This window comes from Acidipropionibacterium thoenii DSM 20276, assembly GCF_000423445.1.
Classification (GTDB): Bacteria; Actinomycetota; Actinomycetes; order Propionibacteriales; family Propionibacteriaceae; genus Acidipropionibacterium; species Acidipropionibacterium thoenii.
Window position 1 is genome coordinate 1 of sequence record NZ_AUHZ01000014.1, and the last position, 57,671, is coordinate 57,671.

The window sequence follows — 57,671 nt, forward strand, 5'->3', positions numbered from 1 at the left end:
TTCGCAGCCGCAGCGCCGGCACCACTGGTCGGGCTCGACCACCTGGCAGGCCAATACGGCACGATCCGGCTCGAGTCGCTGCCCGGTGACAACGAGGCCGAGTTCGTCGAGGCGGCAGAAGGCAGTCAGGTCGGGGCTGGCGAACGCATCAGCGCGCCCGCCGACGGAAGCGTCGTGCACGTCGAGGTCTTTCGGGCTGAGTGTGTAGGAGCTCTCATCCTCGGGAGACCTCGACCTCTATCCGGCCACCGACGCGCCGGCCCGCCGCGCGACGTGCGCTACACCCTCATCTGGGAAGAGCCTGATAAAACTTCGCTGTCACCATCGCTCCCGGGTATTACGTCCTGAGATTGATTTCCGGGATGATGAACTGGTGGCGCAGGCGGTAGTAGATCACATGCCCAAATTCCTTCCACATGGGATGCGAGACGACTCCCCTTTATCATGGCTCGTAGCCCAGTTGAAACCACGTAGTGCTCCACTCTCACATCATGTTTTCGATACGGCTCTACATCGACAGACTGCCGCAGCCGGTCAAAGAATCCTGGAAGACCTGGAGCGAGTTGAATTTCGTTCCCTAGCTCACGCAGTGTTTTGGCTGTCAGTCCTTTGAATATTCCCTCTCGGATATATGTTAATATGTGATTCAGATAAATCGTATCATTCGCGATCCTATAGTCTCCCTCCTCTGAATAGAACGCACTCAAATTATTCACTTCTTCCCAGAACGCTCTTGAATCAACGCCATACTTCGTGAACAGGGGGCCCTGCATATAGTCGTGGGTCAGGGTCTTGTCAAAGTCCCATATCACAGCGATGACACTCTGCGTATAGATAGCGGGCGGCATTATGCGATCTCCGCACTGCCGAAGTGAACTCGATTCCCCTCGGACCACCAACCTTGAAGTTCGCAGCCACTCTGCCGAAGTCTCTCGTGCGCGACCCCAAGGAGCGGAAGTGGAACGAGGACACAAACCTTCCATGATTCATATCGGCCCGATGCGCTCAACGATTCCCATATATCATTTTCGTCGGCATCGACAATAAACTCAAGCGTCTTTGACTCAAGCGAAGCCAGCGAATCAATACTGATATGATCATTTATTCGTCGTTTGAACTCCCTGATCCGATGACCTTGAACTGTCCACGCAGCACACGCGGATTCCGCAACCATTCGTTTTGACGCTTGCTTCGACTTACTAGATATGTCCATCACGCAGGTACACCTCACCTAAAGGCATCGAAAACTATCAGTTCATCCCTCGCCCTTGAAGCCGCGACGTACAACAGCGATCGCTCCCTCTTCCGGGCATCAGCCTTGTCCTGATCGCTGAAGTCATAGCTGCGGGATGCGCTGGAGTCTGCACCGGTCAGATCCGCATCGAAGAGGATCACCCTGGTGAACTCGGTTCCCTTGGCGCGGTGCATGGTCATCACCACCGGTTCCTTCCCCGTGGCTGGCCCTCGATCCACAGCCTTGGCCGGAACTCCGCGTTCATTGAGCCCGGAAACGACCCGGTCTCTTTGATTACGGTCTCTCACCAGGACAGCGAAGGCCTCAGCTCGTCTAGTGCCACTTGCCTCCTTGATCCAGCGCATCAGCGTCTCGGCAGTGGCATCGAGTTCTTCAATGAACCCGGAGCACCGGCGCACCACCGGATCCATTCCATGTCTGGCCGACCGGTACCCGTCGGTGCCGTCCTCGTCCCCCTCGAGATCGTCGTACTCGACACCCGCCAGGATTGCCGTCGCCCATCGAAGATTCTCGGCCGTCGTGCGGTAGTTGAGCGTCAGCTTCCTGGACCGCCCACGGGTCGCGATCCCGTAGTGGGACAGGACGAGCTTCTGGCCGTAGATCCGCTGATGTCCGTCCTCGGCGATGAAGATGTCATCGGCATGCTCCCCGACGAGCGCCCGCACCAGCATCCAGTGAGTAGGCTTGAGATCCTGCCCCTCGTCAACCAATACGTGATCGGCCGGCCGGCCCTCGCGGTCAGCCACCTCGTTCAGGTACTCCGCGGCGATTGCCGCCTTCTCCGCAAAGTCCGCACAACCCTGGAGGGCCTCTTCCTCCCGGTACCGTTCCACCGCCTTCCAGACCGCCTGACGCGCCGAGCGACTCAACCGCACGCCACGGCCGGGCCGTCGCACGCGCAGATACTCGGCCTCCGTGGTGATGCGGTTCGGCAACACCACCAGCTCGTACTCGGTCTCCAGGAACTGTGGCTTCGCGGCGGCACCCAGCTGCTCCCTCAGCCCGGATGTCTCCTGGACAACCTGACGCCAGAGATCCCTGGGCAGCCGGCCGCCGACGTCGGTCCTCGCCGCGCCCAGCACCTTCTCCACCGCCGTCGCAATGCGCGCGCCGGCTCCGCGAACCACTGCCGACGCCAAGGCGTCGATCCCGTTGACGTAGACGCCGTCACCACCCAGCCCCGGAGCCAGCTGAATCCCCGGATCCAGACGCGTCAGGCTCTCCTTGAGCTCATCGGCAAGGTTCCTGGTGAAGGTCGTGAGCACGATTCGACAGCCGGGATCTGTCCTTGCGAGACGCCGGGCACGGTGCACCACGACGACCGTCTTCCCGGTCCCCGCGCCACCCGCCAGCCGGAACGAGCCATTCGTCCTCTTGTCCACCCAGGTGCGCTGCACCGGGTGCAGGAAGACCCGCCAGGCACCGAGGTCGCCCTCCTCGATGACGCGTCTCAGCTCGTCGACGCCGTCGATCGGGGCGAACTCCATTCGGCTCGCCGGCCTCTTCAGCGCCTCGATCATGTCGGCATCGTTGGCCTCAGACCCTGTCGCGGCTCGGTCGAGTTCCAACTCCTCGCGCACCTGGTCCAGTGAGCTGCCGGTCGCCAGAGCCAGCAGCGCCTCCGACTGCCAGGTCGGGGCAGACTCCACCAACTGCCCGAAGGCGCGATCATCTGTCACCCGCACGGCTCGCCGAGCCAGCCCCGGCTCGATGCCAAGACCCTCCAGTTCCGCGACGGAGACCTTCAGCAGAGGATCTGCAGTCGCGGGATGGACATCCGGACCCGGCGCCGCAGCGGGGACGCCATCCCTCGCCGGAGCGGCCTCCTCCACATGATCGGCATGAGGATCAGCACCAGCACCCGCCCCGACACCTCGGTCAGCCCCCGAATCCGCCTTCGGCACCTCGGCAACAGCATCCGCCTCGGGAACGGCGGCCGCCTCGGCCCGCACGATCTCCACGATCCCGTTCACCGGGTTCATCCAGAACTTGGCGGTTCGCGCCTTCTCGATCGCCTCGTCATGCATCCAGATCCCATAGACCACATAGGCCGGATGCTCTCCCGCCAGTTTGAACAGCACCGCGCGGTACTTGTCGTCGACCCGTCCGGTCCGCACCCGCTTGTCCACCGACCCGTTGATCGTCTCGATGTGCAACCCGGGAGCGGCGTCATCCTTGGCGAGCTTCTCCAGGAAGGTGTACGCCTTCTGTTTCACTGACCCATCAACCTGATGCGCCTGCTTGGTCATGATCAGCATTGATTCAGCCATCGGTCCCCCTCACTGCCTTGACGATCGCCTTCACCTCGGCCGGGACGAGCCGCCAGCCCTCATGCTGGAGCTCCTCCGCGTCCCCCTCCTCGGGTTCGACAACCACAACGATCTTCTCAGATGGCCACGACAAGTCTGTGGGGATCCCCGCGACCTCCTCGCCCGATTCCGGCACCGAGACACCGGCATCAGCCAGTTGACGCACCAGGGGGGCAACGGACTTGTCGACGTTGCCGAGGACGGCCTGCCACTGTCCGACCAGCTCCACCGGGATCGCCGGATCGGACACCATGATGTCGGCGCGCGCACGAGACGGCGTACCTCCTCCGGTCAGGACAGGGCCCCCGGACAGCTCAGAACTCCCGGCCGCCGCCAGCGCCCCGGCCTGCGACGAGAGCACTGCCGCTGCACTGCGGCTGGCCCGTACCGCCTCCACGGTGACGAGGTGTGTGTCGTCCGGCGTCCTGGCGATCAGCGCATTGGAGATCTGCAACCACAGCCGCCAGGAGTCGGCGAAGGTGTCGGACCCCAGCGACGCCGTCCGGTCGTCGAGCACCACGCAGATCCTCATGTTCATCACGTTCTGGGCGTCGACCAGCACGCCGACCTCCCCGCGGTGCCACCAGAATCCGCCAGATGTCTGCGAGGGAACGGCCGGTTGCCCACAGATCAGCCCGGCCGCCGTCTCCGGCAGGGGCATGGCCTCGTCGAGGTACACCCGCCGGGCCCCGGAGTTCCCGGCAGTGATCATGAAGTACGCCGGCACGGCGTTGCTGAACCGTCGAAGATCGGCCTGACTTCCACCGGAGACGACGTAGGCCAGGAAGGCGAAAGGCCCGCTGGTGAGCGCATCGGCGGCGTCCTGGCTGAACCCGAACTGAGTCCGCAGCGGCCCGGTGATCTGCTCGTTGAGCCAGGCCGGCGGCGCGACGCGGGAGCCTCCGGAGGCCCTGCGCGCCGCCTCCTGCTCGCAGTCCGCCATGGTGATGGCCAGCACCTGGTCCCCGCCGAGCCTCAGCGCTGCCCGTTTCTGGGCGTCATCGGCCACTCGGTTGTGCTCCCTCGTGGCGTGGTAGCGCAATCCGTCAGTGAAGATCTCGACCTGCGGGATCCCCGACCCGAACAGCCGGAAATCGGGGCGAACGCCCAGGACATCGACCTGAGGCTGGATCCGGAACTGACGGTTCCCGGCGCTCACAGTCATGACGTTTCCGGTGGGTCCGGGGACCTCGTGCACCGTGGCGACCCCCTCGAGTCCTGCGCGAACCTCCACCCGGAAGCGCTGCTCGAGTGCGGACTCGTCGCTCGGATCAGTCGCCACAGCGGCGTCAGTCCGCTTCCAGGCCATCTCCTCGGTGGGCTCGGGACCGTCGACAGATCCGGTCAGCAGCACACGCAGGTGCCGCTCGGCCGCCATCCGTGAGATGTGCGGCACTGACTGTGGAGACGCATATGGCAGCAGGCATCGATGACACGCCAGTCTCCCCTCGGCCTGGCACTCGCAGTCGTGGACCCGCCGCCACGCGCTGTACAGCATCTGCCAGACGTCTCGTGGATTGGCGAGTTTGGCCAGGTACCCCGTTCCCCCTGGCACCTCATCATGCAGCAGCAGTGATTGCTGCGGCGTCTCGCCGGGGGCGGTCGGATCAGCGACCGCCTCCACCCCGATGTGATCCGGCGATCCTCCGAACTCGGAGCGCAACCCCATGAGGACGGCAGCCGCCAGGCTCGGGATGGCGAAGCTGTCCCCGGTGGTGATGGACCATGGCAAGGGAAGCAGCACCCCCTGGGTGGTCAATGTCCTCGACAGCGCGATCGCCCGATTGTGCTCCTCCGGCGCATCGCGGTACTGGCACCACGGCGCGTGCTCGGCACGGGAGTTCGCCCGCGACTGGGTGTCGAGGTGGCCACACCCCTCACACACCCGGAACAGCGGGGCGATGTACGAATCCCCGGCGATCATCCGCTCGGAGCCCTGCTCCTGCCGCTTGCCGAGATTCAGCCATCGCAGCGTCATCCCGTTGACGAGTTTGGCACCGAACTCGGAGCCCTCGACGAACCACTGGTGTGCGATCCGGGCCTCGTCGACGTCGGCGGTGAGCACCATGGTGTAGTTGGCATTCACCCTCTCGTCGGAGGAGTCGGTGATCCGGCAGGAGTCCCGGTTCACATTGGCTGAGGCCTTCTTGAACTCCACGACCTCCATGCGGTTGCCGGAATCCCCGATCCCAGGGGTTCCGCACCGTGGGCACTCGGTGATCGTCTCCTCGACGCCGCTCTCGGTGAGGTCCTTCCCGTAGCCACACTGGGGGCAGAAGACCCAGTTGCGAATCTCCTGGGCGTCGGGCCCCAGATCCACCGAGTCGATCCTCACGGCGTAGCCGTGGGCGTAGAAGGTGGAACCGGGGGCGAAGTCACGCAGGGCGATGGCCGATCCGCGCTGATAGCTCACCGGTTCGTGCTCGTATGCGCCAGTGTCGGGATTGAACCAGCTCATCGCGACGTCGAGGGTCACCGAGTCGTCCAACAGGGTGTAGTTGGGGAACAGCCCGACCCTCTCCAGGGTGGAGATCCAGTACTCGGTACCGGTCTCGGCGATCTCGCGGTTCACCTGGCGCAGGGCAGACGTGGCCGTCCGTTGCTCTGCCCGGCGTTCCGCTGTGTCGTCGGTCCGCTCGTCTGACCGGTCCAGCTGACCCTCCACGAGCGCGAGCTCTGCTGTCGCGGCCTGCAACTGGTCGACGTCGTCGCTGGCCCGGGTGACCGTGGCGCGCTGGTCCAGCTCCTCAAGGACACTCATGATCTGGTCCTTGCGGTAGCGCAGCGCCTCCTGCTCGTGGTGCCAGGACTGCGCTGCACCGTGCACCAGGGCCGCCAGGTCACTGCTGCCGGGTGCAGATCCGGGGTCGGCCCAGGCTTTGAGGGTCTCCCGTGCGGCCTCATCGACCCGGCCGTCGAAGGTGGCCAGGAAGGCGGCCAGTCGCCCGGGCTGCTCGGCGGCCCTGACGAGATCACCGAGGTATTCGCCCGGCTGGGAGTTCATCGCCTCGCCGATGGAACGCGGGTGGTGCTTCTCGATGTCGTCGCGCGCCATCCCGTCGGCAATATGGGCCAGGTACTGCCGCTTGAGGATCTCCTCGGCCGAGAGGTAGGTGGCCGGCGGTTGAACCTCGCCGTTGATGAGGGACTCGGGCTCCCCCAGCCGGGGCAGGAACTCTCCCCGGCCACGGACGTAGGCCATGTCCAGGGAGTTGCCGGTGAGGCGTCCGGCGCGCCCGACCCGCTGCAGATAGTTCGCGACCCGGCGCGGCAGCCCGGCCAGGAAGACCGCCGACAGGTCACCGATGTCGATGCCCATCTCCAGGGTCGGAGTGGCGACCAACACGTTGGGCGCGGCGGGATCGGTGGAGCCACGCTTGAACGCCTCCTCGTACTCGGCGCGGGTCTGGTTGCTCAGCAGGGAGGTGTGTTCGCGGGAGACCACGCGACGCATGTCGCTGGACTCGTAGAGATGCCGGTACGCGTTGTCCGGGTCTCCTGCCTCGGGGCGCAGGTGGCCCGGGCACCGTGACGACAGGCAAGGCCCGTCGCGCAGGTCCGCGACGGTGTCGGGGGATCCGGGATACGGGGTCCGGCACACGTCACAACGCAGCAGGATCCGACCGGTGGCCACGTCCTGCGCATCCGCGACCCCCACAATGACGTGGTCGGCGCGGATCTTGTAGACGGTGTGGTCACCGGTTCCGGTCCGCACCGACGCGACCACTCCCGCTGCCGCCAGTCGCACCAGCAGATCCTTGGCCAGCACCCCGCCCAGTCGGGATGGGACGCCGAGCACCCGCCGGGTCCAGTCGGCATACCAGGACTGGGAGTCTGTGACGGGGTCGAGCAGCATGGTGTCCGAACGCCGGTCCCTGCGCGCCCGCGGCGTCCTTCCTCCGCCGGTGTAGGGGAACCCGGGTGCGGCCCGGCCGGTCGGAAAGGCCGGCATCCCGCCTGTCCGCTGGGTCGGGGTGCGGCCTCCCCACAGGAAGTACCGTTGGCCGTCGTGGTCGATGAATCGGTCGAACCACTCATGATCGATGGCACCCTGGGAGCGCATCCGCTCCAGGACACCGCGCACCCATCGGACACGCACCTGCTGGGAGAGATCGGCCAGGGGTTCGTCCATGCGGTCCTGATTCAGATCGGCGAGAACCTGCTGGGCGATGGCGCCCAACTCCGTGCCACTCTCGGTGCCCACATGAGCCCAGGCTGAACCGGTGCGTTCCAGGGTGCGGCCGAAATGACTCGACAGGCCGAACTCCATGATCGCGTCGAAGAGGAGACGCCGCCGCACCCTGTTGCGAAGCCCGCTGTGAATCCCCGACCAGCTCGATGAGGTCCAGAACTCGGCATTCTCGGGATTGCTCGCCAACTCCACAGGAAGGATCCGATAGCGCTTGAAGACGTCGTCGCGAGCCAGTTCGAGTACCCGGTCGGTGAGCTCGTTGAGGTTGAGATGCTCGTCGCCGAGGCCGTTGCGGAGCACGGCGCGCAGGGTGATGGAGTGGGATCGGGCGGAGATGAACCCGGCGTGGTGGGCGGCGTCCTGCACCGAGTCGGCGAAGACCAGGGCCTTCTTCTCCCCGGGGTTGATGGTGGGGCTGCCGAACAGGTTCGACATGGTTACCGAGAGCAGGGTGGCGATGGCCGAGCCGAGGAACCGGATACCGTCACGCTGCTGGCAGGAGGGGCAACGATCATCGCGGGACTGGTCGTCGGCGTCCTCCCCGGTGAGCATCAGCACCGGGATCACCGAGCCATTCCGGTAGGCCGGGTCATCGGCCTCAGGACGCCGGGAGGAGAAGTGGCGGGCCAGGGTGTCGAACCACATCAGTCGTGAATCATGCTCCCCACCGGATTCCGCCTCCTCCTGTTCGGCCTCGCGGGTGGCGCTGATGAGGGCACGGAACCGGTTGCTGTGACTGGCGTGACCGGTCCGGATGTGGTCATCGTTGGCGGTCAGATCCGCCCCGGTGTTGGCGAGCTGGACACCCCATCCGGAGCGACCGCAGTGACGGCAGTAGACGGCGGGGAACCAGGCGAGGCTGGCAGCGGTGAAGTCATCGCCCGATCCCGCGGGAACACCGTCGTCGGACCAGTGGTAGCGGACCTCGGTGCTGGCCTCCCGGTCGATCCGGGACAGTTCACGGATCCACAGATGGGTCTCGGTGCTGATGGCGTCGCGGTCGGGCTGGGCGCGCAGATGGGCGAGTGCGGAGACCAGATCAAGGAGGAACAGGACGCGATGATCATGGGCGTCGGGGTCGGTTCCCTCGCCGGGGAACAGCTCCTTGTCGTCGGCGAGCCGATCGATGTGGGTGGCTTCGGTGGTCCTGGTGATGAGGCTCCGGATGAAAGGGTGGGCTGCGGCCAGGGCGAGCAATCGGTCGTGGACGTGGTCGTGGGAGCCAGCGCGGTCCGTGGAGGCGTCCGGAACCTCGGAGCCAGAGTCGCCCGAGGAGGCGTGCGGATCCTCGGGTTCGTACATACCTTGGAGGACGGCCTGGCAGATCGCGGCGGCATCACCGCCGGCCCGCTCGGCGGCGTCGTGAATCTGCCGGGCCCCGCTCGTGGTGATGGTCATCGGCCGCAGCGTCACCTTCTTGGCTTTGGAGCCCACGCCGTGCGCCCACTCGTCGATGGCTTTGCGGGACTCGGTGACCACGCAGTCGGTGTCGAAGGGCTCGCCGAAGATGGTGGTGGCGAAGTCGACCATCTGCTGGCGGCCGGTCTCCGATCCTCCGCCAAGGGTGGCGGAGGTGCCGACCGGGGTGATCCGCCCCAGCGGCCTGGCCCACTCCTCGGCGGTGTGGACGCTCGGTGAGAGGTCGCGCTGGCCCTGCTGGGTGTCGTGGTCCTGCGGGGTGTCGCCGGGTGGCGACCAGTAGGACTTGAGGGTCAGGCCGAGGCGGCGCAACAGCATGGCGACATCGGTGCCCTGGGCACCGTCATAGGTGTGGAACTCGTCGAGGACGAGGTACTGGAGGCTGTCGGCGGACTCAGCCCAGATGCGTTGGTCCGCGGGGCGCAGCAGTAGTTGGTCGAGCATCTTGTAGTTGGTGAGCAGGATGTCGGGCGGGTCCGAGCGGATCGCCTCGCGGCTCGTGATGATCCCCTCGGCGCTCATGGTGGTCCGCTGGTGGGTCTGGTCCCCGGTGTAGATCGCGGCGGTGACCCCGGCCCAGGGGTTCTCCGCGGCCCGGTCGCCGGGGGCGCAGATGGTGCTGGCCAGCCGGGATGCCTGGTCGGTGGCCAGGGCATTCATCGGGTAGAGGAAGAGGGCTTTGACGCCGCGCTGGCCGGCGCGTCGGGCCCGGGCGGCGTGGTCGAGGACCGGGTAGGTGAAAGCCTCGGTCTTGCCCGACCCGGTGCCGGTGGTGATGAGGGTCGGCAGCGGACGGTGGTGGGCGGAGTTGAGCCTGGCGAAGGCGGCGGCCTGGTGTCCGTAGGGGGTGAACTTGTCGGGCACCCAGGACAGGCCCTCGACGGAGCGCCGCGGGGCCGGCTGGAAGGGCAGGCTGGTGCGGATGTACGGCCCCTTGAACAGGCCATCGGTGGGGTCGCTGAGGAACGCCTTGAGAGCGGTCTGCGCATCCCCGTCAGCCAGCGCGAAGGTCGTGGTGAGGTACTCCTCCAGCCGGTTCTGGAGGGCCCTGGCCTCGCGGGGTGGCAGCAACTCGCTCATGACACGCTCTTCTCCTCGGCGTCGACTGACCCCTCAGCTCTCATGAGGGCCAGACGCCCTTCGAACTCCTGGTAGGCGGCCGTCATGTCGGCCTCACGGTCGTAGGTCTGGAAGGGCAGCTCGTAGGTGTACTCGTGGCCGGACGCATTGGTCGCGGTGCGGTCACTCCAGGAGAGGTAGTCCCCCTTCTTCTTCCAGACCTGCTGCACGCTTGTGGGAACTAACCGTCCGTTCGCGTCATAGAAGTAGTTGGTCCGGCGGCTCTGCCCGTGATCGTAGTCATAGAGCACCGCGAACTGAGTGCGGTAGACGGTGCACAGCTCCTCTGCAGGGATCCCCAGCATGAGGGCCACCAAGGCGTCGATCTCCACCAGCGCCTGCCTACGGTCGGAGTCCCGTCGGAGCGGAGTGTCCACGGACCAGTCGGGGGCCACATCGCCGAGGCCTGTGGTCGTGTGGTCCGTGGCGGTCCAGGAGTCGATGGTGAACGCCGTGTTCCAGCACTCGCCCCACAAATCGGCATAAGCGTTGGTGAGGCAATTGAGGCGCAGGGCCCGGAGGATGAGGGCAGGGATGAGGGGGTGATCGAGGGGTGGAAGAGCCAGACGCTCGAACACTCCCTGATAAATCCCGCTCTTGGGCGATGCCCTAACTGAGAAGTCCGCAATAAGGGAACTCGCTACTCCCGTCGCCAATGTCGTCTCAAGCGCACTATTCGCCGCCATACAAAAGACACCATTAGGATGTGCCGATCCCGGTGGAATGATCGCTGGAATAAGCGTTCTCTCGCCGGTATTGGCCGCCATGGCGCGCCACGCGATCCTGTAGTGATCTCGCGCGGGTGCGCCATCCCAGTGGGTGTAGTCGCGATCATACTTGGCACGGTCACCGGCGGGCTTGTAGGCCGTGGCGGGGATGGCGTCGGCGGCGAGGTGTTCGAGGTCAATGGTCGACCAGTCCTCGTTGCTCTTCATGGTGGGGTTCGGCTGCTTGTAGGCCGGGTTGGCCACGTGAAGGTGCGGTCCTTGAAGGATCACATCATCCCAAGTGTCCGGCACCCCCCACCCCTGGACGAAGTATCCCTTCTTCCGGTCAATCGATTCATCCCAACCACGCGAGAAATCCAGCCCGAGTGACCCAATACGGTGTGCATGGGCCAGTCTGGCCAGCACATCGGCCACCTCCCGATTCACCGTGTACACCATTCGGGTCTGCCTGATGGGAGTGTCCTGAGATTCCAGCAAGTCACGCCAGACAGTCAGCGTCTCGTCGGTGACCCGCTGGATCCGAGATCGGTGCGGCCGGGTATCCCAGTGCCCCTGGTACTTGAATCCCGGCTCTTCGCCGTCTCCGTTGTGACGATAGGAATTCACCACCGTATCAGGATGATACAAGGCAGCCGCCTGATCGAATCCCACGGCTCTTAGGCCGCCATATAGGTTAACACTGAATGTCTTCTCATCTCCAATATCAAACAATTTCAACTCGTTGATGAACTGCCAATGCTCCCTAAGTCTCCCATAACAATTCTGACGAATTTTAGCTGCCCGCTCGTCCGTGAAATGGGTATCCAAGTGAATGAGCGAACTTATGCCTTTGTGCGACTGGTGGGCCCAAACCTGCGACATGAAACACCGGTACAGGTCTGGTTGGAGGCCCTCGAGCACCGGATAGTTCGCTGGATCGCCGACATATGCTGCGAGCCCCACCGTGTCGCCCGTACCGTCAAGGACCTCGTCGGCCATGCCGGGGAGCCGGAGCGTCTTATCACGCCTTTCCCTACGCGCCGCCTCCGAGGGCTTGTGTGCCAGCATCCACCACGGGTCGCCCTCGGCCAGGAGGGCGCCCACGTCTCCACGGGGCCTCACCCACGGTGGGTTCCCGAGCTGAAGGTCGAAACCGCCACGCCCGAACACCGGCGCGAAGTCGAGCTGCCAGTGGAAGAACCCCTGCTGACGGGCGACGCGCTGGCACACCCCCAGCCATGGATGCTCGCTCACAAGGCCAGAGACATGCGCTACCGCTCCGGCGCCCGCGAGCTCGAAGCTCTCCTGGGATGCCAGAGCTTCCCAAGCATTGGCCGGGGCCAGAGCCTCCGCCCCACTCGCCGAAGTAGTGCGATCCTTCTTGCGACGCGTCCCAAGAATTAGTTCACAGACGACGAGCCACTCGTCACACTCTGGCGGCTTCACATCCGTAGTGAGAGGCCAGAACCACAGCGCACACCAGGCATCCATGATCAGTCGTAGCCGCTGGTAGGCGCCATCGGGATCGACGAGGCTCTCCTCGATCTGCTCGCGGGTCACATAGCTGTCGGGTGAGTCATCGGGCTCCTGGCCCCAGAGCGGGATGGTGCGCCTGGTCTGCTGCTCGGCGACCGACAACCGCCGGTAGGCCATGATCCACAGCTCCTCGACCTGGTAGCCCAGATCAACCAGCCGGTCGACCTCCTTCTTGCTGGGCTTGCTGGTGGCACGGCGCCGCCAGGCCTTGATCTCCTTGACCCTCTCGGGGGCCAGGTTCTTCGCCTCTTTGGACTCTGCGGTCGAGCCCCATCCGGCGGCGGGCATCAGCCAGTGCGGAATCCTGCCGGCAGCGTCCGTGAGCTCGTCCGAGTCGTGCTGCACGCGGGCGGCGATGTCGGCCAGTGGCACATCGGTGGGTGGGGCGGTCAGCCAGGACTTGTCCATGATCTGGCTACGCCGGTACACCGCCCGCCGGGCCCCGATCAGGGAGTTGCCGCGCCGCAAGTGGAGTCCGAACCATGGCGCCTGCAGCCTTTTGGCCATCGAGGAGAGCCACAGGGTGATCTCCGCGAACTCCACGGCGGTGGCGTTGAGGTCGACCCCGTACACCTGGTGCAGGGCGATGGAGGCCTTGACCTTCTGCAGTTCGGCCGGGTAGTCGTCCGGGTCGAGCACCACCTCCGGCCCGAGCTCCTTCTTCTTGCGGTCCAGGTACTGCTGGGCGAGCTGGTTGACGGCCTCGATGGCGAAGGCTCCCGACCCCATCGCGGGCTCGCAGATCGTGAGATTCAGGATGTCGTCGGCCGGCGTCGTCTCCCCGTCCTGATCGAGCAGCTCTGCCAGGGCCTGACCGACCGTGAACTTCGTGAGCACCTCTGGGGTGTAGTAAGAGGCCGACTGCTGGCGCTCCCGGCCCGAGAGCCGGAAGACGAACTCGCCTTTGGAGTAGCGGCGCGGCACCCGTTCCCCGGTGTCGGGATCCTCGATGCGCACGAAGTCCTTCGGGCCGATGTCGTCGGCGCGATCGATCGGCACCACCCACGACCCCTTGGCAGGGTTGCCATCGTGGGCCACCTCGTACAGCTCCTCGGAGGCGAAGAAGCCGGTGTAGCTCATCAGCCCCTCGTAGACCGACCCCAACTGGTTGATACCGAGCTCGACATAGCTGATGAAGCCCCGCTCGCGCCCCTTGGACTCCTTGGTGAGCAGCAGCCGCGAGAGCACTTTCTGGAGGGCCTCGTTGCCCAGGCCCACCTGATCGATGAGGGCGGTGGCCGCTGGGCGGAACAGGTCGGCGCGAAGGCTGTGGAACTGCAGGCCCTGATCGGTGGGCTGGTCGGCGTCCTGCCGGCCGTCCGGGGATTGCAGGCCATCGTGTCCCTTGTCGATGAGCCGGAACAGCACCGCGAGGGACTCATGAATATGGGTGCCCTGGCGGGCCCGCTGGCTGGTGAGCCTCACCTGGAGCAGATCGCGCAGGCGGTCCACCGAGTATCCGGCGTCGTACTCGGGGGCGCCGACCGGCAGGATGCCGAGCTGCGGGGAGGCCTCAGCGTAAAGCAGGAAGAGGATCCGGTACAGGAACCGCAGGGCCTGCTGGGCGAGCGGCTGGGCCTGGTCATCGGGCAACGGCGGAAGACCCTGGGCGCGGCGGCGGGCGACCACCTCGTTGGCGATGATCTCGATGCTGGTGCGGACTCCCTCACGCAGATCCTCGGAGACGCCGGCGGTGTGCCGTGAGGAGTCCTCCAGGGTGCCGGACCACCAGATGGCGCCGTCGAGATCGGGAGCGAGGGACTGGGCGTCAATGCAGGTCAGGGCGGTGTCGAGCTCACCGGCGCGTTTCGTCTCGTTGCGCTCCAGGACGGTCTGCAGGTCGACGCCGAGGTAGCGGCCCTGCTGGAACCGGGAGCCCTCGGTGACCACCAGCCACCGGCCAGCCATCACCAGAGCGAAGGAGGCGGCCGGCCCGTCGCCACGAGGGGCAAAGAGCTCGGAGAGGGCCTGCGAGACGGAGATCAGCGGCTCCCCCTCCTCGAGGGGAGTCCAGGCCGTCAACAGAGTCGGGACCCTCTTGATGAACAGGTCCTCCAGGGTCTGGACCGGTGCCGCCTCGATGATGGCCAGCGGGGTCTCGGCGAGTCCGCGGGCGCCATAGCGTCGGACCGGGGTGTCCCCCTCCTGGTGGAACTCGCCGGTCTGGTAGCCGAGCACCTTCCGCAGTGCTTTGTAGAGATCCGCGGCGGCGTCCCGTACGTCGTCATCGACCAGGGTCGGCTGCTGCTGCGGCCCGGTGGTGTCGCCGTTGGTGAGCGTCTCCCCGCTGGTGGCGTCCGGGTAGAGGGCACTCATCGCGGCCAGCAGCTTGCCGCGCGCGGCGGTGAGCCGGGACCGCGAGGTGGGCTCCTCGGCGGCGTCCCACTCCTTGCGGCGATCCACCACCCGCCTGTGGAAGGTCTCGTTGGCGGCGTCGGAGGTGAAGTAGTGCTCGCTGATCCAATCCTCCACCACACGGAGGGCGTCACTGCTGGCCATCACTCACCATCCCTGCTCTGCGTTGTGGCGGTGCCCACCGGGGTGTCTGCCGGCACCGCGACCAGGAGGGGGCGGACCAGGCGACGGTCGGGTGCCATCTGGGCGATGAGCGCTCGCTCGCGCTCGACGTCGACCCTGCGCCGTTTCATGGAGCCGCGAAGCGGAAGCTGTTCGGCCTGCGCCGACCAGTTGTCCACCTGCTGGTTCCAGCCCTGGACGCGCTGTTCGGCGTCCTCCTGGGTGGCCCGGGAGACCTGCGCAAGGTACTGGCCCGCCTGCCTCACCGCCTGCGGAATGAGTTCCTGGAGGGCACCCAGATCGGCAACCGGTCCGGGGTTGTTGAGCTGCTGCCCGAATCCGACAGCCCGCAGCATCGCAGCGCTGGAGGGCGCCGGGTCGACCACCGGCTGGAACTCGTCGGGGTCGAAGATCACCGACATCCAGACCGCCGAGATCACCTGGCCGCGCTTGTTGGTGATGGTTCCGACCAGCAGCACCGTCGGGTGTATGACGCTTCCCCGCACGGCGAAGATCTCATTGCGTGACAGGGCCGACAGGCAGCGGTCGGCCGCCCAGTCGAGCACCGGATGGAGAGGCCCGAGGTAATGGGCCTCCGGCCAGGATGAACCGCTCTCGTCGTTGAGGGAGTTCTTGAGGAGGCGGTCGGCCTCCTGCCGGGTGGTGGCCAGAGTCATGGACGACAGCACGTGGCGTTGCGTGAGGTAGGAGTCCGGCAGCACCTCGAGGCGGGTCCTGAGATCGGGCGGTGGGACGAACCGCACCAAGTGCTCCTCGGGGAACCTCTGCCAGGAGATCCCTCCGGTGCCACCGTCGCCGGGGGCCTGACTCTGATTGCCGTCGTAGGCGTCGGCGACGGCCTCGCTGAGGAAGTCCACCGAGGTGCGGTAGAGCGGATCGGCCTCCGGTTCCGGCGTGGTGTCGGCCTGAGGACCGGGCTGGGAGCCGATCATGTCGAGGAATGCGGCCAGCGACTGGTGCGGGTCGGCGGCGAGATCATCAACATCCTTGACGACGGCGTCAACATCCCGGTTGTGGGCCAGCACGTCACGGATGGTGTTCTCCTCCGCGGCGACGGAGTACTCACCCATCAGGGAGGCGGCGTCGCCCAAGGCCTTGTGCGCCTGCTCCTCCTTCTCGAGAAGCCTGGTCAGCACGTGAACATCACCGGTCCAGGACTCGGTGCTCGGCTCGAGCAGGAGGGTGGTGATCTGTGGGCGGTGACGCTGGCCGTAGCGGTCAATGCGGCCATTGCGCTGCTCGATACGAATGAGGGACCACGGAATGTCGTAGTGGATGAGCTGATGGCACTGGAGGTGCAGGTTGACTCCCTCGGAGGCGACATCGCCGGTCACCAGGACGCGGATCGGAGAGCTGGACTGTTTGAAGCTCTCGACGACCTCCTGCTGCTCGATGTCGGTCATGCCGCCGTGGAGGACCCGCACCTGGTCGTCGGTGAGCTTGAGATCCTTGATGAGCTTCCTGCGGAGCCAGTGGAGGGTGGGGACTCGTTCGGAGAAGACGACGGCCCGCTCGGAAGAGCGTCGGCCGATGGGGATCGATCGCAGGTAGCCCACCAGGGCGTCGTACTTCGCCGAGTGGTCGAAGGCGGCGTCATTGAGATCCTGGAGGGTGGCGAGGGCCCTGATCTCTGTGGGGCCGGGGAGATTCTCCGTCTTCTTGCCGGAGGGGTTCAGCCGGCTCGCGATGGTCTCGCTCAGAGCCGCCGGGGAGGAGAGAAAGGCCTTGGCGAGAGTCCAGGGGAACAGGCTGGTCCGTCCCGTGTAGGGCGAGGTGCCGGAGGCGGGGTGCAGACAGGTGTCGGCGAGCTCGGCGGCGACGGCGTCCTCGGCGGGAGAAGCGGCAATGAGCCTGTTGTCCATCGGCTGACGCTCGGCCCACTCCCCTCCCACGACGCTGGCGACCTCCTCGGAGTTGCGGTGGCGCCGGACGACGAGGCTGGCGAGATCGTCCTTGTTGAGCTCTCCGTTCGGGGAGACCGCGGTGGGCTCCAACAGCCGGATGAGTTCGGCGAAGGAGTCGGGGTTGCCGTTGTGCGGGGTGGCCGAGGCGAGGATGAGGGCGTCGGTGTTGGGAGCAAGGACGTTGGCCAGGTGGTTGTTCTTCGACGACGAGTTGGTGACATTGTGCGACTCGTCGATCACCACGGCGTCCCAGTGGTGGTGGCGCAGGTCGTGGGCGAAGCGGTCCTGCTTGAGGGTGTCGATCGAGATGATGACCCGCTTGTAGAAGGTGAAGGGATTGCGGTTGGCGGGGATCTTCTGGCGGACCCGCTGGACGCCCAGGGAGTCCAGGCGCACGAAGGGGATGTCGAAGCGGCACCACATCTCGTTCTGGGTCTGCTCCAGGACGTGACGAGGGCACACGATGAGGATTCGCTCACCTCGTCCACGCCGGATGAGCTCGGAGAGGATCATGCCGATCTCAAGGGTCTTGCCGAGCCCGACGGCGTCTGCCAGGAGGATTCTTGTGCGGAGACGGGACGGATCGAGAGCCTTCTCAACGGCCGAGATCTGGTACGGCAGGGAGTCAGCGAGAGCGCCCCTGGCGACCGTCAGACTGGGGTCGCTGAGAGGGGTGGACGTGGACCTGATGGTCGACTCGAGCCAGAGGCGGGCCTTGCGGTAGTGGGAGGAGCCGTCGGCGATGACCTTGGCGTCACGGGGATCCAGCGCGGTGGCGTCGGTGTCGATCGAGGGATAGAAGCTCGCGGTGGTGCCGCGAACCAGTTCGGAGGTGCCGATGACATGGAGGAGTTGGCCGTCAGAAGTCTGGTCGACGGCGGTGACCAGCCACTCCTCATCCCGGACCAGGACAATTGAGCCCGGCGCGACATTGAGGTCGGTGGCGACGGTCATATGGCTGCAACTCCCCTGTGCACAACGCTGTCAGACACGTGTGAGCATAGTAGAGAGGCTCGGAGAGTGCCCCCACAAGCACAATCGCTCGGCTGGCGGCCGTGCCGGTGGACTGATGACTGCAGTCGCTGGCTACTTGTGCGCACGCGCATGGCGTTGCTACGATCATTCGAAAGAAACGAAACGGTCGAACAGAACGATCAAACCCTCGGGACTGCCACCATCGACCGTGGAGCGAAGGAGCCCAGCCATGCCCAAGAACCTGAAGGATCACACCTATCTACCGTCACAGGGGCTGGATGATGAGTTCGTCGAGATGTGCCAGGCTCTTGCCTCCCAAGCCCTCGCGGACCCTGACTCCCGGCCTCGCCTGGTCATGGGCTCCAAGACCATCGACCTCCCACCGCAGGTCGCCGAGATCCTCGGACAGGTGGTCGCAGCGATGTGTGATGGACTTGCCGTCACAGTGGCGCCCCAGACGAGAGAGCTTTCCACCCAACAGGCCGCCGACCTGCTGGGGATCTCCCGCCCGACCTTGGTCCGACTCCTCGAGGAAGGCGAGATTCCTTTCATGAAGGCCCGTCGACACCGCCGGGTGATGCTTGCCGACATCCTTGAGTTCCAGAAGCGACAGCGCCACCAGGCCGACCAGGCCCTCGCGGACATTGTCGCCGATGCCCAGGCCTTCGGTGACTACGACGATGACGGGATGGCCGACGCGGCTGTCAGGCATCGGGACGGCCAGGACTGATCATGACCTTCTCAGCGTTCCTGGACACCTGCGTCCTGGTACCGAGTGTCCTTCGAGATCTTCTCCTGGAACTCGGTACCAGCCCGGCCTACAGACCGCTGTGGAGCGACAAGATCGAGGAGGAACTCGCGACCGTCATCCGACGTCGCCACCGGGAGCGCGGTCGAGACGCGGACGAGACGGAGGCATACATCACGAGGCTGCGACGAAACATGAACGCGGCGCTTCCGGATGCCAGAGTCAAGGATTGGGAGGCTCTTGCCGGTCAGATCACCGGAGCGCCCGACCCTGGAGACATTCACGTGATTGCCGCCGGCGCCCTTGGACATGCAGATGTGATCGTCACATTCAACCTCAAGCATTTCCCAGAACGCATTCTCCCGGGAAGTCTGTTCGCTCAGTCTCCCGATGATTTCCTCAGGGACTTGTTCGGCCTGTATCCACGGCAGGTCTTGCTGGGACTGAATAAGATCTCATCCCGGACCGGGCAGAAGGGGCCTCGATGGACCGTTGATGATATCCTCGCGAGACTGGAGAAGAACGGCGTGCGAGGATTCGTAGCGGATGTCCGAGAGGAACACCAGCAAGACTGCGATGACCTCTGATCGGAAAACCGATTTAATGCCTCGAGGTCAGAATCCTCTGCGCAAGATTCCAATCGGCCAAGCAGCTGCCCAGCTCCCATTCGTCCGAAAAGAGGCAACGGCGCCGGGCCAAACAAACCCTCGACGACTACGACCTCCCCAACCGCTAGAAACGAGCACACCCATGGCGCGCATCAGGTCCTTCGAGCCCTCGACCCAAGACGTGAACCGGCATCCGACTGAAGTCGACTGTCAGTACCAGTCATTCCTGGACAACGGCGTCCGTCTCCACGATTCTTCTCCAGCGCCTGTACGGATTGACGATCTGAGCGTTAAAGTTGCTCAGTTATGAGCATGCAAAACCGATGATAAATCCAGATCCAATCTGTAAGCGAATCGGATCAACGGGAGCAGTATAACTGCAAGAAACTATCCGCGCCAAGCTCCTCTTCGCACCCGAGACTAACGACAGTACAATAGTAATGCCAGTGGGACTGTCGTGCTCCAGCAAGAAGCAGCAGACCTTAAGGCAATCCCTGACTCTCGGAAATCCATGAGGCCCCACTTGGGAGACTTGAATCCGGTCCATATGTGGCTTGATCCGAGGAGTGCCACACTTCTACTTTCCCTCGAGTGAGTTGGGCTCCGAAGAACGAAGGCTCCCTAGCAGAACTGAGCAGTTCGAGCCCTCCCAAGAAAACGGATTTCGTGAACGCCAAGCCGAATTCATATACCACTCCCATAAAATTCGCTGTACCTCTGAAATTCGATTCTGAGAAGTCCCCAGAGAACAGGAACTTTGTATGATTGAAGTTCGCCGTTCGATCGAATCTCACCCTCGTGAATTCAGCCGATAGATCGAAGCATGCGAACTGAAATCGTGCGTCTCCTTCAAAGTGACTCTCGCTAAACTTAGCCCTCTGAAACTGGGCGTCCATGAAGTTCGCCACATCGACGAACGTCGCCCTCGTGAAGTCCACTTCTTCAAAGGTGGCAGACTCGAAGTCCACCCCTTGGGCCAGATGCGCGCTTTCGAAGGTCACTCGTTGAGTGAAATGAACCCTTCGCATATCAATGTTTCCGGTGAGGGTGATACCGCCCCAGTTGACGGGTTCTGTGAGTACGGCGCTGTGGAGATCGATCTCACAGTCACACCACAACTGGTCGTCGTCGACGTCCTGCGCCAACTTAAGGTGGCGCCCGCCGGCAGACACAGGCCGCCGTTTACGCAAGTGTCGGGCGATGATGACGAGAATGGTGGACTCGACGGGCCCGTCGGCAGCGACGACTCTGGTGACCTTCGCGGTCTCCTCGTTCCGAATGATGTCGTGGCGCGCTGTACGCAGGTACCCACACAGGATGTCAACGACACGTTGGCGCCACATGCCCCCTTCCTGATCGGCGATATCCGCCAGCGCGTACACCCCGGCTATCCTGATAGAGGCAGCCAGCCGGTCCCCCAGCATCGCGATCGCCTGAGCGACCTGCGCATCCAATCGGGCTCGACGAGCCTCCTCCTGGCGATGGTCCTCTATCTCTTCCGCTTGGGTCAACTGCTGGCGGTGGAGTTGAATCTCTGTGTTCCTCTGAGCCTCCTCACGGAACCCCGCCTGGCGATCCTGATATTTGATGACCAGATAGCCGACCGCGCCAATCCCGCCCAGAATGGTCAGGGCCAATCTCACCAGCTCAAGCGGTCCTGCTGTGCGGCCCATCGCGCCGCGGCTGAAGATGTTGACACCCCAAAGTTGCGTAAGCACGATTAACACGACAGTGCTGAACATTGCCCAGACTGCGATCTTTCCAAATAGGGGCCAGCGGCCGACACGCGCTCGGACGGTGTTCGACCTCGGTTCGAGCTGGCCGCGTTCTCCGCTCACATCGTCTGGCTCCCGGTCAGTCATGGGTTCATTCTTGCTCATTCCAGAGCTCGCCTCACCCTGATCATCACTGCAGCCTCGCCCAAAGACCAGTTGGCGCACACGGGTGTGCCAGGCCCAATCGTGTCCGACCCCATGGGTACAGTGCCGCTGTGGACCCAGCTCCACTGCGCGCCCGGTCACCGACAAATAGAAGGAACTGAGTCGATGAGCTTTCAGAGACCTCAATGCAGGATCACAGAACTCCTTGCGTCACAGCAGAGCGAGAAGGACTCCCTCATGTTCGGCAGAGTGAACTTCGACAAGCCTGACCGGGATCTCCCACAAGCAGTTGCGCCGGGAACTGCCGACACCCAGATGGGGAGCTGACTGTCATGCTTGAAGACCTCCACGACCGCGTCGTGGCCTCACGGCCGACCGCCGAGACGAATCTGGCCCGTGAGGTCGGCAGCCTGATCTCCCACATGCTTGGTGACGGCAGATCCGTGATCGCTCCGGACGCCACAATCTGGACGGCCGAGGCTGCCGGGGAACTTCGCTCCAGAATCGCAGGCAACCCCATACCTGGTACGGATATGAGCCAGTGGGACAAGCTCGACGTCCAACTCCAAGGTGCCTCCCGCGAAGCCGTGCTCCTTGCCGCCGAGCTGGTCTTCCTGCGGGAGCACCCGCTGCGCTCGAATCTGCCGGCAACGCGACGAGCCCATGTCGAACGGGTGCTGACCCATCTCGACGTCCCCGTGACCATTCCCGAACCCATGTCTGGATGGCTGGGCCGCCCGGCGGGGACTGCGGGACTCACTGTGGGAAACTCGTACAACAGTCACGTGTGGAAACATCTCCCTTGGCTCTCACAGTTCGTGATCCACTGGCGTGGGCTGACCGACCTCGAACGCGAGGCTGCTCGCAGCGATCCGTGGACCCTGCAGCACACCATGATCAATTCCGGGGAAGACCGGTCCGATATCCGCAACATTCTGCAGTTCCTCGCGAGGCCGGACGAGTTCGAGCCCATCGCATCGACCGACAAGAAGAAGAGGATCCGGGATGGCCTCGCCAGTCGGATCGGAGGCCCGACGGGTGAGGAGCCGGCGGCGATCGACCGCGACCTGTTCCAGATCCGCGCCGCACTGGCCCAGGACCGTGCTGAACCGTTCCAGTTCTGGACTCCCGATGTGGAGGAACTCTGGAGGGCACCCACTACCGAATCGGCATCATCGGCGTCCGACAGTACCGATCTGAATGAGCCCCGCCCCCGGCACTACTGGCTCTACTCCCCCGGCAAAGGGGCATCTCAGTGGCAAGAGTTCTCGACGAACGGGATCATGGGAATCGCCTGGGATGAGCTCGGCGATTTCTCGGAATACCCCAACCGCGAATCGATCAGAGAGCGGCTCGACCCCGAGGGAACGCGCGGATCGATGATGAACGACGTCCTCGCGGTGTGGCAGTTCCAGAATGAGATGGCGGTGGGTGACATCGTCTACGCCAAGCACGGTAAGAGCAAGCTCATCGGCCGAGGCGAGGTCACCTCTGACGCGCGGTTCGAGCCCGAGCGCGACTCCTTCAAGAACGTCCGCTCTGTGAGCTGGGATCACATCGGATCCTGGGAGCACCCCGGCAACGCTGTCTTGAAGACACTCACCGACATCACCCCCTATCACGACTACGTCGACAACTTGGAAGAGCTCTTCGCCGACGAGTCCGAACCGGAGGAGTCCGTCGTGGCCGCTCCTCTCCCCCGATATGACAAGACGGCCTTCCTCAACGAGGTGTACCTCTCCGAGGAGCGCTACGACCGGCTGCGCAGGCTGCTCACACGAAAGAAGAATGTCATCCTCGCCGGTCCTCCCGGAGTAGGGAAGACCTACGCCGCCAAACGCCTGGCGTACTCCATCATCGGCGCCAAGGATCCCAGCCGGGTCCAGATGGTCCAGTTCCACCAGAGTTACTCCTACGAGGACTTCATGATGGGATACCGACCCACCGAGTCCGGCGGATTCACCCTCACCGAGGGGCCGTTCTACCGATTCTGCGACAGGGCCCGCGCCGACGATCCGGACCGGCCGTACTTCTTCATCATCGACGAGATCAACCGCGGCAACATCTCCAAGATATTCGGCGAACTACTCATGCTCATCGAAGCAGACAAGCGCGGCCAGGAACTGCGCCTGCTCTACAAGAATGAGACCTTCTCGGTTCCTCCGAATGTGTACATCATCGGCATGATGAACACCGCGGACCGCAGCCTCGCCGTCCTCGACTATGCCTTGCGACGCCGCTTCGGATTCTTCCAGATGGACCCCGGCTTCAGCTCCTCGGGATTCATGCGGTGGCAGCGCGAGGTCGACAGTCCAGCCCTCGACCATCTCGTGGCAGACATTATCGACCTCAACGCGGCGATCGCCGCGGATCCTGCGCTCGGATCCGGGTTCATGATCGGTCACAGCTTCCTCTGCCACCCCACCAGCGTCGACGACGGATGGCTGGGATCCGTGGTCGAGGACGAACTCATTCCCCTGCTCGACGAGTACTGGTTCGATGAGCCGGACAGAGCCCAGGAGTGGGCGGAAAGACTCCGGAATGCGGCGTCATGACCGACCATTCCATCGTCATCCGGAATGTCTACATCATGCTGGCCTACGCCTTCGGTGCGCTGCGCAGCAAGGACAGTGACCCCATCAGTGGCGAGCGGTTCGAACACCTCCACGACCTGCTCGGGGAGATCCTCGTCCAGGGAGTCGGCGCCCAGGTGAAGCGCGGGCTGTACCGCGAGTACCGACGCCATCGCGACGAGCTGTCGACGGTACGCGGCCGAATCGACATCGGTCGCACCGTGGCGACTCTTTCGGTCACCCGCGGGCGGCTGGCGTGTCAGTTCGACGAGTACGATCCCGACACCCCGCACAACCGAGTCCTGAAGTCGGTGATCGTCCTCCTCATTCGCCACGGCGACGTCACGCCGGCTCGCAGGGCCGCGCTGCGGCGTCTCCTCCCCTATCTGGATGCGGTCACGCTGATCGCGCCGACCTCGATCCGATGGAACACGCTCAGCTACCACCGGGCCAACGCGAACTACCGGCTCCTGATCGGAGTGTGCGAGCTGATCGTGCGAGGACTCCTTCCCACCCAGGAGTCCGGCCCCACAGAACTCGCTGCGTGGTTCTCCGACGATGCCATGAGTCACGTCTACGAGAAGTTCCTGCGGGAGTACTACTCCTTCCACCACGCGGAGTTCTCACCCAGTGCGGCAGCGGTCCACTGGGACTACGACGAGGCGAGTGCGCTGGGCGTCAAACAGCTCCCCGCGATGCGTACCGATGTCACCCTCCGCAGGGGATCGCAGACCCTCATCATCGACGCCAAGTACTACGGAGAATCGATGCAATCCGGCAGGTGGGGCAAGCTGACCGTCAGCTCGGCCAACCTGTACCAGGTGCTTGCCTATGTGAAGAACGCCGACATCGACCAGGACGGGTCCGTGAGCGGAATGTTGCTCTACGCGCGCACCGAGGCGCCCGACCAGCCTGACCTCGATGTCGTCATCCAGGGCAACCGGATCGGCGCACGAACTCTGAATCTCAACCAGCCATGGAGCGGCCTACGCGCTCAGCTCGAGGCGGTCACCCAGTGGCTGGCACCGGCCGGTCTCGCTCCTCCGGAACCTCTCACTCATCGGCGGTAGAGCAGATAGGGACGTCGGCGCCGATCGAATGCCGCCAGCTCCGAGCGCCAACCGGCCACGATCGTCGCCGCACTCGCACCCGCGTCCAGCTGAGTGCGGAACCGTGCCGAGCCGGTGAGCCGATCGGCCCAGTAACCGGAGTAGGTGTCTCCGGTGCGCCAGCCGAAGTCGTCGTAGAGATCGCGCAGACTCACCATCATCTCGACAGCGGTGCGGATCGCCTGCACCTTCTTCGGGTCGAGGATGTGGACCTGCACTCCCCCGCACACGGTGTTGGCGTTCTTGGACGCGGTGGGGGTGAAGTACATCTCCCGGAACCACACGCCGGGCAGCTTCCTGCGGTTCAGCGCCTGCGCCCAGCGGTAGTCGACATAGGGCGCCCCGATGATCTCGAAGGGGCGGGTGGTGCCGCGTCCTTCCGAGAGGTTGGTGGCCTCGAACAGCCCGGTCCCGGCATAGAGCAGAGCCGTGTCGGGGGTGGGCATGTTGGGGCTGGGCAGCACCCACGGCAGGCCGGTGTCGGCGAAGAGCATGTCGGCCCGATAACCCGAGACCGTGACGACGTCCAGCTTGGCGAGCCGGCCGCCGGCCTTGACGGGCATGAACTCGCCGTTGAAGTAGCGCGCGACCTCTCCGGCGGTCATGCCGTGCTTCTGCACCAGTGCGTCCTGGCCCACACCCGAGGTGTAGTCGGGGGTCATGACCGGCCCGTCGGCGTTTCCGCCATTGGGGACCGGGCGGTCCAGCACGACGAACCTCAGTTTGAGCTTCACCGCGGCGATCATCGCCTGGTACATCGTCCAGATGTAGGTATAGAACCGCACCCCGACGTCCTGGATGTCGAAGACGACGGTCTGGACGCCGGCGTCGGTGAACATCGTCGCGAACTTGTCCGCCTGGGCGCCGTAGGCGTCATAGACCGTGACGCCGGTGCGGGGATCGGTGTAGGTGTCCTCCGAGCCGCCGGCCTGGGCGGTGCCGCGGAAGCCGTGCTCGGGCCCGAAGACCCCTGCGACGTCAACCCGGGCGGCGACCATCGCATCGACGATGCTGCCCATAGTGTCGGTGAGAATGCCGGTCGGGTTGGTGATGACGCCGACCTTCTGACCTCGCAGCATCGACCACTTGGACGCGGCGGCACGATCGGCGCCGGGGACCACCGTGGCGCCAGGTCGTTGCTGACCCCGGGCCGGCAGCACCTGGTGCGAGCCGTCTGGATCGGCTGCCTGGGCCACCCCCGGAGCGACTGCAGCGGCGGCTGCCGAGCCCAGTGCGGCAGCTGAGCCGAGCATCATCGTTCGGCGGGGAATGTGGTGGCGAGTGTTCTGGGACTGATCCTTCTGGGCTGGATCAGGCGTGGATGAGTTGGTGGCCATGGGAAACCGCCCCCTGACAGATGTCGTCGGTTCTGATGATCCGTCCCCACGCTATGCCCGATGGGATCAGGGCCCATGGCCGCCACTCCGCGGCCCGCGGTTGTGGCAGATCCTGGTTCGACTACGCCAGGATCCGCCACAACCTCAGCGCCTCCAGACTTACTGGCGCCGATCACACCAGGGTGACGGCGCTTCCGTCCTCGAGGTAACCGCGGAACATGTCGGTGCTGTTGAAACCGAGCAGGGTGCGCCCGGTCGCGTCCACGGCGATGACGCCGCCGGTGGCCTGCGCGCCGCTGAGCTCCTCGGCGAAGGTGCGGCGCACCGCCTCCTCGACGCCGACTCCCTGGTAGCGGATCCGCGCAGCGATGTCGTGTGCCACCACGCCGCGCATGAAGGCCTCCCCCTGCCCGGTGCACGAGACCGCCACGACGCCGTCGCGGGCAAAGGTCCCCGCCCCGATCACCGGGGTGTCCCCCACCCGGCCGACCGCCTGGTTGGCGATCCCGCCGGTGGAGGTGGCCGCGGCGAGATGACCGGTCACATCCCTGGCGACCGCGCCAACGGTCCCGTGCCGGGGCCCGGAGGTGGCCGCGTCCTGCAGCCGGTGAAGCTGCTCCAGCCGGGCCGGTGTCACGAAGTAGTCGGGCTCGACCGTCTCCAGTCCCCACTCGGCGATCCGGTCGGAGGACGGCGAGACGATGAGGGCGTGCCGGGTCTGCTCCATCACCGCGCGAGCCGCCAGGACCGGATTTCGTGCGAACCGGGACGCCGCCACCGCTCCGGCGCGGCCGTCACCGGCCATCACCGAGAAGTCGAGCTCGGCGCTTCCCGAGGAGGTGAGCGCCGCACCACGGCCGGCGTTGAACAGCGGGTCGTTCTCGAGCTCGATCACCGCGCTGGTCACCGCCTCGAGGGCCGGACCACCGGCTGAGAGAACCCGCTGTCCTGCCACCAGGGCCCGGCGCAGTCCGGCGTGGTACTCGGCGGCCTCCGCATCGGTCAGCGCATGACTGCGCGATCCGGCGCCGCCGTGCACGGCCAGCGAGTAGGCCGTCTTCGGCGTGCCAGCAGGGATGGCTTGAAGTTCCACGAGATCTCCTTCGTCGAGGTGCAAGAGCGGGCGCTGACCTGGGGTCGGCCGTGGTGGTCCACCGACTGCCGGGCAGTCCTGCAGGGCCAGTCCTACAGCACCGCTGTCCGGGGCCGCAGCCCACCGGTCATCATCCCAGCGTCGTCGGCGATCACTCCTGCGGCCAGAAGGCCTCGGTCAGCTTCTCGGCGATCTCCACCGACCCCACCAGAGGGTGCTTGGCCAGCGCCTCGAAGGCCAGCCCGCGATCCTGCTCCAGGACGGCGCGGATCGCCAGCTGCTCAACGGCCTTCATCTGCATCATCAACCCCAGCTCGGCCCCACCGGGCGGCTCGGTCGACAGCGGATGGGCCCCTGCGGCGTCCACCAGGCAGGGAACCTCGATCACCGCATCGGACGGCAGTGCGGCCAGGGTGTGGCCGTTGCGCACATTGACGACCATCTCAGCCCGCTCACCCAGCGCAATGGCGCGCATCAGGGCCAGCGCCACCCGCTCGTACCCGCCGCCCGTCAGGTCGGGGCGCTCCTCACCCTCGTCACGGGCCTCGGCCATATAGGTCGCCTCCCGCTCGTCGTGGGTCGCCGTCCACAGCTCCAGCGCCCGCGCCGGCTCGGCGGTGGCGGCGCGATAGAACCGGCTCTGCTGAGCTTGCAGGAACTCCCCGCGGGTGGCGTCGGCCGACAGGATGGACGCCACCGCCTCGCGATTGCAGTACCAGTAGTAGAGGTACTCGTTGGGCAGTGCTCCGAGCCGCTGCATCCACTCGATGGGGAAGACGTCGGCCTCCTCCAGGCGCGCCAGCTTCTCGGGTTCGGCGAGCACCTCGGCGACCAGATCGCGCCCGTGGTACCAGGCGTGCCGCAGCCAGCCCAGGTGGTTGAGCCCGACGTAGTCCAGGGACAGTTCGAATTCGCTGGCCCCGTACAGCGCCCCGACCCGGTTGCCCAGTCCCGAGGGGGTGTCGCAGATCCCGATCACCCGCTGGCCCAGCACGGTCTGCATGAGCTCGGTCATGATCCCGGCCGGATTGGTGAAGTTGATGACGAAGGCCTTCGGCGCCTCGGCGGCGACGGTCCGGGCGATCTCCAGAGCCACCGGGCCGGTCCGCAGCGCGAAGGCGATCCCGGCCGCGCCGGTGGTCTCCTGGCCCAGCACTCCCAGATCCAGCGCGGCGCGCTCATCGTGGACCCGGCCCGCCAGTCCCCCGACCCGGATCGCCGAGAAGACGAAGTCGGCCCCCCGCACCGCCTCGGCGAGATCGGTCGTGGTGTGCAGGGTGGGCCCGGGGCGATCCCCCTGGGCCTGGGTCAGGACGTTCCTGATGACCTGGAGTCGATCGGCCTCGGTGTCGTGGAGCCACAGATCATCGATGAGATCACCGTGCTGGGACAGCAGGGCATTGAAGACCAGCGGCACACGAAACCCGCCGCCACCGAGCAGAGCCAGCTTCATACCGTCATCCTCACGCCTGTCGCCTCACGTCTCGTCCTCGACCCGACCGGTCATGGCGCCCGACCCGGACTGCGGCACCCCGCCACAACCGCGGTCAACTGCGCCGCCAGACGTCGGCGAGCATAGTCGAGACGCCGGCGGAACCGGCCCCGTGAGGACCTCTCCCGCCTAGGCTGCCCTCATGGTGAAAGCGGAGCGCATCCCGAAGAAGATCTACGAGCGTGAACTCAAGAAGCTGCAGGCGAAGCTCGTCGACATGCAGGCCTGGGTCCAGGAGTCCGGAGCCCGCATCGTCGTCATCTTCGAGGGACGGGACGCCGCGGGCAAGGGCTCGACCATCAAGCGGGTCAGCGAGTACCTCAACCCCCGTGTGACACGCATCGTCGCCCTTCCCACCCCGACCGAGCGCGAGAAGACGCAGTGGTACTTCCAGCGCTACGTGGCGCACCTGCCGGCCGCCGGGGAGATCGTCCTGATGGACCGTTCTTGGTACAACCGCGCCGGGGTGGAGAAGGTGATGGGCTACTGCACCACCGACGAGTACCAACGCTTCCTCCGCCAGGCGCCGATCTTCGAACGGATGCTCGTCGAGGACGGCATCATCCTGCTGAAGTACTGGTTCAGCGTCTCCGATGTGGAGCAGGAGAACAGGTTCAGGTCACGGGCCGACGACCCGATGCGCCGCTGGAAGCTCAGCCCCAACGACATGGTCTCCATCACCAAATGGGAGGACTACTCCCGGGCCAAGGACGCCATGCTGATCCACACCGACATTCCCGAGGCCCGCTGGTTCGACGTCGACAACGAGGACAAGCGCCGCGGCCGGCTCAACATGATCCACCACCTGCTGAGCCAGGTGCCCTACACCGACATCGAGAGAGCGCCGATCGAGATCCCGAGTCGTCCGCCCTCCAAGGGGTACGAGCGCCCACCGCTCTCGCAGACCCGGCGAGTCCCCGACTTCGCCGCCACCCTGCTCTGACCTGCGGAGCTCCTCCAGTTGGTGGCCGCCGGCTCTGATGAGGGCCGGCGAAATGGACCGGAGTCCACAGCAGAAAGTCGTTGACAGCCCAGAATCTACAGCAGTAGAGTCGGGGCCGCGTGGTCCCCTCGGACTGCGTGCAGTATGCGACGCGTGGCGCTGGAGCCACGGGGAGGGGCACAACGCACGTGGCTCAGATCTCATCGGCGCAGGAACAGGCGGATCCCTCGATGGGTCCGCGGTCGAGGCGGTCGGCAAGGCAGCTGCGCCGCAGACGCCGCAGACCCAGCGACTACCTCTACTTCGTCCTGTTCGCCGGACCGAATGTCGCCCTCATCACGGCATTCGTCTACTACCCGCTGTTCATGAATCTCAACTACTCCAGGCTCAACTGGCGCATCGGTGCCGACACGGCCAAGGTCATCGGTCTGGACAACTACAAGGAGTTCTTCACCTCGCCCACCGGCCTGTCGGTGTGGAAGGTCACCCTCATCTTCACGGTGTGCACGGTGCTCGGCTCGATGATCCTCGGACTCATCATGGCCGTCGTGGTCAACCAGAAGCTCCCTGGCACCACCTTCACCCGCACCGCTCTGTTCTCCCCCTACGTGCTCTCGGGGGTCGGCGTGGCTCTGGTGTGGTCGTTCATGTTCGACCCGCAGATGGGCATCCTGCGCTACGTCTTCGAGTGGTTCGGCAAGTCCTCACCCCAGTGGTTCCTCCACGACAACACCACCCTCACCGCAGCGATCATCGTCTACGTCTGGAAGTACCTGGGCTACTGCACGGTGCTGTTCTTCGCAGGGCTCCAGTCCATCCCCCAGGACCTCTTGGAGGCGGCCAGGATGGACGGCGCCTCCAAGGCGCAGACCTTCTTCCGCGTCACCCTGCCCCTGCTGAGCCCGACCACCTTCTTCCTGATGGTCTCGATGACCCTCAATGCCATGCAGGCCTTCGACATCCTGCAGATCCTCAAACCCACCGGTGAGGGCGTCAACACCTTCGTCTTCGAGATCTACCGGCAGTCCTTCGGCATCTACCAGCGCGCCGGCTACGCCTCAGCCATCTCGGTGGTGCTCTTCCTCACCTTGGCGCTGATCACAGTGATCCAGTTCAGATTCGTCGACCGGAAGGTGCACTACGCATGAGCACAACCACCGGGTCGCTGCCGACGCCCTCCAGGCACCGGTCCTCCGGCCGCCGGACAGACAGCAGACGCGCACTCTCCGCCACCCTCACCGGCTACCTGCCGATGATCCTGGCCCTCATCGTGATCGCCTTCCCACTGCTGTGGATGCTCTCCTCATCCTTCAAGGCCAGCTCGGAGATCGTCACCGCCAATCCCAGCTTCCTGCCCCACCGCCCCACACTGCGCAACTACGCAGACGTGGCCGGTGCCCTTCCGATCGGAAGACTGTTCGCCAACAGTGCGGTCGTCACCATCGTTGGCGGCGGCGTGAAGCTGCTGCTGGCCATCACCACCGCCTATGCGGTCGTCTTCATCGACACCATCTGGTCGAAGTTCGTCTTCGCCTTCGTCCTCGCCGCCCTGATGTTCCCGGGAGAGGCGGCGATCATCCCGAACTACATCACCATCGCCACGATGGGCGGGCGCAACACCCTGTGGGGAATCATCCTCCCCGGCCTCGGATCGGCATTCGGCACATTCCTCATGCGGCAACAGTTCCTGACGCTCCCGCGCAGCCTGCTGGAGGCCGCCGAGATCGACGGTGCCGGCCACTGGCGCAAGTTGTGGCGCATCGTCGTGCCGGTCTCGATCCCCACCATCGCCACCGTCGGACTCATCACCATCGTCACCGAGTGGAACTCCTACCTGTGGCCCCTCATCATCACCGACACCCCGTCGCACATGACCCTTCCGGTGGGTCTGAACCTGCTGAAGTCCGCCGAGTCCAGCACCGGGGTCTACGGGACGCTGATGGCCGGCGCCACCCTGATCATCGTCCCCATCCTCATCATCTTCGCCGCTCTGCAGAAGTACATCGTCGCCGGCCTCACCCAGGGCGCTGTGAAGGAGTAGCGGCACGCGCCGGCACGCGCCCCACGTTCGTGATCCATCCCGCAATGCATCATCTGAAAGGAACCCTGTGAACAGATTCGGAAAGGCGCTCACGGTCGGCATCGCTGCCACCGTCGCCCTCGCCATGACCGGTTGCGGCCCCGACACCTCGGGATCGGCCGGCTCATCACCCAGCTCCACCACCGACTTCTCCGGCGTCCAGCCCGCGAAGGAGATCTCGTTCTGGGGCAACCACCCTGGTAACTCGATCGCCTTCGAGACCGAGATGGCCAAGAAGTTCCAGAAGAAGACCGGCATCAAGGTCAATATCGTCTCCGCCGGATCCAACTACGACGAGGTGGCTCAGAAGTTCCAGACCGCTCAGGTCGGCGGCGGTGCCGGCGACCTGGTCGTCGTCTCGGACGCCACCTGGTTCGGCGCCCATCTCAACGGCTCCATCGCGCCGGTCGACGAGGTCTTCAAGGCCGCCAAGCTGGACACCAGCAGCTACTACAAGTCGCTCTACGACGACTACAGCTACGAGGGCGCCCACTACGCCGTGCCCTACGCCCGCTCCCTGCTGGTCTACATCTACGACAAGGACGCGTTCAAGAAGGCCGGGTTGCCCGACAAGGCGCCGGCCACCTGGGACCAGGTGGAGCAGTACTCCAAGAAGCTGAAGGCGGCCAATCCCAAGCAGATTCCCTTCACCTGGGCCAGCGACACCTCATACGTCTCCTGGGGAGTCACCAGTCTGCTGTGGGCCAATGGCGGCGATTGGAGCAACAAGTGGGACTTCTCGCCGATGACCAGCGACAAGACCATCTCCTCCCTGACCTTCGCCCAGGACTCCGTCAAGCAGGGATGGGCCCAGGTGCTCAACGGCGACCCGTCAACGGTCTTCGGCTCCGGCGCGATAGCGCAGATGATCAACTCCTCCGGTGGTATCTCGGGGATCAAGGGCGCCGCGAAGTTCAATGTCGGCGTCGGCGTGCTGCCCACCGGGCTCACCGGTGACACGAAGATCGTGCCCTCCGGCGGCGCAGGTCTGGCCATCAACGCCAAGACCACCCCCGCGAAGAAGCTCGCCGCGGCCATGTTCGCCGACTACCTGACGAGCTCGGCCAACACCGTCGACTTCTCCCAGATCACCGGCTACGTCCCGGTGCGCACCGACGCCGACACCGCCTCGCTCACTGCCGCCAATCCCGACTTCCAGGCCGTCCTCGACTCCCTGAAGCGCCTCAGGCCGCAGAGCTACGCGCGAGTGCTGGTGCCCGGCGGCGCCAGCACCCTCGACTCCAGCCTGATGAAGATCCTGGTCGACAAGGCGGACGTCAAGCAGACCATGACGGCGGCCCAGACCACCATCAAGGGCGACTACGAGCAGAATGTCAAGAAGTAACCCACCGGTCACCGGCATCGACCCATAGATGCCACGCGGTCTCCTCGGTGCCCCACACTCTCAGGGCGCCGAGGAGACCTTTCGGCGCATCAGCACATCCTCAACCGCAAAGCGATCAACCATGACAGACGTCCACGCCCACCGCGGTCTCAACCGCCAAGCCCCCGAGAACACCATCGCCGCCTTCGAGAAGGCCTACTCCGCCGGTGTCCGGTGGATCGAGACCGACACCGACGTCATCGCCGACGGCACCCCGATCGTCATGCATGACGCCGCCACCGACCGGACCACCGACCGCCCCGGCTCGATCTACGACCTCACCTCGTCCGACCTCGGGACGCTGGACGCCGGCTCCTGGTTCTCCACCGAGTTCGCCGGGGAACCGGTACCGACCCTGCATCAGCTGATCGACTTCCTCAACGGCCATCCGATGAATCTCAACCTGGAGCTCAAGGGCAACCAGCAGGGCGGCCGGCAGGCGATCGCACTGGTCGAGGCGGCCATCACCGAACTGAATCGTCTGGATCCCAGCATCGAGGTGATCGTCTCCTCCTTCGCCCCCCTGCAGCTGGCCGAGATGTCCCGGCGCACAGACCGGTTCGCCCTCGCCCTGCTGGCCGACAGCCGGGACCTGCGTGCGAACTGGCGGGCGACCATCGAGTTGTGCGGGGCCACCCTGATCCATCCCAGTACCACGCTGGCCACCCACGAGGCGGTGGACGAGTACCTGGCGGCCGGGCTCAGGGTCAATGTCTGGACCATCAATGACCTGGGCACCGCGAACAAGTACCGCAACTGGGGATGTGGCGTCATCACCGACATCGCCGACCAGATGATCGGGTTCTGAGCAGCAGCAACGACGGCTACTCCAGGCTCTCCTGGTCCTGATGGCAACCGCACGACGCCCTCACCTGGAGGGTCATCGGAAACAGCGTCCGCGTGCCTGGCTCCGGCGGCCCGGTCAGCGCCGCTATCGCCGCCTCGGCCATCGCCTCGAAGGGCTGTCGGACGGTGGTCAGCGGTGGCCAGCTGTAGGCCGTCTCAGCAGTACCGTCCAGGCTCACGACCGCGACGTCGTCGGGGATCCGCAGGCGGCGCTGATGCAGAGCATGCATCACCCCTATCGCGATCTGGTCCGAGGCCGCGAAGATCGCGGTCGGCGGCTCGGGCCGGTCGAGAAGGTCCTGAGCCCCCTGGTGGCCGCCGCCGCGATCCCAGGCCGTGATCGCCGGCGACAGCAGCGGCAGCTGCCGCTCCTCCAGGACCGCCTGCCAGGCGTCCCGGCGGAAGTCCGCGCGATCGTCGGGCAGCGGCCCTCCGACGTAGCCGATCCTGATGTGACCGTGACCGACCAGATGCTCGGTGGCCAGCCGTGCCCCCATCGCGAGATCGGCGCCGAAGGCGGGAATCTCTCCGACCGGTGTGGAGCGGTCGAGCAGCACCCTGGGGATGCGAGGGTCTCCGGCCTGGTAGAGCTCAGTGTTCACCAGACGGCAGTTGAAGATGAGACTGTCAACGCCGCGGTTGACCAGGCTTGCGACCACCTCCTTCTCGGTGCCCGCGTCCTCATGGGTGATGCTCAGCAGAATCGAGCTCGCTCGGCGCCGGGCGGCCACGTCGATGGCGTCGACGAACTCGCTGAAGTACGCATTGAGGATCTCGGGCACGACGACCCCGATCAGCCCGGTTGAACCGGTCTTGAGCGCGCGAGCCGAGGGATTGGGATGATATCCCAGCTCTCTGATGGCCTCCAGGACTCGTCTGCGAGTCTGGCTGGCCACCGGCCTCGGCCCGTTGTTGACCACATAGCTGACGACCGCGGTCGAGACCCCGGCCCGACGGGCCACATCCGCCCGTGTCGTGGGTCTGCTCTCCCCGCTGGTCACGTACCTCTCCTTGCTGTGGACACGGACTCCGGCAACCGGACTCGACGCACTGAGGAATCATGCGACGAGCGCCTCGGGCCGCACCCCGCGATCACCGAGGATTGTATCGGTGCTGTCTCGAGCGCCGCCGTCGCGTCGGGATCATCGGGCTACCTTCAGGTCGCCACATCCTGACGCGCTGGTCACGCGGGTCGGTGGTCCCTGAAGCGCCCTGGTGTGGGAGCTGAGAGCAGCCGCGTCGGCCGGCCTGTGGAGGCCACCACGGGCGATGGGTGCACGCTCCACGTCATCTGAGGGCGACGTCTCCCAATCTACTTGAGTAGAGTAGTGGCTGCCCGCTCGATTCCCGACCGTGCTGGGACAGCTGCCAACCCCATGAGGCAAGGAGCACCGAGGCCGTGAAACTGGACCCCCGTCAGACCCAGATCGCCCACCTGCGCGCAGGGGGCTCGTCACTCATCATCGACACCACCCTCGGCCAGCAGCCCATGATCCTTCACTGGGGACCAGATCTCGGAGCACTGCCCCTGTCGGCCCTGAGCGCTCTCGCAGCGGTGTCCTGCGCGCCCAGTTCGGGCGGCCAGTTGAGCACTCCGCCGCGAGTCGGCGTCATTCCTCTTGGATCAGGAGGATGGATGGGGCGCCCCGGCCTCGTCGGTCACCGCGCCGACGGCACGGCCTGGTCCCCCAGGCTCAGCTGCACCGGCCTCGAGATCGATGCCGAGAGTGCGCGCCTGCTCACAGCGGAGCACCAGGCATCGCAGGCCGTCAGCGCCAGTTCGGGGCGACTCGTCTACCACCTGCAGGACGCCGAGGCAGGCCTTGACCTCGCGCTCACGATGGAGCTGCTCCCCCAGGGGCTGCTACGGATGCGGGCCACCCTGCTGAACACCGGAGCCCGGAGTGACACCGCCGATCAGACGTACTTCCTCGACGAACTCTCATTCGCGCTCCCGCTGCCGCTCAGCGCCTCAGAGATTCTCGACTTCAGTGGCCGCTGGGGACTGGAACGCGCACCTCAGCGTCGTCAGGTGGAGGTCGGCTGTCATCTGCGTGAGAGCCGCCATGGACGCCCTGGGTTCGACTCCGCCATGATGATGTACTGCGGCGAGCCGGGCTTCGACTTCGCCCACGGCCGCCTCTGGGGCTTGCACGTCGGCCACTCGGGCAACTCCCGCTCCTGGCTCGAGCGCACCAGCACGGGCCGCCAGGTGATCGCCGGCGGCGAGCTGCTGCTCCCCGGCGAGGGGAGGCTCGCGGCCCGGCAGACCTACACCTCCCCATGGGTGTACGCGCAGTACGCAGAGGGACTGGACGCCGCGGCCCGCCAGCTGCACCGCTGGGAGCGCACCCTTCCCAGCCATCCCGGGGCCGACCGGCCGGTGAGTCTCAACGTCTGGGAGGCGGTCTACTTCAACCACGACCTCGAGACGCTGCTGAACCTCGCCGCACGGGCGGCGCGGATCGGGGTGGAGCGCTTCGTGCTCGACGACGGCTGGTTCAAGGGTCGTCGCAATGACCGCGCCGGCCTGGGCGACTGGACCGTCGACCCGCAGGTGTGGCCCCAGGGCCTGCACCCACTGGTCGATCGCGTCCGCTCGCTCGGCATGCAGTTCGGCCTCTGGGTGGAACCCGAGATGATCAGCATCGACTCCGACCTGGCCCGATCCCATCCCGACTGGATCATGCGGGCACGCTCCGAACTGCCGACCGAGTGGCGCCACCAGCAGGTCCTGAACCTCACCATCCCGCAGGCATGGGATCATCTGCGCGACCGCCTCGACACACTCATCGACGAGTATGCGATCGACTATCTGAAATGGGACCACAACAGAGATCTCATCGAGTCCGGCGACGCCACATCCGGCGGATCCGCCGCCGTCCACGAGCAGACCCTGGCCTGCTACCGACTGATGGACGCCCTGCGCAGCAGGCACCCAGGACTCGAGATCGAGTCCTGCGCCTCAGGCGGTGGACGAATCGATCTGGAGATGCTGTGCCACGTCCAGCGCGTCTGGCCGTCGGACTGCATCGACCCGCACGAGCGCCAGAGCATTGTCCGCTGGACCTCACAGCTGGCGGCACTGGAGTATCTCGGCTCCCACATCGCCTCGCCGCGCTCGCACACGACCGGCCGGGTCTCCGACCTGTCCTTCCGCGCCGGCACGGCGCTGTGGGGACATCTCGGTTTCGAGTGGGATCTCCTCTCAGCGACCGACGAGGACATGTCCCGGCTCGCTGAATGGGTGAGCTTCTTCAAGCAGCACCGCCAGCAACTCTTCACAGGAGATATCGTCCGCCGGGACGTGGCCGATGGTTCCATCTGGTTGCACGGCGTCGTCTCCCAGGACCGGTCACAGGGTCTCTATCAACTCGTCACGCGTCACCGCTCGCCGTTGTCACCGAGGGGGATGATGCCCATTCCGGGGCTGGACCGGGATCGGAGCTACCGGCTCCGAACCGTCCTGGTGGGCGGCGGACCGGCAGGCCTCGTGCTGCCGCCATGGGCCTCGGAGCCCGGCGGGATCGTGGTGCCGGGAGCGGTCCTCGAGGATGTCGGCGTCCACTCCCCCTTGCTCAATCCGGATCAGGTGCTCATCCTCAAGGCGGAGGTGGAACAACAATGATGGGACAAGGACCACTACAGATCGGTGAGCTGCTGCTCGCCTTCGTGCTCACCTCGCTCGTCGGGCTCGAGCGCAATATCCGCGGCAAGGGCGCCGGCATGCGCACCCAGGCGATCGTCGGAGTCGCCTCCGCGATCTTCCTGATGGTGAGCAAGTACGGATTCTTCGACGTGCTCGGGCCCAATGTCACCCTCGATCCGTCCCGGGTGGCGGCCCAGATCGTCTCGGGAGTCGGCTTCCTGGGCGCTGGACTCATCATCACTCAGCACAGCCGGGTGCGAGGGCTGACGACCGCTGCCTCGGTGTGGGAGTGCGCGGCGATCGGGACCGCCGCCGGAGCCGGGCTGTGGCTGCTGGCCATCGTCGTCACCGCGCTGCACTTCGTCATCACCTTCGGGTTCAACTGGTTGCAGGAACGCCTACCCAACAAGGGCCGCTATCCCTCGTACCTGGACATCAGCTACCTGGACGGTCAGGGCCTGCTCCGCGAGCTGTTGTCGACCATCACGAGGGCGGGATGGGCGGTGCAACGCTCCCAGCCCAGGCGCTCAGGACATGAGCTGGCACGTCTGGTACTCGAGCTCGAGGGCGCCAAGGACACCGCCCCACTCATATCGAGTCTCAGCGAGATCGACGGCGTCTCCTCGGTGGAGGTGCTGCCAGAAGTCGACCTCGACTAGTCCGCGTCACGCAAACACACTCACCTGTGAACGTGCACGCGTACGCAGTCACGTCTACCGACAACTCGGTACGGGCGCTCAATTCGGATGACCGGATTGGTCAGCCACTCTGTTGCGACCGTCTCGTCGCCCGGGTGGGTGGTTTCTGCGGAGCTGTCTCTACGCTCACGTGGCCGAGAGTTCTTCGTTGCGTTTCACTGGTCTCGGTGCTCGTAAAAGTGGCGAAGGAATTCTGTGGCTGTTACACGCGATACCAATTCGTCAGCGCTCTCAGGGAGGCCAAGCAGCTTCGCGCTGAAGTCCAGCCCACCCGAGCCGCACGCCACGCTCGGCCGTATTGCTTCCACCAAGCGGGCCACAACTTCATCCGACCCTGCGTCGGCGTCGAGTGCGAACTTGTCTGCCAGTGGCGGAGAGTATGCCAGAACGTCGTCTCGCGTGATACCGAGCCAGATGAGCGCCCACCGCTCTCGCAGACCCGGCGGGTCCCCGACCACGCCGCCACCCTGCTCTGACCCGCGGAGGTCGTTCACCACGTGGCTCGCCGGTCCCAGCCCTCGTCCAGGCCGAGTACCTCAGCCGGCCGGGATTCTGGGGCACCGATGGGTGCACGTCTGGGGGCGCCGGCGTCCTCGTGGAATCGCGGCTGCGACACTGGAGAGGTAATGCGTCGCGCGGACCGATCGTTCCGCACTGACATCGTTCCGACACGGAGACTCATGGAGATCGACGATGCGCGGGCATCGCCCCCGCCTCCTGACGACGAGGACGTGGACGTGGCACGGCTCGCATCCAGGGGCACACACCGGGTCGCGGCTGCGGTGGCCCGGATCCTCAGCCCGCCGTACGTCGTCTCGCTGGTGTGGGTCGTCGCCTGCCTGACCACGTCGGCGGATCCTCGTGTCCGGCTCACCTGCCTTGCCATGGGGCTCGTCTTCCTGGTGGCAGGCCCGTACCTCACTCTGGCGGTGCTGTTGAGGATCGGTGCGGTCAGCGATGCCCAGGTGGTCCGTCGCGCCGAACGCCATTGGTTGTACGGCCTCATTCTGGTGTGGGTGATGATGGGCGCGGCGGGCCTGCTGATCATCAGAGCTCCCAGTGAGCTGGTGGCGGTCGCGGCTGCGATGTTCACGGGTCTTGGACTGGTGGGACTGGCCAATCTGGTGACCAAGGCGAGCTCTCACCTGGCGACCCTTGCCGGGGCAGCCGTCGTCCTGTGGCTGCTGTGGTGGCCTGCCGGGGTCTGCTGCGCGCTGGCCGTGCCGCTCGCCGGCTGGGCTCGAGTCGATGAGGGGCGTCACTCCTGGCCCCAAGTCATTCTGGGCACAGTTCTCGGTGGGATGGGTGGAGCCTGCTACCTGCTCTACGCGAGGGTCTGATGACCTGAGCGTCCCCTGGGTGACGGCCGTCGTCACTTGTCGATGGAGCCGTCGACCTCGTCGAGGAACCAGTCCGGAGTCCCCTGCACGTCATCGAACACCGCCTCATCGGACAGCGAGGACGCGAGAAGGCACGTCTGCCGAGTGATCTGCGCAGTCCGGATGCGGCCCGACCCGCGCACGGGCCGGGCCCACACCTCAGCGTCGACCGCGCCCGGGGATCAGACGTGCCGAGTTGAGGATGAATGCGGTCTCCGAGCCGACGTGCACTATCGCGGCGAGCACCGGGGTGAGGTAGCCGAACGCCGCCAGCACCATCCCGATCAGATCGACCAGGATCGTGCCCACGAAGTTGGCCATCACGATCCGACGCGCCCGGCGCGCAGTGCCGACCGTGCGCACCAGATCGTCGAGATCGGAGCTGATGAGGACGACGTCAGCACTCTCCCGGGCGATGTCGGTGCCCGACCCCATCGCGATCCCGACATCGGCGCGGGCCAGTGCCGGCGCGTCGTTCACCCCGTCGCCGACCATCGCCACCTTGTGGCCTGCGGCGCGCTCGGCCTCGATGACCGTCAGCTTCTGCTCGGGGAGCAGCCCCGCCCGCACCTCGCCGACGCCGATCTGCCCGGCCACCGCCCGGGCGGTCTGCTCGACGTCGCCTGTGAGCATCAGGGTCCGCAGACCCATCCGGTGCAGCTCGGCCACCGACCGGCCGGCGGAGTCGCGCACCGCGTCGGCCAGCAGGATCGTCCCGATGTAGCGTCCGTCGATCCCCACGTGCACGGCGGTGGCGACGCTCTGGTCGGCCACCTGCTCGGGGACGTCGGGCACCAGTGCACGGTTCCCGGCATCGACCCGCTGGCCGGCCACCGTCGCCGAGACCCCTCTGCCCGGCTGATAGCCGAACCCCTCGCACGACGGGATCGACAGGCCCTGCGCGCGGGCGTGGGCCACGATGGCCTGGCCCAGCGGGTGCTCGGAGGAGGACTCCGGGACGGCTGCCGCGCCGAGCAGTTCATCGGCCGAGACCCCCTCGGCCGGCCGGACCCCCACCACGACGGGCTGCCCGACGGTGAGTGTTCCGGTCTTGTCGAAGACGATGGTGTCGACCGCCGACAGCGCCTCGAGATGCGTCCCGTCCTTGACGAAGGCACCCGCCCGCGCGATCCGGGCGATCGCCGCCAGCACCGCCAACGGGGTCCCGGCTGCGATCCCACAGGCACCGGCCACCACGATCACCGAGATGGTCGAGGTGAGATCACGGGTGACCAGATAGGTGATCGCGGCACCGATCAGCGCGAGATAGACCAGCCAGGCAGCCAGCCGGTCGGCGAGTCGCTGCACCGGCGGCTCGGAGGACTGCGCCTGACGGACCGCCGCCACGATCCGCCCGTAGGAGGACTCGGCACCGACCCGTTCGGCCCGCACGTCCAGAGCACCGGTCTGGTTGATCGATCCGGAGAAGACGCCGTCGCCCACCCCGACCGCCACCGGCAACGACTCCCCGGTGATCCGCGACTGGTCAACCGTCGACCGGCCGGTCACCACCACGCCGTCGACCGGGACCCGTCCGCCGGGTGCCACCACCACCAACTGCCCCGGGGCCACCTCGGACAACGCCACCTCGGCGACGCCGTCCTGCTGCCGCACCTGGACCGTGCTGGGCAGGAAGGACATCAGGTCGGTGAGCGCCTCCCGGCCGCGATCCATCGACAGATCCTCAAGGATCTCTGCGGCCAGCACGAACACCGCGATCACCAACGAGGTGGCCCACTCCCCGATCGCCGCGGCGGCGGCGATCGCGATGAGCATCGACAGCTCCATGCTCATCCGCCGGTGCCACACGTCCCGCCACGCCTCGACCAGGATCGGCCAGCAGCCGACCAGCAGACCGGCGAGGGCCACCACCGGCAGATGCGGCGAGGGCCAGGTCAGGCCCAACGCCACTGCCACCGCGCATGCGGCGACCAGGACGGTGCGCGCCAGATCCCCGCGGTCGATCCTCGCCCACAGGCTGCGGTCCTCGACGGTGGGTGAGCCGGCGTCCGGCGGCTCGCCGACTCCGGCGAGGTCGGTGGTCTGGACGGTCATCGCGGGCACTGCCCGGCCGACTGCCGGCTCTCCCCCGGCTGCCCCGCGTCGCTGCCGACCGGCAGACCGTCGGCGCCGACCGGCAGTCCGTCGGCGCCCAGGTGATGGGCCGGGATCCCGTCGACGACGTGCTCCGCCTGGAACACCGCATGGCTGACGAGCTGGCGGGCGTGCTCGTCAACCAGGCTGTAGAACACCCGGGTGCCCTCCCGGCGGGTCGCCACGATCCTGCCCCAGCGCAGTTTCGCCAGGTGTTGGGACACCACCGTCGGGGACTTGCCGACCTGCTCCGCGATCTCCCCGACCGACAACTCAGCCTCGCGCAGCGCCAGGATGATCCGGACCCGGGTGGCGTCCGACAGCAGCGAGAACACCTCGGCGGCCAGATCGGCGTACTGGCTCTCCGCGTCGAACGTGCATCTCTTCGTATCTGCACACATGCTTAGATAGTACGGCAGATCTCACCGCTGCGCGGGTGCCGAGCGCAGAATGTCGAGGCCCAGCTCGCGGGACAGCAGCTCAGCCGCCCGGCCCGCACGCACACTGTTCCCCTGGGCGTCCAGCAGCGGGGAGAAGGCGCCGAATCCTCCCTTGCCCGGGGAGGAGGCCGTGATCCCGCCACCGATACCGCTCTTGCCGGGAACCCCGACCCGCAGCATCCACTCCCCCGACGCCTCGTAGAGGCCCGCCACATTCATCGCGACCAGCGCGACCCGGGCGGCCTCGGCGCAGACCACCTGGTCACCGGTGAGCGGATTCACCCCGCCGTCGGCCAGCGTGGCGCCCATCACGGCCAGATCCACGGCGGTCACCTCCAGACAGCACTGGTCGGTGTAGAGCTCCACCGCCTCCTGCGGATCGCCCCGCAGCGCTGCCCTGGACCTCAGCAGCAGGGCGAGCGATCGATGGCGCAGGTTGGTGGCGCGCACCGCCTCGACGGTGTCCGTGTCCAGGCTGAGATCGCGTCCGGCGAAGCGGCACAGACCCTCCCGGATGAACTGCCAGCGCTCCTCGCACCGGCCCCCTGGGACCAGGCTGGTGGTGGCGATCGCCCCCGAGGTGACCATCGGGTTGGTCCGCCCTCGTGGGCTGCGCTCGACCGGCTCCAGCGAGTTGAAGGGCAGTCCGGTGGCGGTCATCCCCACCAGATCGTCGACGGCCCGGGCGCCGATCGCGTCGCAGACCAGGGCCAGCACGAAGGGCTTCGAGACGCTCATGATGAGGAAGGGGATCCGCGAGTCGCCCGCCTCGAAGGTGGCACCCTCGACATCGGCCAGCGCCAGGCCGAAGTGGCTGGGGTCCGCACCGGCCAGTGCCGGGTAGACGGTCGAGAGCTCTCCCTCCTCGACCCCGCGCAGTTCCTCGTGGGCCCGCCGCAGAAGGTCCTCGATCGGGGCGTCGGCGGGCAGCGACCCGGTGGAGACGTAGCTCCTGGGATCGGCGTGGGGCCTCGGGGTACGCATGGTGAACTCCTCCGGTCCGAGCATAGGGCCGACGCCCCTCCCGGCCCTCTCCCGGAGCCCCCGACCACCGCGGACGTAAGGTGCAGACACGCTTGACTGAAGGAGGCCCCACATGGGCGCACTGACCGACACTTTCACCCTGTCCACCGGAGCAAGGATCCCCGAGGTGGGATTCGGCACCTGGCAGATTCCCGACGGCGACACCGCATACAACGCGGTCCGGACCGCCCTGGAGACGGGCTACCGGCATATCGACACCGCCCACGGATACGGCAACGAGGCCAGCGTGGGCCGCGCCATCCGCGACTCGGGAGTCCCGCGTGAGGAGATTTTCGTCACCTCGAAGTTGCCCGCAGCGGCCAAGACCCACGATGAGGCCGTCACCCGGATGGAGGAGTCCCTGGCGCATCTGGATCTCGGCTACATCGACCTCTACCTCATCCACGCGCCCTGGCCCTGGGGCCAGCACGAGAAGCGTTTCGACGAGGGCAACCTGGCCGCCTGGGAGGTGCTGCAGGAAGGCCTCGGCGACGGCCGGCTCAAGGCGATCGGCGTCTCGAACTTCGACGTGCACGATCTGGAGAACGTTCTCACCAAGGGTGACGTCGCCCCCGCGGTCAACCAGATCCAGTACTACATCGGCTTCACCGAGCCGGTGATCTCCGGCTTCTGCCGCGACCACGACATCCTGGTGGAGGCCTACTCGCCGCTGGCCACCGGCGACATCCTCGACAACGCCGCGGTCCAGGCGATCGCCGACGCCCATCAGGTCAGCCTCGCCCAGGTGGCGCTGCGGTTCTGCCTGCAGAACGGCGTCCTGCCGCTGCCCAAGGCCGTCGGACCCGACCACATCCGCGCCAATGCGGCCCTGGACTTCCAGCTCAGCGACGAGGAGATGGCCCGGCTCAACGAGCTGCCGGACGCCGCCCCGGGGCACTACCACAACGCCACCCAGGGCTGAGGCTGGACGCCCCCTGCAGCCGGCGGGGCCGGGAGGTGCCGGACCGGTCGGCCGCGCCCCGTCCCGGCCGGGCCGGGCCGGGAGCTCAGTTGTCGGAGCGGGAGAACCGGTTGCTCATGAGGTTGCTGGCGATGACCAGCACCTTTCCCAGCAGCGCGTCGGTCTCGGCGCGCAGCTGCTCGGCGATCGTCTCATTGGCGCCCGCCAGGACCCGACGGATCTGATCCTGGTCCGCCTGCCCGTTCGCCGGGTTCTCGCGGTTCCCGGAGCCGGCCGACGCCGCCAGGGCGGCGTCGGTCACCCGGACACCGGCATGCCCGGCGGCCAGCGTCCTCTCCTGGTAGCGCTCGATCTCGGGGATGATCTCGTTGAAATGGCCGTCGGCCAGCGCCGCGATGAGGCGCTGCGCCCAGTAGAGACTGTCGGTACTGACCCGACCGGTGGTGTTCGCCAGGTAGTCGGGGGTGCGGTCCACATTGGTGTACAGCGGCACCAGGGTGTTGAACGGGTTCGAGGCGAAGGCGACCCACTGCAGCGACCGGCTCGACTCGGGCCGGTAGGGACGTACCTGCAGGATCGACAGCTCGGAGTGCCGATTGATGCCGATCGGGCGCAGCAGATGCCTCTGGGCCTCGGTGCCCAGGGCCGAGTACGGGTCGTACCGGGTGCCCTGGTAATGCAGACTCAGCACGTACTTGATGTCCTCGAGGGTGATCCGCCGCTCCGGCACCCGCGACCAGGGGATGTCGTCGGAGGCCGGGGTGTACCGCGCCGTCGGCCCGTCCCAGTCCTCGGCGTGCGGGTTGAGGGCCCGTTGCATGCTCCAGGCACGCGGGGAGTTGTAGACGTGGTCGGCATCGGAGTGGGAGCCGAAGGCCTCCCGCGGGTTGAGGACGCCACCCGGCAGGGCACCTGTCGGCCCGCCATCCGAGGCGCCACCGGCCCGGGCCGCCAGGAATCCGCTGGGCCCGGTCCCGGGCAACCGCAGGTCCAGGAAGTTGCCGGCCAGGAACTCCCGCAGGTCCGAACTGGCCAGGTGCTCGCGCCCCTCGCCGAAGGCGTCGTCGAGGTCGAAGGAGTCGATACCGAGCTGGTTGGGCATCGTGACGTATCGGTCGTCGGGCACCCGCTTGGCGATCCAGTGGTGGCCGCCGACCGTCTCCAGCCACCAGATCTCCTCGGCGTCGCTGAAGGCGATGCCATTCATCTCGTAGGTGCCGAACTGCTCCAGCAGTTGCCCGAGCCGCAGCACACCCTCTCGGGCGGTGCGGATGTACGGCAGCACGATGGTGACCAGATCCTCCTCGCCGATCCCGCCGGCCACCTCGGGCCGGTAGTCCTCCTGGCCCGGCGTCCCGCATGCCGGCTGGTACTCGACCAGCGGATCGGCGCCCAGCACCCGCTCGTTGCTGGTGAGGGTCTCGGTGGCACTCATGGCGACGTTCGCCGAGTTGATGCCGGCCTCTGCCCACACCCCCTCGTCGGTGACGGCATTCGGCACGGCGGTGTAGCGCAGCGGATCGTCGGGCAGCTCGATGATGAGGTGTCCGATCACGCTGGTGTAGCTGCGCGGCTGGTCCTGCGGGGAGACGACGATGATCCGTTTCGGATTCCACTCGCCGTTGGCCGAGTCCTCATTGCGCGCCACGATCGGCGATCCGTCGTAGCTGGCGCCCCTGCCCACCAGAATGGTTGTACAACCCACGGCGATGCCCTCTTCCTGTCCGGTTCTGCAGAAGTCCAGCTTAGGGCCGCGCGGCAGCGGCTCCGGGCGCCGGTCATCCATCATCCTGCGCCCCGATGCCGGACCGCGGATCACCCCACCCGGCGGTGCGTTCCGGGATACGGTGGAGCCGCTCGAACCGCCTGAGGAAGCCCATGACACCGACCCACTCCAGGACGCCCGAGGACGGCCTGCCTGCCGACGAGATGCCAGCCGACGACCTGGTCCACGGCCGACTCCTGACCGATTGGATCGCGGACCATCCGCTCATCGCCGATCTGATCGCCTGCCGCCCCACACAGTGGTTCAACCCCGATGTCAGACCCGCCGCCGAGGGTCTGACCCAGGTGGGCCTCAGCCCCGACGAGATCACCGGGGCCGCCGACCGGCTGGACCGCTTCGCCCCCTTCCTGGCCGCCGCATTCCCGCAGACCCGCCCGACCGGCGGCATCATCGAGTCCCCGCTGGCGGCCTCCTCAACTGACGGGGTGTGGCTCAAACTCGACTCCCAGCTGCCGATCTCCGGATCCATCAAGGCCCGTGGCGGGATCTACCAGGTCCTGCTGCACGCCGAGACGCTGGCCATCGAGGCGGGACTGCTGACCCCCGGCCAGGACTACACCGTGCTCGCCGAGCCGCGAGTACACCGCTTCTTCGCCGAGCACAGCCTGTCGGTGGCCTCCACCGGCAACCTCGGCCTGTCCATCGGGATCATGAGCGCCACCCTCGGTTTCCGCACCCAGGTGCACATGTCGGCCGACGCCCGCGGCTGGAAGAAGGAGATGCTGCGCAGCCACGGCGTCGAGGTCATCGAGTACCCCGCCGACTACTCGACAGCGATCACTGCCGCCCGTACCCGGGCCGCCGAGGCCCTCGCAGCAGGCGACCGGAGCGGCTACTTCATCGATGACGAGAACTCCTCGGCGCTGTTCCTGGGCTATGCGGTCGCCGCCCGCCGACTGTCGGCCCAGCTCCGCGCCATGGACCGCCCGGTCGACGCCGATCATCCGCTCATCGTCTACCTGCCCTGCGGGGTCGGCGGCGGGCCCGGCGGCATCGGCTTCGGCCTGAAGGTCGAGTTCGGGGACGCCGTCCACCTCATCCTCGCCGAACCCACCCACTGCCCCAGCATGTTCCTCGGCGTCTACACGGGTCTCCACTCGAAGGTCTCGGTCACCGACTTCGGCATCGACGGGCGCACTGCCGCCGACGGCCTGGCCTGTTCACGGCCCTCCGGATTCGTCGGCCAGGCAATGCAGCAGCTGATCGACGGATACCTCACCGTCGACGACGACGATCTGTTCCGGATGCTGACCACCCTCCACGACCAGCAGGGAATCGACGCCGAACCCTCGGCGGTCGCCGGGCTGGCCGGGATCGGGCGGGTCCGCGATGACGCCGGCTACCGCGATCGGATCGGCTTGGACGACGCCACCTTGTCCCGGGCCACCCAGATCGCCTGGATCACCGGCGGGTCGATGGTCCCGGCCGCCGAGATGGCCGGCTACCTGCAACGAGGCCGCGGGTTGTGACCAGGATCACAGATGACGTCCTGGAAACGGGGGCGTGTCGCGAACTCAACTGGAACCACCCGATGGTAAAAAGTCCAGAGATGAGACTTCCCCACTTTTCTCACGACCGCCTTCGCCGCGCCCGGCGTCTCGCCGCCGGGGCCGTGATGTTCTCGGTGGTCGCCTCCGTGGCCTCCACCGGAGTCGCCCACGCCGAGTCCAATCAGGACCGCCGCGATCGCCTCGAGTCCGCGCTGAGGACCTCCCAGGAATCGCTGAAGAACAGCAGGGCCGAGGCCGCCACCGCCCAGCAGAACCTCACCACCTCCCAGCAGCGGCTGGCCAGCCAGCAGGCGGTGCTGAGTCAGGCCCGGGCCGACGTCGCCGTCGCCCGGAAGGCCGATGCCGCGCTGGCCGTCAAGCTGGACCAGGCCCAGGCCGATCTCCGGGCCGCCGACGATGCCGTCGCCGCCGGGAAGACCCAGCTGGCCGCCGACCGCAAGAAGTACGCCACCACGATGAACCGGCTGGTCCAGCAGTCCAGCCCGCTGCAGGGAATCGCCGTGTTCACCACCAACCTCACCACCAACGACATCAATCAGCGCACCCAGTGGTCGGCAGTGGCCACCGACTACTCCAAGAAGGCCGTCGAGGAGATCTCCGCCAAGGTCGTCCAGCTGCAGGCGGCCGAGAAGACGCAGGCCGCCGCCACCCGGCAGGCCGCCCAGCGCAAGAAGGAGTCCCAGGCTCACCTGGAGACCACCCGCGTCCTGGAGAAGGAGGCCGCCCTGGCCGCCGATGCAGTCGCCTCCACCGTGAAGCTCAATGCCGCCACCGCCGCCGAGAAGCAGGCCCAGCTGGCGGCCGACCAGGCCGCCACCAGCAAGATCAAGGGCCAGGTCGCCGAGGTCAACGCCGCGATCAAGCGTGCTGCCGCCCGCAAGGCTGCCGCTGCCGCCGCCGCGGCCCGCCGCCAGGCCGAGGAGGCCTCCAACCGGCTGGCCACCGCAGCCGCCTCCGCCGATCGCAAGACCAGTCGCTCCGGCTCCGGGCGCCACGCCTCCAACACCGCCGGCAGCTACTCGGCGGTGGCCAACTACAACGGCGTCGACCCCTGGGGTTTCTACTGGGGCCAGTGCGTCTCCTACGCCGCCTGGAAGGTCCGTACCACCACCGGCTGGTCGAACTTCCAGAACCAGACCAATGGCGTCCACTTCGGCAACGCCGTCAACTGGGGGGCCGCCGCCCGGTCCATCGGCGTCCGCGTCGACACCTCACCGTCGGTCGGCTCGGTGGCCTGGCGCACCAGCGGCTATGCCGGTCACGTCGCCTGGGTCACTGCGGTGCACCGCGACGGCACGATCGACGTCTCCGAGTACAACTTCCAGGTCCCCGGCGGCTTCGGTACCCGCTCGCACGTCAACTGGTCGGCCGGTGGCAGCACCGGTTTCGACGGGTTCATCCACTTCTGAGTCCCGCAGGGGACGCCCCGCCGGCTCTCTCCGCCGGCGTGCGGCCACGGCGCCCAGCAGCGCTGCCGAGGACCTCGTGAGATGACCCGGCCCATGGAGGCCTCAGCGTGGCAGCGCACCGCGTGCGGCAGAGACCGCGTGCGGCAGAGCAGGGATCAGCGGGCCGGCTGGCGCTCACCCAGCGGCGAGGACCGCGTGTAGGCCTGCTGGGTCTGCGTCTGGGTCGTCTGCTGCGAGGAACCGGCGCCACCGGAATCGGGCGAGGCCGAGGAGCTGGTCGCCGAGGGGGACGGAGTCTGGACGTCCGAGGATCCTCCGGGATCCGAAGGCGAGCTCTCGTCCTCACTGGGAGTGGGGGTGGGAGTCGGCGTCGGAGTGGGAGTGGGAGTGGGCGTGGACGGGGTGACAGGAGGCCGGGTAGGCGAGGAGGTCGCGGGCCTGCTGGGAACGGTCACCGGGGGCTGACCGCCGGTCGACGTCGGTGCCGTGGTCGGCAGGTTGGTGGGCTGATCGCTGGACTGACCCCCCGAGGTCTGGGTGCCGCTGGTCGGCCTCGAGCTCGTCGGGCCGCCCTCAGCCGAGGGCCACCGATGCGTCGACGACCGGCCGCTGGTCGCGTGTGGGCCCGACCCGCTGTGACCGGCACCGGCGGCGTCGATCCCGGTCGGCGGGGTGACGGGGGGCGATGCGGGGGGCCGCGACGCCGGGTCGACCACCAGGGAGGCCCAGCTGGAGTAGGCGCCCGCCGCGCTGACGGCCGCCACCCTCACTCGCACGCTGTGCGCCGACGGCGGCCAGTTGAGAGTGACCGAGGTGACGCCGACCCGGGTGGTGTCTCCCCCATCGGGGTAGACCTCGAAGACCGAGGCCGATGGGTCGTCGGACCATGCCAGGGTGAACCTGGACCCGTCATTGGAGACCAGGTGAAGATTTCTGACGGCGGCGGGGGCCGAAGCGCCCTGAGCAGCCACCGAGGGCAGGGCGACGCCGGCTCTGCGGAGCGGAGTCGCGGTATCGCGCGAGCCGATCATGGCGGCGTCGACCACCCCGACTGCCCCGATGGAGGCAGCCGCAACGATCAGAACGACCCAGCGGCGCTTCATGAAGACCTACGCTATCCGAATTCGAGGCAAAAACTAAGTATTTCACCATGCTTCTCTCAGCGAAACCTTCGGACTCACCCGATGTGGAGAGCCGACTGGATCCGGCCGCGCCGGGGCCCCGAAGCTCCGGTCGGCCCCCCCCTCCGAGCCGCGTCAGCTGAACTGGTAGGTGCTGTGGGCCCGGCCCAGGGCGTCGGCCGAGAAGATCCAGGAGCCGCCGTCGCCGCCGAAGTCATTGGTGCAGATCAGCAGGGTCGAGGTACCGGGAATGATCATCGGATGGGTGGATCGGCGGTGGTGTCCCAGCTCCCGGTCGGGCAGCAGGACCTGCTTGACGAGCACTCCTTCGGGGTCGAAGCACAGCACCCGGCCCTGCTCGTACATCGCCACGTAGAGATTGCCGTCGGCGTCGACCGAGCAGGAGTCCGGTCCCTCCAGCCCGGCGAAGGTGTAGGGCACCGCGGTGCCATAGGGCGGGATCGAGACCCGGTCACCCTCCAGCTGGATGCAGTGCAGCCGGTTGGCGGCCATCTCGGTGACCCACAGCCGGTGCTCATCGGGGGACAGCGCCAGGCCGTTGGGGGTGGCCAGGTTCGGCACCACGGCGGTGATCTGTGAGCCGTCGACCGGTCCTGCCCCGAGGGCATCGCCGGACACGTGGTAGATCCCGCCGGTGGGATCGAACACCGGGCCGGTGAAGTCGGAGAAGTAGAAACCGCCATCGGAGTCGAAGACCATGTCATCGGGGACGTAGCCGAGCTCGGGGCCGACGATGGTCTCGAGCTCGCTGCCGTCGGGAGCCATCGCCACGATCGACCCGTTGTCGCGCATATTGGCCAGGCAGCAGACGAACAGCCGGCCGTCCCGGTGGATCTTGAGAGCCGCGGGATTCTCCCCGGTGAGGGTGGCCAGCACGGTGAGCTTCCTGCCGGTCATCTCCAGCTTGTAGACATTGCCCTCGAAGACGTCGACGAGGTGCAGATCGCCGGCCCGGTCGAAGCACAGTCCCTCGAGCTGCTTGTTCTCCGCACTGATCTGGAACCAGGGTGCGGCGACCTCGGCGGGGACCTCTCGCTCGCTGCACGGGATCCCGGACAGTTCCTTGACGCTCATCGGTTCTCCACTCGGTTGCTGACATCTGGGTTGGACGCCGGGGCCGGCCGCTGGCCCGCGGCCGGCGTCGGCGACGACGCCATCGGCATCGGCGGTCCGCCCACGCAGACCGTTGCCAGCCTAGGCGATCGGTGTGCCCGTCGCCGACGGCGCCTTTGATCGGAGCCGATCGGTGGGTACTGTGCCCATAAGGCGGTCCCGATCCAATGGCAATGAAATGCGTCTCGGGGGACGGTGATGGGGGCATCATGATGGCACTGGAATATGGTCGTACCAATTTCTCGACGAGCGCGCGATCTCTGATTTCTGAGGACTCCGCTCACTCCGAACCAGGAATTCCCAGCGATCTCCGTACACCGGAATCGATCCGGCAGCGTGGCCGACACCGAACTCCTGGTGAGCGCCTCGTCACCTGGATATCAGATGAAGGACCGACCAGCCCGATATCCGGACCTCCTGGCCCACGGCACAGATCCGGGGAGCAGCGCATTCCGGAAACCACCCACCACACCGAAGGCGGCATTTCATGACATCCGACCAGCAGCGTCCCGACCCCGAGGCACCCGGCCAGCAGGGGGACTTCCTCACCACCTCCCAGGGTGCCCGCCTGCGCGACACCGACCACTCCCTCAAGGCCGGTGCCCGCGGCCCGGTCCTGCTCCAGGACCACCATCTGCGGGAGAAGATCACCCACTTCGACCATGAGCGCATTCCCGAGCGGGTGGTCCATGCCCGCGGGGCCGCCGCGCACGGCGTCTTCGAGAGCTACGGGACGGCCGAGGAGGTGACCTCGGCGGCCTTCCTGCGCAAGGGAGCGATCACCCCGACCTTCACCCGGTTCTCCACCGTCCTGGGCTCGCGCGGCTCGGCCGACACGGTGCGCGACACCCGGGGTTTCGCGACGAAGTTCTACACCGAGGAGGGCACCTTCGACCTGGTCGGCAACAACATCCCGGTGTTCTTCATCCAGGACGGCATCAAGTTCCCCGACATCATCCATGCCGCCAAGCCCCATCCCGACCGGGAGATCCCCCAGGCGCAGTCGGCCCATGACACTTTCTGGGACTTCGTCTCGCTGCACCCCGAGGCCCAGCACCACACCCTGTGGAATATGTCGGACCGCGGGATCCCGCGCTCCTACCGGATGATGGAGGGTTTCGGGATCCACACCTTCCGGCTCATCGGCCAGGACGGCCGGACCTCCTTGGTCAAGTGGCACTGGAAGCCACGCCTGGGCGTCCACTCCCTCACCTGGGAGGAGGCGCAGATGGTCTCCGGCATCGATCCGGACTTCCACCGCCGCGATCTGGCAGACGCCATCGACGCCGGCTCCTTCCCGCAGTGGGAGCTGGGTATTCAGGTCTTCCCCGACAACGAGGAACAGAGTTTCGAGGGGATCGACCTGCTGGACCCGACCAAGTTCGTTCCCGAGGAGCTGGCGCCGGTCCAGCTGGTCGGCAGGCTCACCCTCAACCGCAATCCTCGCAACTACTTCGCCGAGACCGAGCAGGTGGCCTTCCATCCGGGCAATCTTCCGCCCGGCATCGACGTCACCGACGACCCGCTGCTGCAGGTGAGGCTGTTCTCCTACCAGGACACCCAGCTCACCCGGCTGGGCGGTCCCAACTGGAACCAGCTGCCGATCAACCGGCCGCACGCGCCGGTCGATGACATGCTGCGGGACGGGTACGGGCAGCAGGACATCCACCAGGGCATCGCCCCCTACCGACCCAACAGCCTCGGCGGGGGCTGCCCGTTCACCGCCGGTGACGCCGACCGGCCGTTCACCGACGCCCCGGTGCGCATCCCCGAGACGGTCAAGAACCGCGAGCTGTCGGCCAGCTTCTCCGACCACTACTCCCAGGCGAGGCTGTTCTGGACGAGTATGACGCCGGTGGAGCGCCAGCACATCGTCGGCGCCTACTCCTTCGAGTTGAGCAAGTGCCGGGCCCCGGAGGTCCGTCGGCGCCAGCTCGAGTGCCTGGCCAGGATCGACGGGGATCTGTGCCAGCAGGTGGCCGATGCCCTGGGGGAGGATGCCCCCGCCCCCGACCAGCCATTGGCCGAGGTGACGCCGAGCCCGGCGTTGAGCCAGCTGGGCCGCCGCTGGCCGGTGGACGGCCGCATGATCGGCCTGGTCGTCGGATCCGATCAGGACCGGGCGGAGCTGGACGCGGTCCTCGGATGGATCGACGAGCACTCCATGACGCCGGTCCTGGTGGCGCCGCACGGTGGATCGGTGGCGGGCCATCCGGTCGACGAGACCTTCGCCACCGCCCGCTCGGTGCAGTTCGACGCGCTGCTGCTGGCCGGCGACCCCGTCGCCACCCCCGACCCGGACCAGAAGGCCGATGCCCCGGCACCGGCGGGCGATGATCCGCGGATCACCCTGATGGTCGAGGAGTGCTGGCGCCATGCGAAGGCGATCGGGGCCTGGGGTCAGGGCCGGCGAGTGCTGGACGAGGCGGTGGAGGCCGGCCCCGGCGTCGTCGAGGACCAGCAGCCCCCCGCCGTCCTGTCGGCGGTCACCGAGCTGCTGGCAGCACACCGCGTCTGGGAGCGCTTCACCCCCGAACTGCCGGCTGGCGGATCCACCGATCCGACCGCCCGGCCCTGAGCCGGTTGCGCATGATCTGCGCCGGCAGGCTCGGAGGACGGCTGGGGTCCGGCCGGGGACTAGGCCGGCTCCGCCTCCTCCGGCGGAAAGGCCTGGTGCTCCGGTAGCGCAGGCAGCGGTGCGACGACGACGTCGTGGATCTTCCAGTCCAGACTCCGCAGGGCCTCGACCAGATCGGCGCACCGCTGCACCGAGAACTGCCGAGGATCTGTCGGCACCACGAAGACCTCGACATGGAACAGATGCCCCTCGTCACGGACCCGGCTCCTGACGGCGTCCACCCACGGCTGGCAGGCGGCCAGCTCGTCGATCCGTCGCAGCAGCGGGTGCGGGCGGGCGTCATCGAAGGTGCGCGCCCGCCGGTCGGTGAGCCCCCCGATCGCCGAACGCAGGTTGGACACCCCATCGCGCACGATCCCCGCAGACACCACGACGGCGGCCGTGGCATCGGCCCACCACCAGCCCAGACCGACTCCCAGCACGCCGACGATGGTGGCCAGAGCCGAGGTCCAGTTGGCCCGGCTCATCGCCGCGTCCGCGTAGAGCACCTTGTCGTGCAGCGGCTCGGCGAGTTTCATCTTGAAGTGTCCGAGCACGATCGGCGAGACATTGGTGACAGCCATCACGACGACCATCAGCCAGCCGGCCCACAGCGCGTGGCCGCCGATCACCACGATGCCGATCGGCGGCCGTTCCACCGTCACCAGGCTGATCAGCGAGTCGACCGCCAGATAGCCTCCCATCGCGAGCAGCGCCGTGGCGGCGACCAGATGGGCCACGCCGATGGAGCGGTGGAAGCCGTAGGGGTGGTCGGCGCTGGGACTCCTGCGGATCCGGTGGCTGGCGACCAGGAACGCGGCCGGCGGCAGCAGAGACAGCGCATCGTCGATCCAGGCCACCTTCATCGCCTGGGACTGGCCCGAGACCACGCCCACCAGCACAGCGATCACCAGCTGAGACGCCACTGTCAGCCATTCCAGCCGGATCGCAGCCCGCAGGGTGCGCTGGAGCGGCTCGGGGAGTTCGCGTCCGTCACCGGTGCCGCGAGAGCCGGCCGTCATCGCCGGTCCTGATGCGCCAGGAACCGTTCCAGCGAGACGAGCAGGGCATTCTCTCCCGGCCGGGTCGCCATCACCATCTTCACGGAGTCGCCGTTCGGGCTCTGCACGGTGGCATAGGGCCTGGTGAAGGCCATCTTCTCGGTCCACGGCGAGCTCGAGGTGAGGCCGCCGATCACGACATCGAGCTGACCCTCGTCGATCTCCTCGGCCAGCACGCTCTCGGCGCCGACCCGCCACCGCACCGTGGCGCCGATGCTGGCGGCGTAACTCTCCACGAGCCGTGCCTCCGAACCGCCCACCTCGCCATCGGCGCCCACCTCGGTCCACGGCGGGTTGGCAGAGACACCCACTCGCAGGCTGCCACCGGTGGCCGCGCGCAGCGAGCCATGGGTGTCGCGGGGGTACTGGGCCCCGCAGCCGGCCCCGACCATCAGGATCACTGAGGCGAGCAGGGCGATCACCGCTCGCTGCGCCCACCGTCGCGTCATCCCTGCCCCTCGCCACTCCGCCCCCGGATCGTCGCACGGTACCGCGGCACCCGTTCACCAGGAGCTGTCAGCACCGTGATTCGCGGCCCTGATCCGCGACCTTGCGTGCGCGATACCCCAGGAATTCACTCAGTGTCCTACCCCATCGGTGGGCCGCCTCTCACCCCTATGGGTGAGGCCGTCAGATCCTGGAGTCCGTACCGTGGTTGATATCTCGACGAGAACGTCGCGGAACAATGACCGTCCGCGTTTCGCCCGCCAGTGGCACACGACCGAGGAATTCGCGGTGGATGCCACATCTCGTGGAGTGGTTGGACCCCCAATGAGATGACATGTCCCATTGGGAGGAGAAGGACGGAGAGGAGTACACCATGGCTGACAAGAACAACTCAGGCCAGTTCGGCAATCGCTCGGACACCGAGGAGCAGGCCCGTAAGGGCGGCGAGCAGAGCACCGGAAAGTTCGGACAGAAGAATGCCGCCGACCCCAGCGAGGCCGCTCAGCAGAGCACCGGCAGGTTCGGACAGAAGAATGCCGCCGACCCCAGCGAGGCCGGCCGGCAGGGAGCCGAGGCTCAGCCCCACGCGGCGAAGGTCGAGGGTGGCAAGCACAGCCACGACGGCAACTGATCCCTGTTAACCCTGCGTTCCAATTGCGTGCCCGGAGGTCGGGAAAGACCTTCGGGCACGCTCCTTCGAGAAAGGCCAGCACATGACTGATGAGACCCAGCTCACCTTCCAGAACCCGGTCACCCGTTACCCGTCCATCTCACCGCCCGAGCAGTCACAGCAGGAGCCCGGGCTGGACCTGCAGCTGGACCCTCCCGCCGACCGTGGCGAGCAGAGCTATCGGGGCACCGGCCGACTGGAGGGCCGCAAGGCCCTCATCACCGGCGCCGACTCCGGGATCGGGGCGGCCGTCGCCATCGCCTTCTCACGGGAGGGAGCCGATGTCGCGATCTCCTACCTGCCGGCCGAGGAGGAGGACGCGCTGCGGGTCGCCGAGCTCATCAAGGGGGCTGGAAGGCGTGCCGTCACAATCCCCGGCGACCTCGCCGAGGCCACCTTCTGCTCGGATCTGGTGGAGAAGGCGGCATCGGAGCTCGGAGGGTTGGACGCGCTGGTCAACAATGCCGGCAAACAGATCTTCGTGGAGCATCTGGAGGACCTCACCGACGACCAGCTCACCGCCACCTATGAGGTGAACATCCTGGCCCAGTTCCGTATCGCACGGGCCGCGCTGCCCCACCTGGTCCCCGGTTCCACGATCGTCAACACGACGTCGATCCAGGCCTACCAGCCGAGCTCGCACCTCCTCGACTACGCCTCCACCAAGGCGGCCATCAACAACTTCACCAAGGGGCTTGCCCAGCAGCTGGCCCCGCAGGGGATCAGGGTCAACGCAGTGGCTCCCGGCCCGATCTGGACACCGCTCCAGGTATCGGCGGGCCAGCCCACCGAGGCGCTGCCCTCCTTCGGTCAGAACACCCCCCTGGGCAGGGCCGGCCAGCCCACCGAGCTGGCACCCGCCTATGTCTTCCTCACCTCTGCCGAGTCGAGCTACGTGGTCGGCGAGACCCTCAACGTCAACGGCGGCAGCCCGACGCCCTGACCCGACGGCGGCCGACGGGGATCGCCGACCGCCCCGACCAGCCATCACCGGTTCCGCCGGAACCGCCGTCAAGGAGAGCAGATGAGACACTACGACTACCTGATCGTGGGCGGCGGGATGGCCGCGGACGCAGCTGCACGGGGCATCAGGGAGCTCGACGTCGCGGGGGCACTGGGAATCCTCAGCGCGGACATCGATCCTCCCTACGCGCGGCCGGCGCTGAGCAAGAGGCTGTGGACCGACATGCACTTCCCCTGGCACCGCGCCCTACTGGACACCCAGCAGGCCACCGGCGCCGACCTGCAACTCCAGACCAGAGTGACACGAATTCTCCGGACTGACCAGCAAGTCGTCACCGCCGCGGGCGAGACGATCGGCTACCAGCGCCTGCTGCTGGCCACCGGGCTCGTCCCCAGGACGCTGCCCGACGCCGAGTCCGGAACGGTGATCTACTACCGCAGCGCCGAGGACTACCGCCGGCTGATGAGTCTGTCGCTGTACCGTGACAGCTTCCTGGTGATCGGTGGCGGGTACATCGGTGCGGAGCTCGCCGCTGCCCTGGTCGGGCACGGCCGGCGGGTCACCCTCGTGCTGCCGGGTCAGATGCTGGGAGACACGATGTTCCCCGCCGACATCTGCCAGGAGTACCACCAGGAGTTCGCCGACGCCGGGGTCCGTCTCCTCACCGGCCACCGGGTCCGCCAGGTGCGACGCAGCGGC

General features: G+C 66.6%; 37 protein-coding genes and 1 pseudogene (1 of these 38 running past the window's edge). 19 read left to right on the forward strand and 19 right to left on the reverse strand.

Going from position 1 to position 57,671, the window contains the following annotated elements; genetic code table 11:
* The 6 genes and pseudogenes from G554_RS0106080 to G554_RS0106105 all read right to left on the reverse strand — a co-directional run.
* Positions 1-180 (reverse strand): annotated as a pseudogene (locus tag G554_RS0106080) (ISL3 family transposase); the annotation flags it as partial.
* A gap of 98 nt (positions 181-278) precedes the next feature.
* The gene (locus G554_RS17575; RefSeq protein WP_154654198.1) at positions 279-812 is read right to left on the reverse strand and encodes an HAD family hydrolase; all 534 of its coding nucleotides are present in this window, start codon (positions 810-812) and stop codon (positions 279-281) included.
* A 415-nt stretch (positions 813-1,227) separates the two neighbouring features.
* Positions 1,228-3,471, reverse strand: coding sequence for a UvrD-helicase domain-containing protein (locus G554_RS0106090; RefSeq protein ID WP_245569969.1), 2,244 nt, complete (start codon positions 3,469-3,471; stop codon positions 1,228-1,230).
* 46 nt (positions 3,472-3,517) lie between these two features.
* Positions 3,518-10,255, reverse strand: coding sequence for a DEAD/DEAH box helicase (locus G554_RS0106095; protein WP_027587218.1), 6,738 nt, complete (start codon positions 10,253-10,255; stop codon positions 3,518-3,520).
* Positions 10,252-15,036, reverse strand: a complete 4,785-nt coding sequence (locus G554_RS15005; protein WP_051232578.1) for a hypothetical protein — start codon at positions 15,034-15,036, stop codon at positions 10,252-10,254. The genes G554_RS0106095 and G554_RS15005 overlap by 4 nt, the downstream gene beginning before the upstream one ends.
* Positions 15,036-17,933: a helicase-related protein gene (locus G554_RS0106105; RefSeq protein ID WP_027587219.1), complete on the reverse strand. Its 2,898-nt coding sequence runs from the start codon at positions 17,931-17,933 to the stop codon at positions 15,036-15,038. Before G554_RS0106105 ends, G554_RS15005 begins: the two co-directional genes overlap by 1 nt.
* Positions 17,934-18,183: 250 nt before the next feature.
* Between G554_RS0106105 and G554_RS15010 the strand changes: the two genes are divergently transcribed.
* Together G554_RS15010 and G554_RS0106115 are read left to right on the forward strand one after the other, a co-directional pair.
* The gene (locus G554_RS15010) at positions 18,184-18,684 is read left to right on the forward strand and encodes a helix-turn-helix domain-containing protein (RefSeq protein ID WP_036924862.1); all 501 of its coding nucleotides are present in this window, start codon (positions 18,184-18,186) and stop codon (positions 18,682-18,684) included.
* Between the two features lie 2 nt (positions 18,685-18,686).
* Positions 18,687-19,289, forward strand: coding sequence for a PIN domain-containing protein (locus G554_RS0106115; protein WP_027587220.1), 603 nt, complete (start codon positions 18,687-18,689; stop codon positions 19,287-19,289).
* A gap of 503 nt (positions 19,290-19,792) precedes the next feature.
* Here the strand turns inward: G554_RS0106115 and G554_RS16705 are convergent.
* Entirely contained in the window at positions 19,793-21,172 is a 1,380-nt protein-coding gene (locus G554_RS16705) for a pentapeptide repeat-containing protein (RefSeq protein ID WP_027587221.1), read from the reverse strand.
* 350 nt (positions 21,173-21,522) lie between these two features.
* Between G554_RS16705 and G554_RS17165 the strand changes: the two genes are divergently transcribed.
* Together G554_RS17165 and mcrC are read left to right on the forward strand one after the other, a co-directional pair.
* Positions 21,523-23,745 (forward strand): AAA family ATPase, encoded by a 2,223-nt coding sequence (locus G554_RS17165; RefSeq protein ID WP_036924864.1) that lies wholly within the window; start codon positions 21,523-21,525, stop codon positions 23,743-23,745.
* On the forward strand, positions 23,742-24,833 hold the full coding sequence (gene mcrC, locus G554_RS15020) for a 5-methylcytosine-specific restriction endonuclease system specificity protein McrC (RefSeq protein ID WP_051232561.1): 1,092 nt from the start codon (positions 23,742-23,744) through the stop codon (positions 24,831-24,833). The genes G554_RS17165 and mcrC overlap by 4 nt, the downstream gene beginning before the upstream one ends.
* Here the strand turns inward: mcrC and G554_RS0106140 are convergent.
* The 3 genes from G554_RS0106140 to G554_RS0106150 all read right to left on the reverse strand — a co-directional run bounded on the left by G554_RS0106140 (position 24,821) and on the right by G554_RS0106150 (position 28,755).
* The gene (locus tag G554_RS0106140) at positions 24,821-26,209 is read right to left on the reverse strand and encodes an exo-beta-N-acetylmuramidase NamZ family protein (RefSeq protein WP_245569970.1); all 1,389 of its coding nucleotides are present in this window, start codon (positions 26,207-26,209) and stop codon (positions 24,821-24,823) included. The two genes, mcrC and G554_RS0106140, sit on opposite strands and share 13 nt — an antisense overlap.
* Positions 26,210-26,381: 172 nt before the next feature.
* A complete protein-coding gene (locus G554_RS15025) occupies positions 26,382-27,302 on the reverse strand; it encodes an isoaspartyl peptidase/L-asparaginase family protein (RefSeq protein WP_051232563.1) in 921 nt (306 codons plus the stop codon).
* A gap of 151 nt (positions 27,303-27,453) precedes the next feature.
* Positions 27,454-28,755 carry a family 4 glycosyl hydrolase gene (locus tag G554_RS0106150; protein WP_027587224.1) on the reverse strand — a complete coding sequence of 434 codons (1,302 nt, stop codon included), beginning with the start codon at positions 28,753-28,755 and terminating at the stop codon, positions 27,454-27,456.
* Positions 28,756-28,936: 181 nt separating this feature from the next.
* On the opposite strand from G554_RS0106150, the gene ppk2 reads away from it, so the two are divergent.
* The 5 genes from ppk2 (at position 28,937) to G554_RS0106175 (ending at position 34,009) form a co-directional block, all read left to right on the forward strand.
* Positions 28,937-29,737 (forward strand): polyphosphate kinase 2, encoded by an 801-nt coding sequence (gene ppk2, locus G554_RS0106155; RefSeq protein WP_027587225.1) that lies wholly within the window; start codon positions 28,937-28,939, stop codon positions 29,735-29,737.
* A 188-nt stretch (positions 29,738-29,925) separates the two neighbouring features.
* Entirely contained in the window at positions 29,926-30,885 is a 960-nt protein-coding gene (locus tag G554_RS0106160; protein ID WP_245569971.1) for a carbohydrate ABC transporter permease, read from the forward strand.
* A complete protein-coding gene (locus tag G554_RS0106165; RefSeq protein ID WP_027587227.1) occupies positions 30,882-31,778 on the forward strand; it encodes a carbohydrate ABC transporter permease in 897 nt (298 codons plus the stop codon). The genes G554_RS0106160 and G554_RS0106165 overlap by 4 nt, the downstream gene beginning before the upstream one ends.
* 67 nt (positions 31,779-31,845) lie before the next feature.
* Positions 31,846-33,162, forward strand: coding sequence for an ABC transporter substrate-binding protein (locus G554_RS0106170; protein ID WP_027587228.1), 1,317 nt, complete (start codon positions 31,846-31,848; stop codon positions 33,160-33,162).
* A 121-nt stretch (positions 33,163-33,283) separates the two neighbouring features.
* Positions 33,284-34,009, forward strand: coding sequence for a glycerophosphodiester phosphodiesterase family protein (locus tag G554_RS0106175; RefSeq protein ID WP_036924866.1), 726 nt, complete (start codon positions 33,284-33,286; stop codon positions 34,007-34,009).
* 16 nt (positions 34,010-34,025) lie between these two features.
* On the opposite strand, the gene G554_RS0106180 is transcribed toward G554_RS0106175, so the two are convergent.
* Positions 34,026-35,048 carry a LacI family DNA-binding transcriptional regulator gene (locus G554_RS0106180; RefSeq protein WP_027587230.1) on the reverse strand — a complete coding sequence of 341 codons (1,023 nt, stop codon included), beginning with the start codon at positions 35,046-35,048 and terminating at the stop codon, positions 34,026-34,028.
* 398 nt (positions 35,049-35,446) lie between these two features.
* On the opposite strand from G554_RS0106180, the gene G554_RS0106185 reads away from it, so the two are divergent.
* The 3 genes from G554_RS0106185 to G554_RS0106200 all read left to right on the forward strand — a co-directional run bounded on the left by G554_RS0106185 (position 35,447) and on the right by G554_RS0106200 (position 39,734).
* On the forward strand, positions 35,447-37,675 hold the full coding sequence (locus G554_RS0106185; RefSeq protein WP_027587231.1) for an alpha-galactosidase: 2,229 nt from the start codon (positions 35,447-35,449) through the stop codon (positions 37,673-37,675).
* A complete protein-coding gene (locus G554_RS0106190; RefSeq protein WP_027587232.1) occupies positions 37,672-38,355 on the forward strand; it encodes an MgtC/SapB family protein in 684 nt (227 codons plus the stop codon). Before G554_RS0106185 ends, G554_RS0106190 begins: the two co-directional genes overlap by 4 nt.
* Before the next feature lie 776 nt (positions 38,356-39,131).
* The gene (locus tag G554_RS0106200; protein ID WP_154654199.1) at positions 39,132-39,734 is read left to right on the forward strand and encodes a hypothetical protein; all 603 of its coding nucleotides are present in this window, start codon (positions 39,132-39,134) and stop codon (positions 39,732-39,734) included.
* A gap of 198 nt (positions 39,735-39,932) precedes the next feature.
* Here the strand turns inward: G554_RS0106200 and G554_RS0106210 are convergent, their stop codons facing one another.
* From G554_RS0106210 to glsA, 3 genes are read right to left on the reverse strand one after another with little or no spacing between them, the layout of a single operon-like run.
* Complete coding sequence (locus G554_RS0106210; protein WP_051232565.1) at positions 39,933-41,828, reverse strand: heavy metal translocating P-type ATPase; 1,896 nt, start codon at positions 41,826-41,828, stop codon at positions 39,933-39,935.
* Entirely contained in the window at positions 41,825-42,268 is a 444-nt protein-coding gene (locus tag G554_RS15030; RefSeq protein WP_084648354.1) for an ArsR/SmtB family transcription factor, read from the reverse strand. The genes G554_RS0106210 and G554_RS15030 overlap by 4 nt, the downstream gene beginning before the upstream one ends.
* Before the next feature lie 21 nt (positions 42,269-42,289).
* Positions 42,290-43,291, reverse strand: a complete 1,002-nt coding sequence (gene glsA, locus G554_RS0106220; protein ID WP_027587236.1) for a glutaminase A — start codon at positions 43,289-43,291, stop codon at positions 42,290-42,292.
* Positions 43,292-43,403: 112 nt separating this feature from the next.
* Between glsA and G554_RS0106225 the strand changes: the two genes are divergently transcribed.
* Positions 43,404-44,252, forward strand: a complete 849-nt coding sequence (locus G554_RS0106225) for an aldo/keto reductase (RefSeq protein WP_027587237.1) — start codon at positions 43,404-43,406, stop codon at positions 44,250-44,252.
* Between the two features lie 85 nt (positions 44,253-44,337).
* On the opposite strand, the gene G554_RS0106230 is transcribed toward G554_RS0106225, so the two are convergent.
* Positions 44,338-45,957 (reverse strand): C69 family dipeptidase, encoded by a 1,620-nt coding sequence (locus G554_RS0106230; protein ID WP_027587238.1) that lies wholly within the window; start codon positions 45,955-45,957, stop codon positions 44,338-44,340.
* A gap of 173 nt (positions 45,958-46,130) precedes the next feature.
* On the opposite strand from G554_RS0106230, the gene G554_RS0106235 reads away from it, so the two are divergent.
* On the forward strand, positions 46,131-47,507 hold the full coding sequence (locus tag G554_RS0106235; protein WP_245569973.1) for a D-serine ammonia-lyase: 1,377 nt from the start codon (positions 46,131-46,133) through the stop codon (positions 47,505-47,507).
* An 80-nt stretch (positions 47,508-47,587) separates the two neighbouring features.
* Complete coding sequence (locus G554_RS0106240; protein WP_154654200.1) at positions 47,588-48,958, forward strand: CHAP domain-containing protein; 1,371 nt, start codon at positions 47,588-47,590, stop codon at positions 48,956-48,958.
* Positions 48,959-49,113: 155 nt separating this feature from the next.
* On the opposite strand, the gene G554_RS0106245 is transcribed toward G554_RS0106240, so the two are convergent.
* Together G554_RS0106245 and G554_RS0106250 are read right to left on the reverse strand one after the other, a co-directional pair.
* Positions 49,114-50,061, reverse strand: coding sequence for a hypothetical protein (locus G554_RS0106245; protein WP_027587241.1), 948 nt, complete (start codon positions 50,059-50,061; stop codon positions 49,114-49,116).
* Between the two features lie 153 nt (positions 50,062-50,214).
* Entirely contained in the window at positions 50,215-51,174 is a 960-nt protein-coding gene (locus G554_RS0106250) for an SMP-30/gluconolactonase/LRE family protein (protein ID WP_027587242.1), read from the reverse strand.
* Positions 51,175-51,700: 526 nt separating this feature from the next.
* Between G554_RS0106250 and G554_RS15035 the strand changes: the two genes are divergently transcribed.
* Positions 51,701-53,791, forward strand: coding sequence for a catalase (locus G554_RS15035; protein ID WP_051232568.1), 2,091 nt, complete (start codon positions 51,701-51,703; stop codon positions 53,789-53,791).
* A gap of 59 nt (positions 53,792-53,850) precedes the next feature.
* Here the strand turns inward: G554_RS15035 and G554_RS0106260 are convergent, their stop codons facing one another.
* Both G554_RS0106260 and G554_RS0106265 read right to left on the reverse strand, forming a co-directional pair.
* Positions 53,851-54,852, reverse strand: a complete 1,002-nt coding sequence (locus G554_RS0106260) for a cation diffusion facilitator family transporter (protein ID WP_027587243.1) — start codon at positions 54,850-54,852, stop codon at positions 53,851-53,853.
* Positions 54,849-55,340 (reverse strand): transporter substrate-binding domain-containing protein, encoded by a 492-nt coding sequence (locus tag G554_RS0106265; protein WP_027587244.1) that lies wholly within the window; start codon positions 55,338-55,340, stop codon positions 54,849-54,851. Before G554_RS0106265 ends, G554_RS0106260 begins: the two co-directional genes overlap by 4 nt.
* A 371-nt stretch (positions 55,341-55,711) precedes the next feature.
* On the opposite strand from G554_RS0106265, the gene G554_RS0106270 reads away from it, so the two are divergent.
* The 3 genes from G554_RS0106270 to G554_RS0106280 form a co-directional block, all read left to right on the forward strand.
* The gene (locus tag G554_RS0106270; RefSeq protein ID WP_027587245.1) at positions 55,712-55,969 is read left to right on the forward strand and encodes a hypothetical protein; all 258 of its coding nucleotides are present in this window, start codon (positions 55,712-55,714) and stop codon (positions 55,967-55,969) included.
* An 82-nt stretch (positions 55,970-56,051) separates the two neighbouring features.
* Positions 56,052-56,951, forward strand: coding sequence for an SDR family oxidoreductase (locus tag G554_RS0106275; protein ID WP_027587246.1), 900 nt, complete (start codon positions 56,052-56,054; stop codon positions 56,949-56,951).
* A gap of 81 nt (positions 56,952-57,032) precedes the next feature.
* Positions 57,033-57,671: the 5' portion of an NAD(P)/FAD-dependent oxidoreductase gene (locus tag G554_RS0106280; protein WP_027587247.1), read on the forward strand. Its footprint extends 564 nt past the window's final position; only the first 639 of its 1,203 coding nucleotides appear in the window; it begins with the start codon at positions 57,033-57,035; the stop codon falls past the right edge of the window.

Excerpts from the sequence above, each read along its gene's own strand:
- G554_RS0106095 (WP_027587218.1), bottom strand. The coding sequence starts at position 10,255 with ATGAGCGAGTTGCTGCCACCCCGCGAGGCCAGGGCCCTCCAGAACCGG.
- G554_RS15005 (WP_051232578.1), bottom strand. The coding sequence starts at position 15,036 with ATGGCCAGCAGTGACGCCCTCCGTGTGGTGGAGGATTGGATCAGCGAG.
- G554_RS0106105 (WP_027587219.1), bottom strand. The coding sequence starts at position 17,933 with ATGACCGTCGCCACCGACCTCAATGTCGCGCCGGGCTCAATTGTCCTG.
- G554_RS15010 (WP_036924862.1), top strand. The coding sequence starts at position 18,184 with ATGCCCAAGAACCTGAAGGATCACACCTATCTACCGTCACAGGGGCTG.
- G554_RS0106115 (WP_027587220.1), top strand. The coding sequence starts at position 18,687 with ATGACCTTCTCAGCGTTCCTGGACACCTGCGTCCTGGTACCGAGTGTC.
- G554_RS16705 (WP_027587221.1), bottom strand. The coding sequence starts at position 21,172 with ATGACTGACCGGGAGCCAGACGATGTGAGCGGAGAACGCGGCCAGCTC.
- G554_RS17165 (WP_036924864.1), top strand. The coding sequence starts at position 21,523 with ATGCTTGAAGACCTCCACGACCGCGTCGTGGCCTCACGGCCGACCGCC.
- mcrC (WP_051232561.1), top strand. The coding sequence starts at position 23,742 with ATGACCGACCATTCCATCGTCATCCGGAATGTCTACATCATGCTGGCC.
- G554_RS0106140 (WP_245569970.1), bottom strand. The coding sequence starts at position 26,209 with ATGGCCACCAACTCATCCACGCCTGATCCAGCCCAGAAGGATCAGTCC.
- G554_RS0106150 (WP_027587224.1), bottom strand. The coding sequence starts at position 28,755 with ATGAAGCTGGCTCTGCTCGGTGGCGGCGGGTTTCGTGTGCCGCTGGTC.
- ppk2 (WP_027587225.1), top strand. The coding sequence starts at position 28,937 with ATGGTGAAAGCGGAGCGCATCCCGAAGAAGATCTACGAGCGTGAACTC.
- G554_RS0106165 (WP_027587227.1), top strand. The coding sequence starts at position 30,882 with ATGAGCACAACCACCGGGTCGCTGCCGACGCCCTCCAGGCACCGGTCC.
- G554_RS0106175 (WP_036924866.1), top strand. The coding sequence starts at position 33,284 with ATGACAGACGTCCACGCCCACCGCGGTCTCAACCGCCAAGCCCCCGAG.
- G554_RS0106190 (WP_027587232.1), top strand. The coding sequence starts at position 37,672 with ATGATGGGACAAGGACCACTACAGATCGGTGAGCTGCTGCTCGCCTTC.
- G554_RS0106210 (WP_051232565.1), bottom strand. The coding sequence starts at position 41,828 with ATGACCGTCCAGACCACCGACCTCGCCGGAGTCGGCGAGCCGCCGGAC.
- G554_RS15030 (WP_084648354.1), bottom strand. The coding sequence starts at position 42,268 with ATGTGTGCAGATACGAAGAGATGCACGTTCGACGCGGAGAGCCAGTAC.
- glsA (WP_027587236.1), bottom strand. The coding sequence starts at position 43,291 with ATGCGTACCCCGAGGCCCCACGCCGATCCCAGGAGCTACGTCTCCACC.
- G554_RS0106225 (WP_027587237.1), top strand. The coding sequence starts at position 43,404 with ATGGGCGCACTGACCGACACTTTCACCCTGTCCACCGGAGCAAGGATC.
- G554_RS0106235 (WP_245569973.1), top strand. The coding sequence starts at position 46,131 with ATGACACCGACCCACTCCAGGACGCCCGAGGACGGCCTGCCTGCCGAC.
- G554_RS0106240 (WP_154654200.1), top strand. The coding sequence starts at position 47,588 with ATGAGACTTCCCCACTTTTCTCACGACCGCCTTCGCCGCGCCCGGCGT.
- G554_RS0106245 (WP_027587241.1), bottom strand. The coding sequence starts at position 50,061 with ATGAAGCGCCGCTGGGTCGTTCTGATCGTTGCGGCTGCCTCCATCGGG.
- G554_RS0106250 (WP_027587242.1), bottom strand. The coding sequence starts at position 51,174 with ATGAGCGTCAAGGAACTGTCCGGGATCCCGTGCAGCGAGCGAGAGGTC.
- G554_RS15035 (WP_051232568.1), top strand. The coding sequence starts at position 51,701 with ATGACATCCGACCAGCAGCGTCCCGACCCCGAGGCACCCGGCCAGCAG.
- G554_RS0106260 (WP_027587243.1), bottom strand. The coding sequence starts at position 54,852 with ATGACGGCCGGCTCTCGCGGCACCGGTGACGGACGCGAACTCCCCGAG.
- G554_RS0106265 (WP_027587244.1), bottom strand. The coding sequence starts at position 55,340 with ATGACGCGACGGTGGGCGCAGCGAGCGGTGATCGCCCTGCTCGCCTCA.
- G554_RS0106270 (WP_027587245.1), top strand. The coding sequence starts at position 55,712 with ATGGCTGACAAGAACAACTCAGGCCAGTTCGGCAATCGCTCGGACACC.
- G554_RS0106275 (WP_027587246.1), top strand. The coding sequence starts at position 56,052 with ATGACTGATGAGACCCAGCTCACCTTCCAGAACCCGGTCACCCGTTAC.